Genomic DNA, 57,514 nt, shown 5'->3' on the forward strand with positions numbered 1-57,514 from the left:
GTGTGGGTGGGGCCCCCCTGCTCTCTTGGTGTCCAAAACTCGTCCACCTACCCCTCTCCACCCCCTGCGTGGGGGCCCCCCCCCGCCCCCCCCGCCCCCGGACGATTACCGCTCGACGCGGGCAGCGGCCACCCTCGCGGCAGCATCATGTCCGCCGACCGAACCGGATCCTCCGGCCTCGCTGCGCGTCCGGTCGGCCAGGGCGACAACGCCTGCCGCGGCTGTGGCCCCTGCGGCGGCAGCGACCAGACCGAACCAGCCGAACCAGCCGACCGCGGCGGCCCCGAACGCCGTGCCCAGACTGCCCCCGACGAAATAGACGGACATATACGCGCTGTTGAAGCGGGCCGGTGCCGACGAATCGATGGCCAGTACCGTGCTCTGATTCGCGACTTGCGCCGCGAACAGCCCGGCATCGAAGAGACCGAGACAAACCAATGTCACCACGGTGTTCGACAGCGCGACCGCCAGAACCACTGTCGAGGCGAAGGCGAGCGCGAGCCCGACCAGGATCACCTTCCTCGCACCGACCCGATCGGTCCAGCTTCCGGCGATCCGCGTCGCGACGACACCGGCCAGTCCGGCACAGGCGTACAGACCGATCCGTTCGGGCGAATACGAGTACGGAGGCTGCGACAACGCCACCGCGAGACCCGCCCAGATCGCACAGAACGCGAAGAACCACAGCGCACCCCGCGCCGCCGCCCATCGCAGCGCCGCGAAGCGAGCGAAGAGCCCGGGAATCCCCCGCACCGTATCCAGATATCCGGCACGCGCGCGACCACGCGCTGCCGGCAGGACGGAATACGCGATAGCCGCCACCGCGATACAGGGCACCGCGAAGACCACAAGCATTGCGCGCCAGCCGATCATCTCGGTGAGCCAGCCGCCGACGATGCGACCGGCGAGAATTCCGGCCGAAATCCCCGCGGTGACGATCCCCAGCACGGTGGCCTGACGGTGAGACCCCGCGAAACGCCCTGCCACCGAACTCAATTGAGCGCCGACGGCCGATCCCGCCCCGACCACACCGACGGCCGTTCCCAGCACCCACACCGAACCCGCAATCGCCCCGGCCGCCGAAGCGACAGCCAGTGCCGCGAATTGCGCCGCCACCACGGTCCGCGGCGCGAACCGGTCAACCAGCGGCACCAGCAGCACCAACCCCGCCAGATAGCCGATCGGCCCGAATGCCAGCGCGGTGCCGATCGCCGCCGCCGAGGTGTCCAGCGATCTGGCGACCTCGGCGACGGCCGGATGCAGCAGGTAGACACTGGCGGTTGCGAGCGCGGCCGCCGACGCCATGAACCACACGATCGGCGCGCGCAACACCGTGCCCGAAATCTCCGGAACCCTTTTGTTTTCCATGGCATCGACGTTAGAAATCTAGGGGCGACGGATCCGGCGGAAAACGGACTACACCGTCAGCCCGGCGCATCCTCGCCGGGCGCGATGGCCGCGGTGACCCGGTGCGCCAGCGCGCGGAGGTGGTCGATGAGTTCGGGTGGCTCGTGTACGCGGAAACCGAAGCCGAAAAGCCCGGTGTAGACGGCTATTTCGTCGAGCGAGTTCGATCCGGTGTGCAGCAGACAGTGCCCTTCGTCGATCGCTTCGATGACCCCGACAGTCGGCGGGATGCGATCCGCCGCCACGGCGGCCGATACCTCGAGCGTGATGCGGGCCTGATAGCGGTAGGCGGCGCTGCTGACACCGCGCGACACCCAGCCGGCCAGGTCGACCTCGGGCGCCTCGCGCGGGGTGAAGCGTGGCCCGTTGGGGATGCGCCGACGGAGGCGGTCCACGCGGTAGGTGCGCCAATCCTGCTTCTCGACATCCCAGCCGACCAGATACCAACGCCGTCCCGTGTGCACGAGTCGGTGAGGTTGCGCTGCTCGCCGGATCTCGGTGCCCTCGTGTGTGCGGTAGTCGAAACGGAGCTGTTCGTGGTCACGGATCGCGGCGGCGATCGCGGTCAGTACGTCCGGGTCGACCGTCGCGGCCCCGGCGGGCATGGTGACGGTGGCGGCTTGCAAGGCCGAGACGCGATGTCGCAGTCGTGACGGCAGGATCTGCTCCAGTTTCGCCAGCGCCCGCAACGAACTCTCCTCGATCCCGGTGACCGATCCGCCCGCGGCCGTGCGCAGCCCGAGCACGACGGCGACCGCCTCGTCATCGCTCAACAACAGCGGTGGCAGCTTGGCGCCCGCGCCCAGCCGGTATCCGGCCGTGCCTGCGACCGCGTGCACCGGATAGCCGAGAGTGCGCAGCTTGTCGATGTCACGGCGGACCGTGCGAGCGTCGACCTCGAGGCGCTCGGCCAGGTCGGGGCCGGTCCACACCCGGGGTGTCTGCAGCAGTGACAGGAGTTCGAGGAGGCGAGCCGAAGTTTCCAACACACTTCGTATTCTCCCCCATTGCTAGGGCAGTACCTGTCCTAGCCGCCTCGTAACGTGGTTCTCATGAGCGAAGCAATCACACCCTTCCGCATCGACATCCCGCAGTCCCAGCTCGACGACCTGCATCGGCGCCTCGACGCCACCCGCTGGACCGACGGCGTCACCGGAGTCGGCTGGGCGCAAGGCATCCCGCTCGACTACACCCAGGAGCTGGTGCGGTACTGGCGCACCGGCTACGACTGGCGGGCACAGGAGGCGCGACTGAACGCGTTCCCGCAATTCCGCACCGAGATCGACGGCCACGATGTGCATTTCCTCCACGTCCGGTCGGCCGAACCCGGTGCCATGCCTCTGATCCTCACCCACGGCTGGCCGGGATCGATCGTGGAGTTCCTCGAGGTGATCGGACCGCTGACCGATCCGGTCGCGCACGGCGGCCGGGCCGAGGACGCGTTCGACGTCGTCGTGCCGACCATTCCCGGATTCGGGTTCTCCGGCCCCGCGGTCGGCTGGTCGACGAGCCGGGCCGCGCGGGCCTGGGCGGAGCTGATGCGCAGGCTCGGCTACGAACGTTACGCCGCACACGGCGAAGACACCGGCGCGGCCATCTCACGGGAACTGGCGGTGATCGACCCCGACCACGTCGTGGCGTTGCACCTGACGATGATCGCCTCCGCCACCGTCACCCCCGAAACGGCCGACCTCGACAATCCCGCCGAGAAGCGCGCCCTGCAGCTGGCACAACGGGCCCAGTACGAACTCAGCGCGTACGCGCTGCTGCAGGCCACCCGCCCGCAGACGCTGTCGTACGCGCTCGCCGATTCCCCGGTGGGTCAGTTGGCGTGGATCGTCGAACGTTTCAAGGACTGGACCGACTCGACCGACGTGCCGGAGGACGCCGTCGATCGGGACGCGATGCTGACCAACGTCATGATCTACTGGCTCAACGCCACCGCCGGTTCGTCGGCCCGCTACTACTACGAGGGCGCCGCCACCTGGGGCAAGCCCGAACCGGAGACCGATGTGCCGGTCGCGGTAGCGGTCATGCCGCAGGATCTCGGCGTTCCGGTCCGCCGCATCGCCGAACGCAACCACAACATCGTGCGCTGGACCGAGTTCGATCGAGGCGGCCACTTCGCGGCCATGGAGGAACCCGACCTCATCATCGATGACCTGCGTGCCACGTTCCGCGCATACCGGCGACAGGCCCGACTCGCCGTGGCGGGGTGATCGTCTTATAGGTTCTGTCCATGAGTCGCACCACGGCCGTCTTCGACAGCATCCACATCGCTGCGGACCCGGTGTCTGTTTATCAGCAGGTCAGCGATCCGACCCTGATGGGTCGGTGGAGTCCGGAGAACCGCGGAGCGAAGGTCACCCAGCCGCGCGAGTCCACTTATGTGGGAATGGAATTCGAGGGGTTCAACAAGCGGGGCTTCGCTCGCTGGGTGACCCGCTGCGTGGTGATCACGGCCGAGCCGGGCAAGCGATTCGCGTTCCGCGTAGAGGCGATCGGTGTCCGCAGTCCGTGGATCCGCGGAGGTATCGCGACCTGGGAGTACCGATTCGAGCCGGACAACGGTGGCACCCTGGTCACCGAGACCTGGCACGACGATCGCAAGACCTGGCCGAACGCGGCGGTTCAGGTCTTCGACCGGATCGCCACCGGCGGCGACACCTTCGTGGAATTCCAGCGCAAGAACATCCACCGCACCCTGCGCAACCTCAAGCGGCAACTCGAGTCGACGGACTGAACGGGTCTCAGTCCTTGACCGGCGAGGGATCCGGTATCTCGCCGGGCCGGTAGTTCGGCAGCCGACCTGCCGGGACGATCGCGGTAGCGCTGATACCGGCCAGGATGAGCAGCCCGAGTTTGAGCGTGCGCAGGCGGGCGTCTTCGTTGATTTCGACGGCGGCGTCGACCTGTTCCGGTGTCGCGTCGGTCCGTTCGAGAATCTCGTGCAGGCGGTCGTTGCTGACGAAGTTCACATTGTCGAGGTCGACCTGGGCGATCAGCGCATCGGGCAGATCGAGGTTGCTGACGATCGCCTGGCCGACGGTGAAGCTCAGGATCGTCACCAGCATGGCCCCGACGACCGCCGTGCCGACGGCCGACGCGAGGTTCTGCGTGGTGCCGCGGATCGACCCGACGTCCCCGGCGAGGTTCTTGGGCGCCGAGGTCACCAGGACGTTGAACACGAGGGTGACGAGTGCGCCCTGGCCGATGCCGAACACGATCAGTCCGGCGATCGTCGGCAAGGTCTCCCAGTTGTTGTTCACCACATAGGCGAGCCAGATCAGGGCACCGGTGGTCAGCGTGAACGAGAAGATGCCGATGACGCGGGCGCTGTAGTGCTTGTAGAAGCGGACGACGAGGGTCGCGGTGACGAAGACCGTGAGGTTGAACGGCATCATCGCCAGCGAGGTGTCGAACGGTGACCGTCCCTGCACGATCTGGATGTAGAGCGGGACCGTGAAATTGAGCGCGGCCTCGAGGGCGACGACGATGAACATCGCGTACACGGCCGCTCGCTCGCGGGAACTGCCGAGCACCGACAGGTCGACCAGCGGTGCCTTGCCTGCCCGCATCCGCTGTCGCGTCCACAAGAAGAAGGCTTGTCCGAGCACGATGCCGACCACGATCAGCACGGGAGCGGGTGAGAGACCGAGCAGGTCGAACGGCGCCGCGGGGTCGGCGAAGAACAGGCCCCAGGCATTGAGGTTGTTGAAGCCCAGGGTGAGCAGCACGATCGCCGCGCCGATCAGCACCGCGGCGGTGAGGTCGATGTCGATGCCGGCGGCGCCGTGGTCGGAGCGCAGGGTGAAACTGAAGGCGAACACGATCACGGCCAGCACCAGCACGATCCCGAACACCGGTCGCCAGCCGACGAGCGAGCCGAGTGCGCCACCGATGAAGAAGGCGCTCACTCCCGAGATCGCTCGCGCCGACCCGAGCGAACCGATGGCTGTCGCCTGCTGCTCACCGTGGTAGTTCTCGGCGATCAGAGCCACCAGCGCGGGAACGATGATCGCCGCCGAGGCACCCGCCAGCGCTTGTCCGGCGATCGCCCACGACACCGACGGGGAGAAGATCATGATCAACGCCGAACCGGCGAACGTCGCGACAACGACCCGGAAGATGCGTAGCCAGCCGACGCGTTGCCCGAGTTTCGCGCCGACCATGACCAGTGCCGCCACGGCGAGGCCGTAGACAACGATCGTCGAACTCACCACCGTCGGCGCGGAGCCGAAGTCTTCGACCATGCCGCCGAGCGAGACGGGCAGCGCGGCGACGTTGAACGACATCAGCACCTGCGCGAAGAAAAGACCGACCATCGGCAGCCATGACGTCCGCTCGGAATATGTTGTCGTCGAACTGGATTCAGCGGTCATTGCTGATCACTCCCTTGCTCCGAGTAGGCGTTCGACGCGAACAGATTCAGCCCGAGGGTGCGGGAAAGGTACGCGGTCGCCCGCTGGCCACGCACGCTGTTACCGGCCGAATCCAGTCGAGGAGAGTACGTTCCGATCGCTCCCTTTCCCGGCGCCACGGCGACGATTCCGCCCGCGACACCGGATTTGGCAGGCAGCCCGATCTCGAAGAGCCACTCACCGGACCGCTCGTACATTCCGGTCGCGGCGAGAACCGAGAGGGTGTCGCGGCAGACGCCGGCCGAGACGACCCGCTGCTGCGTCAACGGATTCACCCCGCCGTCGGCGAGGGTCGCGCCCATGACGGCGAGATCACGGGAATCCACGAGCAGCGAGCACTGCCTGGTGTAGACATCGACGACCTCCAGCGGATCGATATGGATGCGCCCGTAGCTTTCGAGCAGTGCCGCGATCGCTCTGTTGCGCTGGTTGGTCAGCATTTCGGATCGGTAGACGCCGCCGTCGAGTTCGAGCTGACGGCCGGCGAAACGTGACAGCCCGGAACGGATCTGTTCCCACTGCTCGGCGGCGGTGGCACCGGGGATCATCGCGGTGGTCGCCATCGCGCCGGCATTGACCATCGGATTCATCGGGTGACCGTCGTTCAGCTCGATCGCGATGACCGAGTTGAAGGCCAGTCCGGTGTTGTTCACGCCGACACGGTCACGCACCCCGTCGTGCCCGAGTGCCTCACACACCAGGGCATAGACGAATGCCTTGGCGATCGACTGGATGCTGAACACCGCTGACGCGGTTCCCGCGGGGTGCAACTCACCGTTGACCTCGGCCACGGTGATGCCGAACGCCTCGGGATCGGCCTCGGCCAGCGCGGGAATGTAGTCGGCGACGACCCCTGCCTGATGGGATCGGTACCGCTCATAGGCCGCGCCGACGTGCGATTCGACGTCGTCCCAACCGGGCAGTGCACCGGTGGAGACCGCTTGTTCGACATTCCCCACATCGAGGTCCATCTTTCCGTCGGATGTCGGTGTGGACACAGAGATCCCTCACTTCTGATATAGCCGAGCACTGTCATTTGTGGGCGCGACGAGTGGTGAGAACTCCGGCAACCCAGCCGACGACGAACATCGCCAACAGGATCAACCACATCGGGGAACGGACCGAGATCAACAGGAATTCGATGGATACCTTTCCTCTGTTCTCCACCACGAAAACGACGGCGACGATGCTCAACCCGATGGCGATCCATTGGGTTGGTGAGACGCGACTCAGCAGGGACCGCTTACCGGCGGCATCGTTCATCAGAGTCCTCCTTTCGACGGGTGGCGTTCACTCGGCGCCACGCAGGATCTCTCGCAAACGCTCGGTGTCGGCGACGGTCCAGCCGGCGGGTTCCAGGATCGCCACCCAGGCATCGGCGATAACCGCCTGGAAGGTGTGGCCGTGCCCGTCGGGCACATCGACCGAGACGGCCATGTCCGCGGACACCTGCAGAAATGTCACCACCGGGATCCAGCGGGTGCTCGGCAAGACATCGCGGCCGCGTTCTTCGCTCAGCCAGTCGGGTTTCTGGAACAGCAGTCGCGGTGTCCACCAGGTGATCGGGTCGGAGGCGTGCTGGAGGTAGACCACTTTGGGTGCGGTCCACGCGGTGTCGGGGCGGGCGAGATCCGGTGCGTCGGCGACGAATCGCACTGTGTGCCCGTCACGGTAGATCGGTAGCCACTGTGGGGAACCCGGGTCGCGTCGTGCGGTGGCATCGCGCCATACCGGATTGGTGGCGGTGGGACCGACGAACAGGACTCCGTCGGTGCGGGCCGCCATGTCCTGGATACCGGAGAAGGCCGCCTCACCACCGAAGGATCCGAGGCTCTCCCCGAAAACCACCAGCTTCGGCCGGCGATCGACCGGCAACAGGTCCCACTCGGCGTGCACCGCCTCGAACAATGCTTGACCGGCCTGTCGAGCGCGTTCCTGGTCGACGACGAAGGACAGCCAACTCGGCAGGTAGGAGTACTGCATACTCACCAGCGCACTGTCACCGCCCGCCAGATACTCCAGCGCCGAGGCAGTCGACTCGTTGATCCACCCGGTGCCGGTGGTGGTCGCGATCCCGAGGACCGCTCGTTGGAAGCCACCGGCCCGCCGCAACTCGGCAACCGCGAGATCTGCTTCGGCCCTGATCGTCTCCGCGGAATCGAGGCCGGTGTAGACGCGAATCGGCTCGCGCGCGGGCTTTCCGCTGAATGCCGTCAGTTCGGCCGCGGTCAGACCGTTGGACACGAAGATTCGTCCCTGCCTGCCCAGCGAGTCCCAGCTCACCAGCGAGCCGGGACCACCGGAACGCTCCGCGAGGACGGGCTCCTCGGTATCGGGCGAACTCTCCTGGTTGACCGCCTTGAATGTCTCGTTGAGCATCGACATCGCCACGTCGGCCACCACCCCGTTGACCGCGGCGACAGCTAGGGCGGCCACCACCACAGCGCCGAGCACCGCCGCGACGCGGGTGGGCAGCACCCGCCCCAACAGCCCACCGACCCATCGCGACAATGCCCAGCACAGCCGCGCCACCGCGAGCAACACCGCGAACACCACGACAGCGATCGCCACGATGATCGGATAGGCGTGCCAGGGAAGACCGCTCACTCCCATGAGTGACCGCAGATCCCTTTGCCACTCGGCATACCAGGCCAGCACGGCGACCGATCCGAGGCAGGCCACGACGCCGAGCCCCCACCACAACACCGACGGCGTCGGCCGAGGCTGCCGTTGCAGCATCCACCACAGCAGCGCGGCGACTGCGACACCGAGTCCGTACCCGAAGACCGCCGCGGCACCGGTGACGACCCCTTGGAACAACGGACCTCTGGGCAGCAGCGACGGCGTCAATGACAACCACACCAATACCAATGCCCCCACCGCGCCACCGAAATGGAATCCCCGGCGCCGAAAAGTGGGTTCCGCGACCGGCCGTGCGGACGAATTTTCCTGGCGGGTGCCCGCCGCGATCTCGGGAGGTGGGGGATCCTGGGAACTCGCGTCGGTTCGGTGTGCGCCGAACGTCCACCGTCGACCGTCTCCGCGCGTGGAATTCATTTGTTCCCCTGTGTTTCGCCCAACGATCCACCGGTGCACGCATTTCGCTGTCGAGTGTCAACTCGATGCGGTTCGTTCAATGTGGAACTATACGACCCGATCTCACCAGAACACCGGAATAGGGCTTTCGACACCAACAATGTGATCTAACCGCAGGTCAGAACTGGTGACTCCGTTCGGTACAACCACCGGTCAGTGCGAATAGTTGCCGATTGTTCAGGGAACCGTCGGTGGGCGTTCGGGAACCAGGAGGGCACCGATCTCTGTACCGATGCCGACGGCATTGTTCTGGTTGGAATCGGAGGCCGGGCCGAGGGTGGCGTAGACGACAACGGTTGTCCCGGTTTTCGTGTCGTAATAGGCGACGCCGTCGTAGCCGCCGTAGGACGGGTTCATGAACAGCCAGTCGGCGAGGTGGACCACGCCGAAGGCGAAGTATTTCTCTGTGGTGAAGGGGCCAAGGCCCGCGGTGGAGGGGCCCATCATCTGCTGGAACTGGTCGGGGGTGAGTCGTTCGCCCGTGCCGAGGGCGCGGACCCAGCGGCCGACGTCGGCGACGGTCGAGTTCATGTTGCCGCTGTGCAGGAAGGCGGTGGGGTTCCAGAAGGTGGAGTCTTCGAAGACGTTTCGTTCGTTGGTGTATCCGTGCAGGATCGGTTCGTCGACCTGTGGGGTGAGTACTACTTTGCTGTCGTGCATCCCGAGCGGTTCGGTGATGTGTTCGGCGATCAGCTCGCCCAGTGGCTTGCCCGCCGCCTTCTGCAGCACTTCGCCGAGGACGACCAGATCGCTGTGGGCGTAGGCGAACCTGGTGCCCGGCTCGAACAGCGGTGGGCGGGCGTTGGCGCGATCGAGCAGTTGCTGTGCGGTCCATTCGCGGATCGGGTTCTCGCCGAAGATCTTCAGGAACTCCGGTTCGGTCACATAGTCGGAGATGCCGGAGGTGCTGTCGGCGAGCATTCGCGGGGTGATCTTGTCGGCGCGCGGGAAGTCGGGCAGCCAGCGGGCGATGGGTTCGTCGAGTTTCAGCACGCCCTGTCCGTCGAGTCGCCACAGCACGGTGGACAGCATGGGTTCCATGGGCTGGCCGACCCGCAACCGCATATCCGCTGTCGCGGGGACACCGAGCGGTGATCCGCCGAGCGCGCCGAGGGCGATCTGTTCGGTACCCCGCCATGCGCCGTAGACCGCGGAACTGAGGTCGAGTTCGGTCATCTTCGCGCGGACGATGTCAGCGATCTTCGACGCTTCGGGACTCTCGACCTGCGACGACGAGCCCGTGGACGGGGAGTCGGCGGACTTCTCCTGCGCAGTGCAGCCGCCCGTCGCGATGGCGAGCACGACCGCGAACACCGCACATGATCTGCGATATCCGCGAAGCGGGGGCGACAAACTCATGACGGCGATCCCTTCGTTCAGAAGAACTCACGATCAGCGGCGATGTCGAATCTACGCGCCGACGGCACTCGACCGGCTGAGACTCGCGAGCTACTCGAGGCCACAAGGTCATACTCGAAGGACCTGGCAGCGACGACACCGAAGGAACACCGATGGGACTCGAGGACGAGGAGTTCGACTGCGACCTCCCGCCGATGGCCTTCTCCCCCAACGACGCCCGCCGGTACTGGTTCGAGCACCGCCACCACGATTGCGGGCTCGGTGCCGCCGCATGGGAGGTCCTGGCCGGATCACGTGGCCTCCCATGGCCGGACGCACACGAACTGCGGAACCCCCGGGACTGGACGAATGCCTACCGACACCGAGGACTACCGACCGAAATCACCGCCGACGGGGCAGGCGTGGAGCTGGTATGCGACGACACGGTCACCGCGCTACTCGTACCCGCCGGACTCGCCGCCGCCACCTACGACGGCAACGCTCTGGCAGTACCGACACTCGCCACGGCGCCGCCCTATGTTCCGCTGCACCGGTGGGCGATGCTCACCCGGTCCGTGTCCCTGTCCGACGACGCCGCCGGAGTTCTCACCGATCTCCATGTCACCGTCCTCGTGCCCGGGGATCGGCTGCGGCTCCCCACCGGACCCGGCACCTGCCTCGACCCACCGCACTATTGGCATGAATGGCCCAGTCGGTCCCATCCCGGCAAGCCCTACCTCGTGCTGTTTCTCCAACTCGCCAACATGCTGCTGACCAGCAGCAGAGCTGGGTGCTCGCTGGCCTCAGCCAACGGCCGGCTCGAGGTCCTGCGCCACCGGTGATCGCACGGCGAAGGGGCCTCGACCGCTAGTTCACGAGGGAAAGCATCCTGGTGAGGGTTGCGAGCTGTTCGTCGTAGGAACCATCGAGCTTGGCGAGAAGCGTGGTGATGCCGACGCTCTCGTAGGCGCGGACGCGTTCGGCGATCATATCGGGCGTGCCGATCAGGTTGGTGAGCCGGCCGAGGTCCAGTGGCACTTCGCGACGCGCGGCCTCGTGATCGCCTGCTTCCCAGCGCTCGCGAACGGTCGCGATGGCGTCCCCGTAGCCCAGTCTGGTGAACGCGTCGTTGTAGAAATTGCGGCCGCCCGCACCCATCGAACCGATGGTGAACGCGTATCCGTCGGCGTGCCTGCGGCTTGCGACGGTCGCCGACGCCTCGTCTTCGGTGAACTCCACCGCGACCGGTGCGACGAGGTCCAGATCAGCCAATGTGCGGCCCGCCAGTTCGGCGCCCTCGCGAATGGGGCCGAGGAAAGTCTCGGCAGCCTCGGGGATGAAGGCGTTGCCGAGCCAGCCGTCCGCGGCCTCGCCGGTGAGGCGCAGATTGGCCGGACCCATGGCCGCGATGTAGACGGGTACGTGGCGGGGACGCACGAGCGGACGAAGGGCTCGTCCCACGCTGTCGGGCAACGGAAGTGGATAGATCTCGCCGGCGTGCTCGAGTCTGTCGCCGCGACTGACAGTCCGGATGATCTCGATCGTCTCGCGTGTGGTCTGCACCGGCTTGCGGAAGCGAACGCCGTGCCAGCCTTCCATGACGCGCGGACCCGAAACACCGATGCCGAGGTCGAAACGGCCGCCCGACAGCTCCTCGAGGCTGAGCGCGGACGTGGCGAGCAGAGCCGGTGTGCGCGAGCCGAGTTGGACGATGAAGGTGCCCAATCGAATCGTGGAGGTCTTGGCGGCGAGGTAGGCGAGCCCGGTCAGCGCGTCGTAGCCCCAGACTTCGGGAACCCACAACGACGAGACGCCGATCCGCTCGGCCGCGAGAGCGAAATCGGCCGCACCGGGCAGCCGCGGTTCGATCATGACACCGATCTGCACGTTTCACGCTTCCTGTGGGCGGATGGAATTCGCGAGGATCACTTCCAGCTCGCAGAGGACGTCGTCGAGCGGAGCGGTCGAGCGCGCTGCCCGGCACAGGATGACCGCGCCTTCGATGGCGGCGATGGCCATCGTGGCCAGCCGGGAGGCGCGAGCCTGCTCCACGCCCTCCGCTGTCAACGAGCGGGTCACCGCATCCTGCCACCGCCGGAAGATGTCGGCGACGGCTGGGATCAGCCGCTGATCGTCTTCCGATCCGCCGACCGTCACCGATACCACCGGACATCCCGCCGCGTAGTCGCTCTCATGGAGGATCTGCGTCCAGAACGCGCCGAATCGCCGGAGGGCACCGACCGAACCTTCGCGCACGGATTCGTCGATGATCGCCGTGATGGCGTTGCCCGCGAGTTCGACTGCCTCGGCGATGATCTGGTTCCGGCCACCGGAGAAGTGGTGATACACCGAGCCGCGGGGTGTCCGACTGCGCGTCAGGACGGCATCGACGGTAACCCCCGCGGCTCCACGTTCCCGCAGGAGTTCTACCGCGCCGTAGAGCATCTTCTGCTTGGTCCCGCTTCGTGCCGCCACGTTGTCCCTCCACATCGAGGGCGCGAAGTTAGCCACCCTGACATAGAGCATAGTAGGGCGGGCTCTCACGCCCAGACCCCCCGGCAACAAGGCCCTGGCATCTCAACTGACACCGGCTTCGGTGTTCAGATACGTCACGAGATCGCGGGGCAGCCCGTGTGTGTCGTGCAGATAGCGGTAGTCGTCGTCGGTCAAGGGCCCGGTGAAACGGCCGTGGGACAGGACCTTTCGACCACGCTGGAGCAGCACAGCGAATTTGCGTTCCTCATCGAGCAGGATGGTGCGCACCTCGTCGGGGTGAACGGATTGCCGGAAGTGCCCGAGGGTGTGTTCGACAAGCTCGATCGGCAGATCGAACAGGGTGCGGGTCGGATCGTCGCGCCACAGCGTGGTCAGGGTGCGGCGGATCAAACGACGGAGGATATGACCGCGACCGGACGGCGATGGCGTGACCCGGTCGCCGAGGACGACGATGCCCGATCGCAGATGGTCCGACAGCAGCCGCAGCGTCCGATCGTCGCGTGTGCCCCAGATTCGGGGCAGGGTGGTCAGCCAGGGCTCGAAAACGTCGATCTCGAAGACGGACCGCGTGTTCCGCAGGATTCGCACCAGTCGTTCCACACCGAGGCCGGTGTCGATGCCGGGCGTGCGCATCGGTTCGAGGCTGCCGTCGGGATGCCGGACGTAGCGCATCATGACGTGATTCCACACCTCCACCCACCGATCATCGGAGGTCGGTGTGCCCTGCGGCAGTCCGTCCCCGGTCCAGACGAAGACCTCCGAATCGGGCCCGCAGAGCCCGGTCGGGCCGTTGGACCACCAGTTCTCGTCCGTGGTCGGCTCGACCGGTAAGCCCAGCTCATCCCATGTGCGCCACGACTCGTGGTCGGGCTCGACCTGTTCGTCACCGCCGAATACCGTGACCGACATCCGGCCGGGGTCGATACCGAAGCCGTCGCGCAGCAGTTCGAATCCCCACCGCAGGCTCTGCGGGCCGCCGTAGTCGCCCAGTGACCAGGATCCGAGCATTTCGAACACGGTGAGGTGGGTGTCGTCACCGACCTCGTCGAGATCGGTGGTGCGCAGGCATCGCTGCAGGCTGGTGAGCCGCCGACCCAGAGGGTGGGGCCGACCCATCAGATACGGGGTCAGCGGATGCATCCCGGAGGTGGTGAACAGCACCGGGTCCCCCGGCGAGGGAACGAGCGATCCGCCCGGCGTGAGTTCATGCCCGCGTTCGCGGAAGAAGTCGTGGAAGGTCTGAACGGTCTGGTCTGTCGTGATCATGGTGGTCGCTCCATCGATGTGAAATCGACCGGAAGCGACCGCACCTGGCAAGTCCGGCACCAGGACCGACGCACACCAGCGGACCGTTTCCGGTCGCCGGCATGGGAGAAAGAAGGTCAGGCGGCTGCGACCGGCGAGCTGAGAGCTCGTGCGGCCGCGGCGGCGATTCGTGAAGTGACCTTCATGCCTGCACGGTAGCAACCAGGCCGTGCCGAGCACGACCGATTATCTGCGCACCGGCCACCACGGGATGGACCCGAACGCATCAAAATCGAGGACGCGCGGGCGACTTGTTGATACAGTCCCAGACAGCTAACTACGGATGCGTAGATATTTGGTAAACATCCGTGTAGATCAGAGGTCGGATTCGGTCGAACAGCTCTGCGGCCGCATGGAACACGGGGTGATCGACATGGTATCGACAGACGGCAAAGTTGCTGTTCCAACGGATTTCGAGCTCGTCGTCAGGTTCTGTCTCGACTGGTGGCGTGACCATCCGCGACAGTCTGCCGAGACCGCTGGCCGACAGGTCACCATGGCGTGGCAAGCCACCGCAGAGCTGGTCCGGGCACTGGTGCAACGACGTTTTCCGCTGTCCGAATTCCTCCGGCAGAGCTCATTCATGGCAGGTGTCTCAGCCACCCCGACGCTGCTGGTCGCCATCCCGATCGCGGCCATCGTTTCGATTCAGATCGGTTCGCTGGTCAGCCAGGTCGGCGCGACGACCTTCATCGGCGCGGTCAATGGCCTCGGCATCATCCGGCAGGGCGCGCCGCTGGTCACCTCGCTGATGATCGCAGGCGCGGTCGGCTCGTCGATCTGCGCTGATCTCGGTTCCCGCACCATCCGCGAGGAGATCGATGCCATGCGGGTGATGGGCGTCGATCCGGTCCGCAGGCTGGTCGCGCCGCGACTGCTCGCCGCGGTGCTCGTGAGCGTGCTGCTGTGTGGGTTCGTGGTGTTCATCGGCTTCGCCACCGGCTATCTGTTCAACATCTACATCCAGGACGGCACCCCCGGTTCCTACATCAGCACCTTCGCCTCGTTCGCCGTCGCGAGCGACCTGCTGGTCGCGCTGGTGAAGGCAGCGGTATTCGGCGCACTCACCGCGATCATCGCCTGCGATTGCGGCCTGAACACCAAGGGTGGACCGGGAGGTGTCGCGAACGCGGTGAACTCCGCGGTGGTCAGCTCGGCGATCGTGCTGTTCGCGGCCAATATCGCGCTCACCCAGATCTACAACACCCTGTTCCCTTCCAAGGTGCTCTGAGATGACGAACTACCTACCGCCCCTGCTGCGTCCGCTCCGCGCTGTCAAGGCCACGACCGACCCCATCACCGAGGCCAACGCGAGATTGGGACATCAGGGCGTCGTCTTCGTGGAGACGTTGCTGGCGATCCCGTTCGTCCTCCGGCACTACCGCAAAGAGGTCGTGCGGCTGATCATCGACGTCACCTGGGGCAACGGCGCGCTGGTGGTCGGTGGCGGCACGGTCGGCGTGATCCTGATCCTGTGCGGCTTCGGCGGCATCACCGTGGGAATGGAATCGCATTCCGCCTTGGATCTGCTGACGATGAGCCCGCTCACCGGCGCGATCTCCGGCTTCGCCACCACCCGTGAACTGGCTCCTCTGCTGGCCACCATCGCCTTCGCCGCCCAGGCGGGTTGCCGGTTCACCGCCCAGATCGGCTCGATGCGGATCGCCGAGGAGATCGACGCACTCGAGTCGATGGCGATCCGCCCGCTCCCCTACCTGATCACCACCCGCATGCTGGCCGCCGCGGTCGCGATCCTGCCGCTCTACAGCATCGGCATGGCCACCGCCTACCTCACCACCAAGGTCACCGCGTTCTTCCTGGGCGGCAACGGCATCGGCACCTACGACCACTATTTCCACCAGTTCCTCGACCCGGGCGACATCGTCTACTCGGTGCTCAAAGCGGTCGCGTTCGTGCTTGTCGCCACCTTCATCCAATGCCACTTCGGCTACATCGCCGCAGGCGGACCGGAAGGTGTCGGGGTCGCGGCCGGGCGCGCGATCAAGATGACGATCATTGTCGTCGTTTTCCTCAATCTGCTTCTCACACTCGCGATCTGGGGCGTCGACTCCGGCATCCGGATCTCCGGATAGGGGACAACTATGTATCCGGATCCCAGTGGACGCGGCTGGTCGCGCGGGCGGCTCAGCGTGGCCGGTGTAGCGATGACGCTGAGCCTGTCCGGCGTCGTCGCGCTGCTCGGGCTGCGCTACGCGGGCCATTTCGAGGAGACCGTCGCGGTGACGGCACGGATGACCAGCACCGGCGACGGGCTACCTGCCCGCGCCGATGTGCGTTTCCGCGGACTGCTGGTCGGCGCGGTGTCGGAAGTGCAGATCGCCGAAAAAGGGCTGAGCCAGCGTGTGGAACTCGACCTCGAACCTGCCGCTGCCTCGGCCATCCCGGCCTCGGTGACGGCTCGTGTCGTGCCTGCCAACATCTTCGGAGTCACCTCGATCGAACTCGTGGACAACGGCCCGGCCGCGACGCCATTGCGCGCGGGTGCTGTCGTCGAGCAGGACACCAGCCGGGCGACGGTAGCCCTACAGACCACGCTGACCACGTTGCGTGACGTCCTGGATCGCATCCAGCCCGCCAAACTCGCCCGGGTGCTGGCCACCCTGGCCGAGGCACTCGACGGTGACGCCCGGATGCCCGGCTCCACGATCGAACGCCTCGACCAGTGGATCACCGAGGTCCGCGCGATGCCCGGGATCGGCGACCTGCTCGGCGACCTCGGCGCGGCTACCGCGGCGGTGAATCAGTCGGCACCCGAACTCGCTGATGCCCTGGGCAAATCAGTGCAGACGGCACACACGATCACTGTTCGCCGCAGCCAGGTGATCGAACTGCTCACCTCGGCAGGCGCGGCCACCGACGCGACCCAGGCGTTGTTCGCCCGCAACCCGGACGCGGGCAAGGAGCTCGTCGTCGGCTTGGACGAGACATTCGGCGCACTCGCGGCGGATCCGTCGGCGTTGAGCGAAACCGTCACCGCGCTCGGCGATTCCCTGAGTCGCCTTGCCACCGTGTTCAATTGGGGGCCGAACAAGCAGATGCAGTGGGACGTCACGGTCTCGTTCACGCCGTTCCGCCAGTACACCGCGGCCGACTGCCCGCGTTACGGCAGCCAAGCCGGACCACGGTGCGATACCGGCAGCATTCCGGATTCCCCTGCGCCACAGTCTTATCCGGCGCAGTTGCTTCCCGGCTGGCTGGCATCGGCGGGGCCCGCACCGATTCCCACCATGCCCGCCCTGCCTGTCCTGCCGAACATTCCGGCCCTGCCGAACATCCCCGGACTCTCGCTACCCGGTCTGGTGATCCCCGGCATCACCGCCCCGGCGAGTTCCGTTCCGCAGCAACCCAGCCACCGAGCCGGACCGGTCGCGCTCACCGGACCCGCCGCGGTGGCCGCGTTCCTGGGCGAGCGCCCGAACACCACCCAGCAGCTTCTGCTCGGCGCCGTCCTCACCGGTGCGACCGTGACGCTGGCACCGCCACCCTCAGGAGGCCACTGAGATGCGCACCCGCACTATTCATTTCGGGCTCGTTGTCTTCGTCGCGCTGTCCGTGATCGCGACCTACACGATCTGGTCGACCTTGCAACGTTCGGTGCCAGGGGACACCCATCGCTACAGCGCCACCTTCACCGACGTGCTCGGCCTGCGCACCGGCGACGACGTGCGGATCGCCGGCGTGCGCGTCGGCCGGGTCGACGCGATCGACCTGGTCGACCGCCGCAATGCCAGGGTGACCCTGTCCGTGCAGTCCCGCCAGCACCTGAGCACCACCACGAAAGCGCTGATCCGCTACCAGAATCTGATCGGCCAGCGCTATGTCGCGCTGGCCGTGGGCGAATCGGCGGGTGAACCGTTACCCGCGGGCGGCTCGATTCCCTTGGAGCGCACGGAATCATCGTTCGACGTCTCCACCATGCTGTCGGGCTTCGAACCACTGTTCAGCCTGCTGCAACCCGACGAGGTGAACTCGCTGTCGGAAACCCTGGTGCAGGCACTGCAAGGCGACGGGGTGTCGTTGTCCGCCTTGATCACTCAGGCCGCCGCGCTGGCAACGACCTTCTCCGAACGCGACGAGATCCTCGGCGCGGTGATCACCAACCTCAGCGATGTCATCACGAGCCTGGCCAACCGCAGCGGCGAGCTGGAGACCCTGATCACCCAGTCCCGTGCCCTGGTCAGCGGGCTGTACGAACAAGGCGCGGTGCTCGAGGGCTCGGTCACCGGGATCGCCGAGTCGACAACGAAACTCACCGACCTCATCACCAGGGTCGCACCGGGTATGGCGCAGGCACAGCAACAGGCGAGCGAGGGCGTCGACCTCCTGCTGTCCAATGGTGCGCGCCTGGATCAGTCGGCGATCGAACTCCCGCTGATCCTTGCCGGGCTCGCGCGGATCAGCGGCAACGGCACCTACGTCAATACCTATGTCTGCAGCCTGGATGTCTCGCTGTGGGGCGTGCTGTTTCCCCGCGGAATGTTCTCCCAGGTCGGCGGCAACGAACACTCGGAGGTCTGCCGATGATCAAATTCCTGGTCTCCCTCGTCCTCACGACCCTGCGCGATGCGTTCCGCAACCGGAACTTCGCCCTCGGCATCGCGGCCGGGGTCACGGTGATCGTGCTCGTCCTCGGATCCGGGATCCTCTCCCGCGCACATCTCGGCGAGGACACCGTCCACGCGGAATTCGCCCAGGCCGCAGGCTTGCGGACCGGCAACAGCGTCGACGTGGCCGGGATCGAAGTCGGCACAGTCACCTCCGTGCGGCTCGAACGGGACCGCGTGCTGGTCTCGATGAGTGTGCGGCCCGACCTCGCCGTGGGTCACGACGCGAAAGCGGCGATCAAGATGTCGACCATCCTCGGCAAGATGCACGTCGAACTCGATCCGGGAACCGAGGGGCAACTACCGGGTTCGCGTATCCCGTTGTCGGCCACCACCGTTCCCTACAACCTGGCCAAGGTCGTGAACGATCCGAGATATCGCAATTCCTTCGAACATCTCGAACGACTCGATCCGAACGCGCTGCGCGCGAGCCTGGACGCGGTGAGCACGCAGCTGGGCGATTCACCGCAGCTCACCGCCAAGGCGCTCGACAGCGTCGGCGCGCTGGCCAAGGTGATCGCCTCCCGGCGTGACGAAGTGGACCAGCTCCTCGGCAGCATGGATCAGGTCTCCGGACTGATCGCCGACAACCAGAACAGCGTGCTGGTGCTGCTGACCAACGGCCAGGCGATCGGCGACTCCGTCATCCAGCGCCGCGACCTGATCAGAGAACTACTCGACAATATCGCCGCCGCCTCGAAGATCCTGCAGGACATGGGCGTCGACGACGGCGGCAGGCTCGGCCCGCTCATCCACAACCTGAACACGATGTCGCAAGGGCTGGAAAAGAACCGCGAACACCTCGACGCGCTCTATCAGGTGATGCCGGTGGCGGTCCGCCAATTCAACAACTCGTTCGCGCAGGGACCCTACGGCGACATCTACCTGCCGTGGATTTTCCCGGACAACTGGCTGTGCCTGGCCGACGCGGTAGAAGGGTGCGAATGATGCGCAGAGTGCTCCAATGCCTCGCGCTGGTGATCGTCACCGGCATCGGTGCGGGCTGTTCCTCGATTCCGGTGTCGCTACGCCCCGATGCTGTCCACCTCAGCGCCGACTTCGAAAGCGCCGCGGGCCTGTTCGTCGGCAATGACGTCTCGGTGCTCGGCGTCCCGGTCGGGCGGGTCGACGCGATCGAGGCCAAGGGCGCCTTCGTCGAGGTGCGGATGACGATCGAGCCAGGCGTCGAGCTGCCCGCGAATGTCATGGCAGCCCTGGTCTCCCCCCAGCTCATCACCAACCGTCACGTCGAATTGACCCCCGCCTATACCGGCGAAGGGCCCACCCTCACCGACGGCACCCACATACCGCTGGCCAACACCAGGACACCGGTCGAACTCGACCGCATCCTGCGCAACTTCGAACAACTCGGCGAAGCCTTGAAGGGCGACAACGCGAACGGCCCGATGGCCAGCCGGGTGCTGTTCCCGATGCTCGACGGCAACGGTGACCGAATCCGCGAGACCCTCGACGCCCTCTCCACGACGTTCGAGGTGTCGCTGGCCAATCGCGACCAGATCTCGCGCACCATCGTCGAACTGAACGAGCTCACCACGATGATCGCCGGAAACGATCAGACCGTCCGGAACTTCAGCGGCCGGCTGACCGAACTCGTCGCCCTGCTCGCCGAGCAGGCGCCGGGCCTGGCCGCGGTCCTCACCCAGGTGAACGACTTCATCGCCAACACCTCCACGGTGCTGGCCGAGAACCGTGTACCGCTCACCGACGCGGTGAACCGTCTGGTCACCATCACCGGCCAGATGCGCGACAATGCACGCGGACTCACCGAGATCGTCGATGTGACACCGCTGATGGCCGACAACTTCGCCCGCGCGGTCAGCACCGATCAGCGGGCGCTACGGCTTCACCTGCTCACCGATAAATCGTTGCTGGACAACGAAACTCTGTCGCTGTTGTGTGCGCGGGTCGCCTTGCGCGCCGATGGCTGCCGGACGGGCAAACTCATGGACTTCGGTCCGGACTTCGGTCTGACTGCCGCCCTGCTGGGACTTTCCGAATGAACAGAACCACACGCCTCACCGTCACCGCGCTGGCCGCGATCAGCGTCTGCTCGTGCACGGTCACCGTCGACAATGTCCCGCTGCCACGCCCCGGTGTCGACGGACCCTCCTACCGCTTGCACGCGGTGTTCGACAATGCTCTCAACCTGCCCGAACGGGCAAGGGTCAAGATCGGTGGCACCGACGTCGGGGTCGTCACCAGAATCGATACAACGAACTTCCTGGCCGATGTCGAGCTCGAGGTGCGCCGCGACATCGCGCTACCGCAGGGCACCCGTACCGAACTGCGGCAGCCGACCCCCTTGGGCGACATCCACGTCGCCATCGTGCTGCCAGAGCACCGCCCCGGCACCCCGTTGCTCGCCGACGGCGATGTCATCGACCGCGAGCACACCTCGGCGGGCGCCTCGGTCGAGGAGTTGATGATGGCGATGTCGATGCTGCTCGACGGCGGTGCGATGAACCAGGTCGCCCGCATCACCTCGGAACTGAACGCGATCGTCGGCGGACGCGGACCCCAGCTGTCGCACCTGCTCACCGAACTCACCGCGACGCTGAGCGCGTTGAATCAGCGCACCGGGCAGATCGATTCGGTCTTGCACGGACTCGACGGGCTCACCTCCACGCTGCGCGCCCGCAAGGCCGAACTCGGTCAGGCAGCCGATACCTTCCCCGATCTGATCGCCGTGATCGCCGAGAACAACCGTGCCATCACCGATCTCACGACGAAGGTGTCCACGGTGACCGCCGCGCTCGGCGATTTCACCTCGACCACCGGCCCCGAATTCCTCAGCCTGTTCGACAGCGTGCAGGGATTGATGACCGGATTCACCCGGATGGGCGACAACTTGGGCACCACGCTGGACAGACTCAACACACTGGGCCCGGTGGCGCGGGCGTCGATGCAAGGCTCGAGTCTGGCGGTCGCGGCACGGATCTCGTACCTGGACATCGGCGCGCTCACCGATACCGAGGGCAGCAGGTTGCCCGACGGCACCGATGTCACCGCGTTCATCGGCAGCCTCACCCAGGTACTGGCTCGCGTGCTCGGCCGACTGCAGGGAGGCCACCGATGATCGCGCGCGCCGCGACCCTCGTCGTCGCGCTGGCTCGCTGGGCGCAGCGCCACAAAACAGCCGGGGCCATGCTCGGCATGATCGGGATGCTCGTCATCGGATCCGGCTACATCGCCATCGACGTCGTCGGCGTGCGGCCACTGCACACGACCTACATCGTGCGAGTCCAGCTCGACAGCTCCGGCGGCCTGCTCCCGAACAGCAACGTCACCGTGCGCGGGGTGCGGGTCGGCGCGGTGCGCGCCATCGCGCTCGACGGTGCCGGCATCCTCGCCGAGGCCGAGATCGACAGCGCCACACCGATTCCCGTTGGATCACCGGTAGCGATCGGGCGTCTTTCGGCTGCGGGCGAACAGTATCTCGACTTCCGGCCGACCACCGGCGAGGCGCCCTACCTCGCCGATGGCGCGACGGTGGCCGCCGACCAGGTGAGCACCCCGGTCACGATCGACTCGTTCCTGGACAACACCGGAGCCCTCATCGCCGGGATGAACCCGGACCGGCTCACCGTGATCGTCGACGAACTCGATCGCGCGTTGCGTGGCGGCCCCGATGTCCTGCGCAATGTGATCAGCGGTCTCAGCCAGGCGATGACCGGCCTCACCGGACTGCTCCCGCAGACCACCGAACTGCTTCGCAATCTGCGGGTCATCGCCGACACCACCGCACACGCCCAGCCCGACCTCGCCACCCTGGTGCGCGGGTCGAGCGCGCTGTTCGACCAGATGAACGCCGCCGACCACGAGGTGCGCGAACTCCTCGACGACGGTCCGGGCAGGCTCACCACACTCGGCGGCGTGCTCACCGAAACCAGCGACCCACTGACCAGCCTGGTGACCAATTTCGTCGCCATCACCCGAGCGGCCCGCTTGCGGACCCCGGCCATGTCGGCACTGTTCCCCGCCTTGCGAGCCGGTGTCGTCGCCCTCGGAGTCCCGGCCCACGACAATGCCTTCCACACCATGGCAGACATCTGGCCGCGTCCCACCTGCGAGTACGAGACCATCCCGGTCTCCCCCGCCGGGGTCTCCGACGGCCGCGGCCGCCTGTACAACTACTGCGTCACCAGCCATCCCGAGCTGCAGGTCCGCGGATCGGCCAACGCGCCGCGCCCCGCCGGGCCCGACAACGGATCGGGCCCACCACCCGGCGTCACCGGCGACGAGCTCTCGGTCCCCTTGCCCGCCAACTGATTCCACCTACCGAGGACGTACCCATGACCACCGATCTCCAGCCACCTACTACCGACGACTCGACCTCCGATACCACCGAACCGAATATGCGACCTCGGCGAATTACCCTCCACCGCATCATGATCCCGGCGGCTGCGGTGATCACTGTCGTCGCCGTCGCGGCCGCTTCCTTCCTCGCCGTGGACAACCACCGGATCCGCGCCCGCGAACAGGCGCGCGAGTCTGCGCTCCAGGCGGCCTGCACCTACGCCCCGACGCTGGCTCGCTACGACGCCGACGATCTCGACACCTATTTCGCCGCGGTGCTGGCGGGTGCCACCGGCAGCTGGAAGACCGAATTCGATGCCACCAGTAGGGATCTGCGCGACGTGCTCACCCAGGGGCAGGTCGTCTCGACAGTAGGCAAGGTCACCTGCGCCATCGAGTCCGCCGACGAGACCTCCGCGACAGCGGTGGCCGTCATCAATCAGACCATCACCAGCCTCGGCACCAAAGGCGCGCCCGCTCCCGGACAGCTCTCGGTGAGCATGTCCCTGCGCAAAGACGCCGGCCGCTGGCTTGTCAGCGAAGTCAGCACCCCGACGCTTTCGCACTGATCGACAGGATATTGGTGTACGAAATGGTCTGTCGATCGTGAAATGAGATGTCCGTCCGGCATTTTCGTTCGAAAAATGCCGTGCGACCCGTAGCGGCTCGCGATATGCACTGCTATCGTATTACTTGAAAGCTACACGCGAGTAGTAATTGATTCGACCGGCTCGCGATCGACAGCAAGAAATTTGGGGAGAATCGCATGGCAACATTACGCACCTGGTTGTCGCTACCGGCGGTGGAACCGGCCGAGGACTACGGATTCTTCGGACCCGATTCCGTCGCGTGGCGGGTATGGAGTTACCCGACCGGATTGACCATCGGCTTTCAGCGAGCTGTCGTCATCGAGGAACTCGATCCCGCATTGATCGCAGCCGTCGACAAGACCAGCGCGATCTATAGCCGCCCCCGCACCCGCTACGACCGGACATTGCGCTACTTCGCCATGGTGATGTTCGCCGACAGCCGGTCGACGGCAAGCGCGGCCGATATCTTGGTCAAGATCCATTCCAAGGCGGTGGGAATCGACCCAGTGACCGGTCGGTACTACGACGCGAACGATCCGCAATCACAGCTGTGGATTCACCTCACCGCGTGGCACTCACTGCTGATCGCCTACGAGAAATTCGGGCCGGGAAGGCTCAGCGCGGACGACGAATCGCAGTACTGGCACGAATGCGCCCGTGCCGCCGAACTCCAAACCTGCGATACAGCCGATATTCCCCGCACTCGCGAGGGCGTCGCGCAATACTTCGAACGCATGCGGCCGGAACTCATCGGATCCGATATCGCCAAGAAGGCGATGAATCATCTCCTCGACGCCGAGGTGATGTTGCCGCCGATGCCGCTCGTGCTGCGACCACTGTTCAAGATCGTCGCGGCGTTCCTTCGGCGCGGAACCTTGGCCACGATGCCGCGCTGGATGCGGGAGATGGCCGGCTTGCCGACCGGGCGCGTGCTGGACCTGCTCGTTGTCCCCTGGCTGAGCGCGGCGATGACGGTGGTCAGCTTGAACATCCGGCTGCAATTGCTGCTGCTGCAATTGATCTCCCCCTCGACCGTGCCGGTGGCGGCACCGGTGCTGCGCGCGGTCGCGCCGAAGAATCCGGTGACGATGACACCCCGACAGGCGCAGAAGACATACGGATACGACATCCCGTCACAAGCCCACCACGCACTCCGTGAGAAACAACGCAACCGCGTGCTGGGCGAGGGCCTACCCCCTTCCGACGAGGGGCTCATCGAGTCACAGCCGATCCTCGGCGACATCGCCTGAATACCGAATAGAGAGCAACAGTGTTGACAAAGATCATGGAACGACAGATCAGCATCCGTCAGATGATGTACCTGGCAATCGCCGGTGGCGTCCCCTATTTTGCGATCGGAGTGATCTGGTTGATCACCCATAACAGCCATGTGGGCGAGTTGCACGGGCTCGACCGGGTGTTCTCCCTCATCGGCGAGGTAATCGCGTGGCCGGTGCTGATCATCGCCGATATCGACCTGCGGTAATCGACCGGCACGAATCCGATAGTTCTCGGCTCAATCAGACCGAGTATCGGGGTCGCCCGCTCGAACAGCGTCGGGATCGTTGGGCAAGGTATGAACCATGGATCGCACAGTGGCACGCAATCTTTCGGGCGGAAAGCGTTGCGGATCCGACAACACCATTCGGCCCAGCACTTCGGTGAACCCGAGCATGACGTGCGCGATCAGTTCGACATCGGCCTCGCGTGGGCCACCACGCACCGCGAAACCCGCCGTCAACAGCTCGACACACTGATCGACGAGCTTGTCGCGAGCCGCGCCGAGCAGCTCGCGATAATCGGTCGGCGCACCATCGGCGTGCAGCAGAATCAGCCTCCAGCGGGTAGGCGCCGCGGCCACGGATTCGAGAAAGGCCATCACTGCCGCGACGTACTCCCGGTCGGGATCGGATTCCTGCAGGTCACGCGGCATGGCCGCGAAGACCTGTCCCATTCCCCGTGAATGTTCCCGGTGCAGCAGGTGCGCCACCAACTCCGGTGCCGAGGGATACATCGCATACAGCACCGGCTTGGCGACGCCCGCCTCCTTGGCGACTGCCTGCATGGTCAGGTTCGCGAGCCCGGCATCACCGACGACACGGAGCGCGGCGTCGAGCAGTTGGGTTCTCCGCTCATCCGGCGGCAGCCGCGGCCCGTTGCGGCGCTTCGGGCGAGCGTTGGTCGGCAGACTCTCGGTACTCACCACAACATCATCTCTCACACCAGCAGTTGCCGTCAGCAATCCCTCTTGGAGAAATACCCGAACAACCGCCGCGTGAATTCGTTCATTCGGGAACGGGAATTAGCATCACCGCTCGCACGAAATTCGCGATTCGGAGGGACTCAGCACGAACTCAGCGGATTCGAGGGCCGAATCATGGGCCGGATATCCTCGTTTCGGCTTTCATGGGTCACACTGCGCAGCGCGCTTGTACCGGTGGGGTTTTGAGGTCGATGAGGTACGCGGCGACGATGTCGTCGACGCACCGGCTGGTTCCTGCCGAGGCGATGGTGTGGCGTTCGCCCTCGACCGTCAGCATGCTGCCGCCGAGCGCATTCGCCAGGCTGATGCCACCCTCGTATGGAGTGGTCGGGTCGCCGGTGATCGAAATCGTCAATGTCGCGGGCAAACCCTCGATGTCGGTGGCGTACGGGTAGTCCAGAGTCGGTGCGGCCGACCAGGATTCGCACCCGTCACGCGCGCCGTCGGCCCCTCGGCCGGGGTTCATGAACGGTGCGACTCGGTGGATCTCGCGCCGAAGCTCGGTTTCCTGTTCGGGGGTGTGGCGTTGTTCGTCCATGCAGTTGATGGCATAGAGCGCCTCGTTGAAGTTGGGCCAGCGGCCGTCCGGCGTCCGCTGAGCGAACACATCGTTGAGAGCGAGGAAGATGTCTCCTCGACCGGTACCGACTTCGGTGATCGCTCTGGTGATCGCCGGCCACGCGGCGGAATCATACAAACCGACGATGACTCCGCCGATAGCCAGGTTGTACGTCAGTTGCCGTCCCGCACCGGCGGGGATCGGCTGGTCGATCAACGGGCTGATGACCTTCTGAAGATTCACCGCGGCCGCGACCGGGTCTGTTCCGAGCGGGCACTCGGGGCGAGTGGCGCAGTCGGTGGCCATGGCATCGAAGGCGCGTTGAAAGCTCGTGAACTGTGAAATTCGCCTTTCCGCAGTACCGAGCCGTGGGTCGACGGCGCCGTCGAGGACCATTGCCCGCACATTCCGGGGAAACATTTCGGCGTAGACCGCTCCGAGTCTGGTGCCGTAACTCTGGCCGAGGAAGCTCAGTTTCTCGTCACCGAGCGCGGCACGCAGAACATCCATGTCGCGAGCTGCGTCGCGGGTACCGACATGGGTGAGCACGTCCTCGCCGCCTGATCGTTCGGCGCACCGCTCGACCAGGGTCCTGGTGTCGTGCTCGGTCCATTTTCCGCCGACGGACGCACTGGGGAAGACATCGGGACCGCCGTTGTCCAGCTCTTCGTCGGTGAGGCAGTCGATGGCCGGTGTGGACGCACCGACGCCGCGGGGATCGAAGCCGATGAGGTCGAACTTCTCGGTGACGGGGCTGTCCAGCAACGCTGTCGAGGTGCTCGCGGCCATGCCGACCCCCGGCCCGCCGGGCCCACCTGGATTCAGTAGCAACGAACCGAGGGGTTCACCGCGGGCGGGCGCTTTCATCACGGCGATCCGTGCCGTGCGTCCGGTGGGGTCGTGGTAATCCAGTGGCACTTCGAGGCGGGCACACCGGAAATTCGGGTTGCTTGCGATGGCGGCCTCGTCGGCAGCAGTCGTGGCGTACCCCGCACACGCTCCGAACTGCAGATCTTGCGCGTAGAAGCGCTCCAGTTCCGATGGTGGAGCAGGTGGCTGCTGCGATTGCGGCGAGACCGGGGTCTAGGTGCACGCGGCCAGGGTGAGCGATACCAGCATGGCCGAGATTGCCAATGTGTGGCGCATCGGTCAGACCCTCTCGACAGGCCGGTCGCTGGTAGCAACGACCAGTCGCTCGGTGGTGCGGCGGAAAGCCCGCACTGTCACCAGCGCGGCGAGTGCGAGTAGTGGTGTGCCCATGGCGATTTTGGCGAAGGCGAGCCAGCCGGTGGCGTCAGTGTCGTAGAGCCTGTCCTGGACGATGTAGCGGGCAGCGAACAGGGCGGTGAAGGTGAGCGTCGCGATGTCGTGCAGGCGCAGTACCCGTCGATCATCTCGCCAGCGATATTTGTTGCTGTGCAACAGGTTCCAGAGCATGCCGGTCAGTGGCCGCCGGGCCAGCACCGAGACGAGTGTGATCAGCGCTCCGGCGAGGCTCGACCAGATACCGACGAGGAAGAATCCGTTCGCGGAACCGGTCCACGCGGCGACGCCACCGGCGACCAGGACGCCTGCGAGTCCGCCGCTCGCCTGTGCGATCGGCTCGCCGCTGGTCGCACGCAGTGCGGTGAGAATCAGTGCGACGGCAACAGCCGTTCCGATCGCGATGGGCAGTGCGACAAGGGCATTGGCGACTACGAACACGACGATCGGTACCGCCGTGTAGATCATGCCCTTCGTGCCGCCGAGTTTGTCGAGTAGGGCCTGGGTCCGGTCGGCCTGTTCGAGCTTGTGCGAGTGTCGATCGGAGATGGTCATGTCGTTCTCCTCGTCAGGGTGTGCGCTCGTACCTTCACGCTGACAAGCCTGGCCGTGGAACATGACGAAAAACAGTGCGCGCCATCATGATTTGACCATGACGCGGTCACAGGTACGCCATGACTTTTGTCATGGCGTACCTGGAACCGGGCTGCCGCGCCCAAGCCTCAGATATCGACCATCTGGTGCTCGCCGAGACGCCCCGTGAGGTAGCGCAGGTGATCACCGGAGTCGCCGAGGGTGTGCTCGATCGCGGTGAGGCGGGCGGTGTAGTGCCCGACCGGATACTCGGCGGTCATGCCGATACCGCCGTGCATCTGGATGGCTTCTTGGCCGATATGCCTGCCGGAGCGGCCGATCCGCAGTTTCGCACGGGCGGCGACAATCGGATCGGCGGTGCCGTCGGCCAGCGACATCGACGCGTACAGGTTCATGCTGCGAGCCAGTTCCAGCGAGACGTACATGTCGGCGGCCCGATGGGTAAGCGTCTGGAAACTGCGCAGCGCGACACCGAACTGCTTACGGGTCGAGAGGTACTCGGTGGTGAGCCGCAATGCTTCGGCCATCGCGCCGACCGCCTCGGCGCCGAGGGCGGCCTGGGTGATGACGGTGATCTCGGCGATGACGGCCGAGGTGTCGACCGGTGCGCCGAGCGGTTCGGCGGGCGCGTCGGCGAAGGTGATGTCGGCGCCACGTCGTCCGTCGTGGGTGCGGAAACCTGTCCTGGTCACACCCGTTGCGCTGGGGTCGACGAGGAACAAGCCGGTGCCGCCGTCGGGCAGTGCGGCGCTGATGATGAGCTGTTCGGCGCAATCACCGTAGGGCACAGGGTGTTTGCGTCCGGTGAGCTGCCAAGTGTCGCCTTCGCGCACCGCTCGGGTGTCGACCGTCGTCGTCGGTCGACGCACACCTGGCTCGGCGTGGGCGAAGGCCAGGCGCAGCGCACCCTCGGCGATCAGCGGCAGCAGTTCCTTGCGCTGAACGGCCGACCCTGCCTTGCTGATGATCGCGCCCGGCAGCAGCGCGCAGTCCAGCACCGGTTCCGGCGCGAGTACGCGGCCGAGTTCCTCCATGACCAGCATCGTCTCGATGGGCCCGGTGTCCATGCCGCCGTCGTCGGCGGAAATGGTCAGCCCGAGCAGCCCGATCTCGGCGAAGGTGGACCACACCTGGGGGTCCCAGCCTGGCTCGCCCGCGATGACCTGGGCGCGGTGTTCATGGGTGTAGTGGCGCGTGAGCACGCTGCGAACGGTGTCGCGCAGCATGTTCTGTTCGGTGGTGAGTTCGAAATCCATGGCCGTGTCTCACAATCCGAGGATCGTCGAGGCGATGATGCTGCGCTGCACTTCGCTGGATCCTCCGTAGATCGATGTCTTGCGGTAGTTGAGATAGGTGGCGGTGCTGCGCCTCGCCCAGTCGGCGGCGTCGCCTTCGCGGGCGAGGGAATCGGAGCCCGCGATATCGACGAGCAGCTCGGTGACCGCCTGCTGCAGCTCGGTGCCACGCAGTTTCAGAATCGAGGAGACCGGGTCCGGCGTCCCGTCGGTGGTGCCCGCGACGACCCGCAGCTGCACGAGTTCCAGTGCGAGCAGCTCGTTTTCGAGTTCGGCGATCCGGGTCGCGAAGACCGCGTCGTCGAGCAGGGTGCCGCTGTCGAGCCGGGTCTGCTTGGCGTATTCCTTGGCCAGCCACAGCCGCACCTTGGTCTGGCCGACCGCGGCGATGCCGGTGCGCTCGTTGCCGAGCAGGAACTTGGCGTAGGTCCAGCCCTGGTTCTCCTGGCCGACCAGCTGGTTCGCCGGTACTCGCACGTTCTCCAGGAACACCTCGTTGACCTCGAAACTGCCGTCGATCAGTTCGATCGGGCGCACCGTCACCCCGGGAGAATCCATGGGGAACAGCAGCATCGAGATGCCTGCCTGCTTCTTGGGTGCGGACGGGTCGGTGCGGGCCAGGCAGAACATCCAGTCCGCGCTCTGGGCAGCGGTGGTCCAGGTCTTCTGGCCGTTGATCACGTAGTCGTCGCCGTCGCGCACGGCGACGGTGCGCAGCGAGGCCAGGTCGGACCCGGCATCGGGCTCGGAGAAGCCCTGGCACCACCAGATGTCGAGGTTCGCGGTGGCGGGCAGGAAGCGTTGCTTGAGCTCTTCGGAACCGAACTGGGCGATCACCGGCCCGATCATGTTGGTGTTGAACGTGAGTGGCTCCGGCACCGAGGCGAGCTGCAGTTCGTCGTGCCAGATGTGGCGCTGCACCGGAGTCCAGTCGCGGCCGCCCCAGGCGGCGGGCCAGTGCGGCACCGCCAGCCCGTGCGCGTTGAGGATGCGCTGGGTGGCGACGATGTCGTCTTTGCTGAGGTCGGCCATGTGCCTGGCTCGATTGCGGATGTCGGCGGGGATTTCGCGCCGGAAGAAGGCACGCAGCTCGTCGCGGAAGGCGAGCTCGTCCTCGGTCAGTGCCAATTGCATGGCGAGTATGTTACACAGAGGTCCATATGTTTCAAATAGCAGCCGCCGAGCAGCCCCTATGCTGAGCGGTGTGACGCGAGCCGAGGGAACCAGAGCGCCGGGACGACCGGCCGCGGCCAGCCGCGAAGATGTGCTGGCAGCCGCGATCGAGATGTTCCTGGCCGGCAAGCGGGTCGACGTGAACGCCATCTCCGCCCACCTCGGCCTCGGCCGGACCAGCATCTATCGCTGGTTCGGCTCGCGCGACGGCCTACTCGGCGCGGCCATCGCCAACCAGCTCGAGCGCATGATCGCCCACGCCGAACGCAACAGCACCGTCACCGGCGGCGAACGGCTCAACGACATCCTCGACCGCACCATCTACTGGCTGGTCGAAGACGATTCGCTGCGCACCTATTTCGACAACGAATCCACCGCTGCCCTGCGCCTGATCACCCGCAGCGACGGACCCGTCCACCAGGCCGCCGTCGCGATCGTCGATCAACTCATCGCCCGCGCCGAGGAGCAGGGCTACCGTCCGCCCATCGAGCGCGCCACCCTCGCCTACGCCCTGGTCCGGCTCTGGGAAGCATTCCTCTACAACGACGCCGTGGCCGGTTTCCGCGGTGACGTGGAACGGTTGCGCCTGGTCCAGGCCGCGCTGCTACGGACCTGACCGGGCCGAACCCGGGCAGTCACTTGCGGGTGGCGAAGTCGGGGTGCGCTCGACCGGTCATCAAGGGCAGGTCGAGATAGGTTTCGATGCCCGGCTCGGCGCGGCACACGTAGGGAATCGAATTCACCAGGTGGTTGGCGGTGGCGACGATGCCAGGGGTGGTTTCCCCGGGTGCGCCGGAGTTGAATCCGGTGAAGGTCATCAGGGTGCTCGGGCTGCCCTCGACAGCCACTTCGTAGCGTTCGCCCGCCGACCCCAAAGTCCATGGCGGATCGAGGTTCTCCTCCCCCATCAACCAATTGACCGCGATCCGCGCGACGGACACGCCACCGATCACCGCATCCCACTGGAACCGTTGGGCTGCCACGGTCCCCGGCTCGATGATCCCGATCGGACTGTCGATACCCGCCGTCGCGACCGCGACCTCGTGCGTGGTGACGATCTCCGCGTCGGTATCGAACCCCATCCCGTCGAGAATCAGTCGCAGCGATTGGATGAATCCACCGCCGAGAATCTTGAGCATGGGGCCGGACCTGACATGCTCGGGCGTGGCACCGAACCGCATGATGTGCCGCAAGACGTCGGGCGCTTCGTAGTCGCGCATGTCCGAGAACTCTTCTGCCCGAACGAAAGTCACCGCCGAGGTCATCACCGACAGGGCCAACGGAAACAGATCGGTGATTCCGCCCGGCCCGATGCCGGTGCCGTGCAACGTCACCCCCGCCTCCCGTGCGGCGAGTGCGAGATCGGCATCGCGGTCGGTCGGCCGGAACCAGCCCATCGGTGTCACCACGTTCTTCCCCGATCGCAGCAGCGCGAGGACCTGCTGCTTGTCGGGGAGCAGCGGCGAGTAGACGACGCAGTCCGCGTCCAGTTCGCACAGCGCTTCGGTGTCGGTGGTGGCCACCACGCCCATCGGCTCGCCACCGAGGAGTTCGCCGACGTCACGGCCGTCCTTGTCCGCGGAATGGACCCAGCAGCCGACGAGTTCGAGTTCCGGATGCCGGGCGATGGCCGCGATCGCCGATTTCCCGACGCCGCCGGTCGCCCACTGCACTACCCGATAGGTCACAAGCGCCCCTAGCTGTTCCTTGCCGCGCGGCGGCCCGCGCAGAGCCGACACTGGCCGGTTTCCACACTAGAACACGTTCCAGAATGATCGGGCGGATCGGACAGAACCGGCTCGTCGGCACCAAGGCGCACCGCGACCGCGCCCTAGGCCATCAGGCTCAGCAATCCGAGGTTCTCGGCCAGCGCGCCGTCCTGACCGAGCGCGGTGAAGTCGGCCTCGACGTCGGAGCGGGCGAGCTTGCCGGCGCGCACCGCCCGGTAGCGCACATACGACCAGAGGAAGACGTCGAGGCTGTCGAAACGGGTTCCGCCCTCGACCACATCCTCCTCGTGGAACCACACCGCGACCTGACCGGTGGTGAGCACGACATAGAGGTTGCCGCCGCCGTCGGCACCGATGGAGAACACGTCCGCGTCGGTCAGTTCGGTGGTGTAGTCCGCATCGAGAATCCCGCAGCCGTTGCCGGCGAAGTCGAACGCGTAGGACCAGTCGAAGATGTCGAGGAACTGCGGCAGCCGACCGGAACGGACCCGGCGGTCGAAGGCCGCCAGCGCGGCAGCGTCGGCAGGTGCCAGCCTGTCGAGAAACGGTGCAACTGAACGGGTTTCGGCGGGGACGACGACGGGTTCGACGTCAGGGAACCAGCGGGCGAGATCGTCATCGAGGCCGCGATCGGTATAGCCGACAAGGTCGGTGAGAGTGAGCGTCACGCCGAGATCATAGAAACGGCATCCGACATGTGCGCGCCTTCACCCCGATCGCCATCGACGTACCTCGACTCCTCTCGGCGAGAACAGCTTTCACGATGCGCGCCGGATGATCGGGAAGGGGTAGGTGCCATCGACGACGGCGGTGACGGGCAGGTAGGCGCGAAACATCAGGTAGAACTCGGTCGCGGGGGCGGGTAGCCAGTTGGCTTTGTCGTCGGTTGGTTCGGCATGGCTGACGGTGATCGTGATGTTCCCGTCCGGGTCAGCGCGGAGTTCGCTGTGACTGCTGATTTTGAACCGGTGCAGGTCATTGGGCACCAGGTAGCCGTCGAGGTCGTACATCGTGACCGACCAGAACCCGGCGGGGTGATTGGGCAGGTTCGCGGTGTCGACGGTGAGGGTGTAGGTGTGGGCGGCCCCGTTCATCCGCTCGCCGTGCTCGTCGTAGAACGTGGTCGGGTACAGCGCTTCCTCGGGCGGCAGCATGCCGTAGTAGAGCAGGTTCACCCAGGCCCGCAGGGTGTAGTCGGTCCCGTAGTCGCGAACGCCGGTGTTGTCCGGGTCGCCGCCGACCGCGGACCAGTCCCAGCCGTTCCGGTGCAGGAAATGCACGCCGAGCTGCTCAGCCTTGGATTGGTCGGCGCCCATGTCTGTGAGGAACTGCCAGCCGTCGAGCGTGCCCTGATAGAGCCCATCACGCACGGCCGGGTCCGTCGGTTCGGTGAAACCGTCACGGGTCAGACCGAGTTCGGCGAATCGGTCGAAGTGGGCGCGGTCGCGTTCGGGGATCGGGGTGCCAGGCATCATCTCGCCTACGGCTTTCCAGAATTCAACGGGGTCGGCCTTGACGCCGGGCACCGTCGATCCGCGTTCGGGCCATGATCGGTCGCCTGCTTCGGTGTAGGTGATGCCGCGCTTGCCCGCTTTCCAGTCGGCCAAGGTGGTGACCGACATGGAGTCCTGGATGGCGTGGATGGTGGACAGGTCGTCGGGACCGTAGACCAGGAACCGGCCCAGCATGGCACCACACTCGGTGGGCGACTGGATCACCGGCATTCCGTCGGGTACCTCGCCCTCGTAACGGGGGCCGACGAGCAGGTGCGGGCCTGGCTCCGACTTGCCGGTTCGGGTGCCGTAGGAGGCATAGACGTTGGTGAACGCGTCGTAGAACGGCAGCACGTAGTAGCGGTCGGGTTCGACCTCGGGGAACACGACCACCAGTGGACCGTCGGCGAGGGTATAGCCGAAGGCGGTGTAGAGAGTGTCGCTGTTGGGGCTTGGTACTGTGCGTACCGTGTCGTCCAGGAGATGCCGGAACGCGGTCAGCGCGTTGTCGGGGCCGAACCTGGCGTTGTGCATCCGGTGCTGGCGGCGGGTCTCCACCAGCGGCTGGACGTAGAGGAACGCGTCCAGGATCAACTGCTGGTCAACCGGCTCACCCATGAAGGCCTCCTCGCACGACGGATCGGATCGTGGCTTCAGGCCCGACGACAGTGCCGGGCCCGCGTCCCAGGTTCACTCTGGCCCTGACGCAACGTCACCGCCTCATCCGTTGCGGGTGATCCAAGATTCGCCGAAACACGACGTCGGTTCAGACCCGCTCATGCCTCGCCGACCGGCGTGAGACCGGTTCGATGGCGGCGGGCGAGATCCTGGTAGGCGACCGGATTCGCGTTGACCCAGAACTCGGCGGTCGTGCCCGCGATCGGACCCTTCACCTTCGCGGGACTGCCGGTGACGAGCACCTCCTCGGGGATCACCGTCCCCGCGGTCACCAGCGATCCCGCTGCCACCAGAGAACGCGCACCGATAACGGCGGCGTCGAGCACGATGGCGCCGTTGGCGATCAGGGCCTGCGCGCCGATCGTGGCGCCGTGGATCACGCACAAATGCGCGATCGTGGCGCCCGCGCCGATCTCACACACCGCGGCCGGGGTGCTGTGCAGCACCGAACCGTCCTGAACATTGGCGCCGACGCGCACGATCACCGGCCCGAAGTCGCCACGCAACACCGCGCCGTACCAGACCGACGCGCCGGACTCCACCGTCACGTCACCAACGAGCGTCGCGGTCGGCGCGATGAACGCGTCCTCGGCGACGACGGGGCTCTTACCTTCGAACGAATACAGCGGCATAGCCGAAATTCCTTTCTCAGCATTCAGTGTTTTTCTCAGCATTCAGTGTTTTCCGATTCGGGCGCGTAGGCCGCGGGCACGCAACGCGCGCATCATCCCCAGTGCCAGACCGGCTTTACGGCGCGAATAGGGAAACCACAGCAGTTCCGACGGCGATTTCGCCACCGGCAGCCGGTCCACCGTCACCACACGAGCACGACAGTACTTGCGGATCCCGTACGCGCCGCCGAAGCGGGCACCGACACCGGACTGCTTCCAACCACCCATCGGCACAGCGAGATTGAACAGATTCACGTGCGCGTCGTTGATGTTCACCGTTCCGGCCTCCAGGCGACTCGCCACCCGTTCGCCACGGGCACGATCACCGGTCCAAACCGTCGCCGACAGGGCGTATGGGGAGTCATTGGCCAGCCGCACAGCTTCGTCCTCATCGGCGACGCGAACAATCGGCAGCGTGGGCCCGAAGGTCTCCTCCGCGATGCAGCTCATGCTGTGATCGATGTCGACGAGCACGGTGGGTTCGAAGAAATTTCCCTGACCGGTCGGTGCGCCGCCCACGACCACGCGGGCCCCGGCGGCCACCGCTTCGGCGGTGTGCCGCCGCACGATCTCGACCTGGGCGGAATCGATCAACGGCCCGATGTCATATCGGAACTCGCGGTCGTCGACCCCCATCCGAAGCTCGCCGACCACCTCGACGAGGCGGTCCACGAATTCGTCGTAGACCGCGTCGTCGACATATACCCGCTCGATCGAAGTGCACATCTGGCCGGCGTTGAGCATGCCGCCGAACGCGATTCCCCGCGCGGCCCGGTCGATATCGGCATCGGCGAGCACCAAGGCCGGGTCCTTGCCGCCCAATTCCAAGCTGTAGGGAATCATGCGGTCGACACAGGCGTGTCCGACCGCTTTCCCGGTGCGCGTGGATCCGGTGAACTGGACGAAGTCGACGGCGTCGACCACCGCCGCGCCCGTCGCGCCTCGGCCGGTGATCACCTCCAGCACCGGCGGCGCGCCGATCTCGGCCCAGCCACGCGCAAGCTCCAGCGCGCTCAACGGTGTCGCCTCCGAGGGCTTGATCACCACAGCGGCCCCGGCGAGCAGAGCGGGCACCGCATCTATCCCGGGCAGCGCCAGCGGGTAGTTCCACGGCGTGATCACGCCGACCACGGGATAAGGGTGGTAGGTGACGGCGAGCTTCTTCGACAGGTTCGCCGGTGAATGCGGGCGTGGCTGCTCAGGAGCCAGGAAGCGTGCGGCGTTCGCGGCGTAGTAGCCGATCACCTCGGCCACAAACATCGGTTCGACCTCCGCGTCTACGCGCGGCTTGGCGGTCTCGGCCTGCATGAGGTCGGCGATCTCGGCCGAATTGGCGAAGATCCAATCCTGTAGTCGCAGAATCCATTCGACGCGTTCGGACGGCGCGAGGGCGGCCCACGCCGGCTGTTCGGACCGGAGCCGCGCGACCACCGCTGCGACCTGCGCCGGGTCGGTGTCGGCGACCGTGCCGACGATCCGGCCGTCAGCAGGGTTGTGGACTTCGATCACGGTCGAGCTCCTCGTAGATGATGTTCGGCGGTAGCCCGGGTGCGGGTACGCATCGACACGGTCAGCGGTACATGGCCTCGATCTCGGCGGCGTACTTCTCCGTGATGACCTTGCGTTTGAGCGACATCTTCGGGGTGAGTTCGTCACCACCGGGCTCCCAGATCACGGGCAGCACAGTGTGTTTCTTGATCTGCTCCACCCGCGAGAGGCGATGGTTCGCGGCCGCGATGCCCGTCTCGATGGCCACGACCACGTCGGGGTTGGTGGCCAGTGCCGCAGGTGTGGGGTCGAGTAGCCCGTGACGCTGCGCGTAGGCCGCGCAGGCGTCCGGGTCAAGGGTGAGGATCGCCGTCACGTATTTGCGGTTGTCGCCGATGGCGATTACCGCCGCGACGAGGGGGCAGGAAACACGCACCGCCCCTTCGATATTCGATGGCGACATATTCTTGCCTGCCGCATTGATGATCAGTTCTTTCTTACGATCCAGAATTCGGACGTAGCCGTCGGCGTCGATGGAGCCGACGTCGCCGGTGTGCATCCAGCCGTCGGCGTCGATCGCGGCGGCGGTCTGCTCCGGATCGTTGCGGTAGCCGCGCATGACCAGCGGGCCGCGCACCAATAGTTCCCCGTCCTCGGCGACAGCGACTTCACTGCCCGGCAGGGCCCGTCCGACCGTGCCGAGGCGGATGGCGTCGGGCGGATTGACGGTGGCCACTGCTGAGGTCTCGGTCATCCCCCAGGCTTCGCACACCGGGATTCCCAACCCGATGATGAAGGTCATCGCCTCGGGCGCGATAGGTGAGGCACCGGTGAGTCCCCCGCGGACCCTGTCCATGCCCATCCGCCGCCGCAGGGTGCTCAGCACCAGCCGCTCGGCTACCCGATGCTGGATTCCCAAACCAGTGGGGACGGACAGGCCGTCGGAATTCAGCCGGGCCGTCTCCTGGCCCACGCCCAGCGCCCATGACACCAACGTTCGCTTGACCGGATGTTCCTGCGCAACAAGCGCTTCCACACCAGCCTTGATCTTGTACCAGATCGCGGGCACCGCAAGAAACAGCGTCGGCCGCAACTGCGGCAAGGCACTGACCAGTTGTTTGGGGTCGGCGACCGTGGTGACCTGGACGCCCTCCAGGAGATTGTTGTAATGGCAGAACGCTCGGTTCGCCAGGTGTGCGTCCGGCAGATAAGAGATGACCGTGTCTTCCGGACGAACATCGAAAAGCTGCTTCACCGCTTGGAATTCGGCCAGCATGTTCGCGTGCGTGAGTTCCACGCCCTTGGGCGGGCCGGTGGTTCCGGAGGTGTAGACGATGGTGAGCAGCGAATCCGGTCCCACGGCACGCCAACTGGCGTCGAAATCGAAGTCCGGGGCTACCATTCCCGCCACGTCGTCGATGGTGAGCGTCGCCGCGGCCGGGCCGTCGATGCAGATGATGTGTTCGATGCCTCCCGCGATATCGGCGGCCCGAACGGTCTCGAGGAATTGTGACTCCGTAATCACGACCCGGCTGCCCGCATTGGCCAGCAGATGTGCGATCTGCTCGGCGGTGAAGGTGTTGTAGATCGAGAACGGGGTGGCCCCGGTGTGCAGGACCGCGGTGTCGGCCAGATGAAATTCCGGGACATTGGTGAGCATGATGGCGACGGTGTCACCAGCGGCGACGCCGAGCGCCGACAGTCCGGTTGCGAGGTCACGGACCCGGTCGGCGTACTGCCGCCAGGTGAGCGACGCCGTGCCGCCGGGTCCGCGCAGCGCGACTCGGTCGGGCAAACGCGCAGCTGTCGCTTGAAAGGCGGCGCACAGGCTGATCGGCTGATCGGTCACAGGAAGTTCTCCATTCGTCGCACCGACTCAGCCATCCAGACCGCGCGCGCGTGATTCGTAGGCGCGGCGGGCCTCGACGTCGACGCCGTCGAGCATGACGTGCGTCATACCCAGTCGACGCTGGAAGAACTCGGTCACCTGGCCGGGCAGGACCCTCCCCGCCCCGACCAGTAGACCGGCGAGGCGGGTGACCGCGACGCGCGGGCGCGGATCGCAGATGAGCTCGGCGATGGCCTCGGCGATATCCTCGGGTTCCGCATTCGGCACCAGCTTGGCGCCCTGAGTGCCCGCGACCAGTTCGGTGTTGGTGAAGCACGGCAGCACCGCCGAGAATTCCAGCCCGGTGTCACGGTGTTCGATGCGCAGCGCATCGGTCAGCGACAGCGCCGCGGCCTTGCTCGCGCAGTAAGTGGCCAATCCCGGCGTCGGGGTCTCGGCAGCGAGAGAGGCAATATTGATGACATGGCCGGTGCCACGGCCCAGCATGCGCTGCGCCGCCAGTTTGCTGCCGAGCACCACACCGTAGACATTGATGTCGAGAATGCGTCGCGTGACCCGATCGGCTTCCTCGGCAAATCGACCCGCCGGCATGACGCCCGCGTTGTTGATCAACACGTCCAGCGGCCCGAGCCGCCGTTCGACCTCATCGAGGAAGGATTTGAAAGACACCCGGTCGGTGACATCGAGCCGCCCGAACACCTCGAGCCCGAGATCGGATCCGGCCTTGTCGACCTGTGACTTGTCGATGTCACCGATGGCGACCAGCGCACCGCGGTCGCGCAGCAGCCGCGCGGTCGCGTATCCGATCCCACGCGCGCCGCCGGTGACCACCACGACCTTGCCAGAAATGTTTCCCGCCGAACTCATTTCGTCTCCCATTCGGTTCTTGTCGACTTGCCGATCGATCCGGCTTGTCGATCACGGATTGTTGCTCTGCACAACAGTGGTATTCATGCGGTTCGGCGGGTGCCGGGATCGCAGTCGAGGATCATGCGCGCGACGGCATCCGGCACGTCCAACTGTGGGCAGTGACCGACTCCGGGCAGGATCCGCACCGCGGCCGATGGGAATCGGCACTGCGCGCGATGTGCGGCGGACGGCGGAATCAATTTGTCCCTCCTGCCGTGCACGATCAGGGTGGGCGGCAATTCCCCGTCCGGGTAACCGGCGTCGAATTCGCGCAGCAACGCGCGGGCGCTCGCGATCAAGCGGCCGACCGGCCGTGTTCGCGCAAAGAACTCGAGGAAGTGCATCGCGTCGTCAGGAGAGTTCGGTCGACCGCGCCCGTAGAGCACGCGTTGCACAAGAGCCACCGCCAATCGGCTGCGGAACACAATGGCGGGCACACGGATTTTGGACAGCAGTGATTCGGGGGGACCGAACGAGCCCATCGTCACCGTGATCAACCGGCTGTATCCGAAACCGGGAACATCGAACGAGACTGCCGCCAGAATGGGCAGTCCAGGATTCAGCGCCGCTCGCAGAGCGAGGCCCGCACCCAACGAGTTTCCACACAACACCACGCCCTCGGTGCCCGCATTCGCACGCACCACCGCGGCGACATACGCATCCAGACCAGGCAGCACCGATTCACCGAACCGGCGCTCATGCACCGGCGGAAGATCAACCGCAACGGCGCGGCGGCCCAACTCTGCGAGACGTTCGAGAACGCCCCTCCACGTATCCGCCCGGTCATAAGTTCCGTGCACCAGCACGATCGCGGGCCCTTCACCCGCGACACTGAGCTGTCGCGTTCGCACACCGCCGTATGTTTCGACCGACTCGGTCACCGTGCTGTGACTGCTGCCTGGCGTCATTGCCCTGCCTTCTGTCTCGATTACCGGGGCGACCCGGTGATTGCAAATCCGCGTCCGCCGCCACAGCTTCGATGGCGGAGGACGCGGCTACTTCCACTCGTCAGGCGAGCAAGCCCTTGGCGATGTGCGTCACCTGGATCTCGTTGGACCCGGCGTAGATCATCAGCGACTTGGCGTCACGCGCCAGCTGCTCGACCCGGTACTCGGTCATGTAACCGTTGCCGCCGAACAACTGCACGGCCTCCATCGCGACCTCGGTGGCCGCTTCCGAGCAGTACATCTTCATGGCCGACGCCTCGGCCAGCGACAGCTTGCCGCCGCGCTCGAGGGAGTTGAACACCATGTTCTGCACGTTGATGCGGGCGATCTCCATCTTGGCCAGCTTGAGCTGGACCAGCTGGAAACGGCCGATCTCCTGGCCCCACAGCTTGCGGCTCTTGGCGTAATCGACCGAGAGGCGGTGGCACTCGTTGATGATGCCCAGCGCCATGAAGCCCACGCCGATGCGCTCGGTGGTGAAGCTGGAGCGGGCGCTTTCGCGACCGTCGCCACCCTTGTGCTCCTCGGTCTCGCCGAGCAGCCGGTCCTTGGGCAGACGCACGTTGTCGAAGAACAGCTCACCGGTGGGCGAGGAGTTCAGGCCCATCTTGTGGAAGCGCTTGCCCTGGGTGAGGCCTTCCATGCCTTTGTCGAGCACGAAAGTGAGCACCTTGCGGTCACGCTTGTCGACACCGGCGTCGCCCTCGTCGAGCTTCGCGTAGACCACCATCACGTCGGCGTCGGGGCCGTTGGTGATGAAGGTCTTCTGGCCGTTGAGGATGTAGTCCTCACCATCGCGACGGACGTAGGTCTTCATGCCGCCGAAGGCATCCGAGCCGGAATCCGGTTCGGTGATGGCCCACGCCGCGACCTTGCGCATGGTGACCACGTCGAGCAGCCAGCGCTCCTTCTGCGCCAGGGTGCCGCGCGACATGATCGTGGTGGCACCGAGGCCCAGGCTCACGCCCATCGCGGTGACCAGACCCATGCACACCCCGGACAGCTCGCTGACCAGCACAGCACCCATGGAAGCCTGGCCGCCGAAGGGATCGCCGCCGGACTTCTTCTTCGTCGGCTTCTCCGGCTGCGGCTCACCCGCGGCGATGGAATCGGCTTTGGCTCGCTGCTTGGTCAGCATCTTGCCGACCATCTCTTCGGCCATCGCGTCGATACCGAACTCGCTGAACATCTTCCGGATCACCGGGTAGGGGGACATTTCCCCGCTCTCCAGCGCGTCCACGTTCGGGCGGACTTCCTTGTCGATGAACTCGCGCAGTGCGTCGCGAATCATGACATCGGTTTCGGACCATTCGAACATCGTTGTTCTCCTACGATTCAGGGCAGACGCGACGCGATGTCGTCGATCAGCCAGGGGCCGTCGGCTTCGATCGTCTTCACGTCGTGCCAGCCGGCGAGTTCGGAAATCGCGCCACCCTGAACGGCGAACACCTTGCCGGTGATCGCACACTTCTCGGAGGCCAGGTAGGCCACCAGCGGGGAGATATTGGCGGGGCTGAACGCGTCGAAGCCACCCTCTGCCTCGGCGTCCTGCGCCTCGGCGGCCATCATGTCGCCCATGCCGGGGGTGGCCAAGGTGAGGCGGGTACGCGCGATCGGGGCGATCGCGTTGACGCGCACGCCGTAGCGGCCCAGCTCTTCCGCGGCGACCTGGGTCAGCGCGGCAATGCCTGCTTTGGCGGCGCCGTAGTTACCCTGCCCAGCGTTGGGCACGGTGACACCGGAGGCCGACGCGGTGTTGATCACCGCGGCGTCGGGCTGGTTGCCCGCCTTGCTCTGTTCCTTCCAGTACGCGGCCGCATGGTGCAGCACCGCCGCGTGTCCCTTCAGGTGCACAGCGACGACGGAATCCCACTGGGACTCCTCCATGCCGGCGATGAACGCGTCACGCAGGATGCCCGCGTTGTTGACGACCACGTCGAGGCTGCCGAACTCCGAGATCGCCTGCGCGATCAGGTTCTGCGCGCCCGACCAGGTCGCGATGTTGTCGGTGTTGGCGACGGCCTTGCCACCGGCGGCGATGATCTCGTTCGCCACTTCCTGCGCGGGGACTGCGTCGGCGCCGTCGCCGGTGTTGCTGCCGCCGAGGTCGTTGACCACAACCGATGCGCCTTCCTTGGCGAACAGTAGGGCGTGCTCACGCCCGATGCCGCGGCCCGCGCCGGTGACGACGGCGACCTTTCCTTCGAATGCACCCATGTGCGTTTGCTCCTGTTGGTATTTCCCTCGGTCCGAATGGCCGAAGCCACCCGGACCGAGGGAATGGTCTGCTGAATGGTGTTCCGGCGCAACGACTTGCGACTACTCGCTGTCGGCGATCTCCGCGCGACCGTCTTTGAGGACCACGTCGTCGCCGACGCGGGTCTCGAACTGGTAGCTGGTGACACCGTTGTCGGTGCCGAGCCGCCAGATCGTCGTCTCGATGTCCTGGCCGGGCAGAACCGGCTTGGAGAATCGGACCGCGAGCCGCTGCAACCGGCTGGTGTCGCCGTCTGCGAGCTCGGTCAGCAGACCCCAGGACGCGAACGCCATGGTGCACAGGCCGTGCGCGATGATGCCGGGCAGGCCCGCGTCCTTGGCGACCTCGTCGTCGAGGTGCAGCGGTACCGGGTCGCCGGAAGCGGGAGCGTAGCGGAAGGTCTGGTCGTCGTCGACGTGCTGGACAATCTTGGCGACCGGCGCCTGTGCCCGCAGTTGTTCGTCGAATTTGTGGCCGGGCCCCAATTCACCGACGGTGCGGCCGTTGCTGGCATCCGCACCGCGGAAGAACATGGTGACGTACTGGTGGTTGACCAGTTCGCCGTCCTCGCCACGACATTCGACGTACACGACCGCGCGGGTGCCGTTCGAGAGGCCCTCGTAGCCGACCATCTTCGCGTGCGAGACCAGGGTCTCGCCCGGCTCGAGCAGGCGGTGGAAGTGGAAATCCTGCTCACCGTGCAGACCACGGCCGAAGATCTCGAGTGGCACCACCTCGACGGCCGGGTCGATCATCGAGTCGAACACCGGCACGATGGCGAACACGGGCGAACCGTGGTCACCGGCGAGGTGCGCCGGGATGGGATCGTTGGTGGCCGCAGCGTATTCGGCGATCCGTTCACGGGTTACCGCGAAGCTGTCGTCATCGCTCCAGACGTTCAGGCCTTCGTCGTTGAATTCCAGTTCGGCCATGAGGGCTTCTCCTTCGGGCTTCGCTGAATCAGACAGTCGCAGCGACCGTGTCGAGCGCCTCTAGCGACTTGTCGAGCTGCTTGCGGCCGTCCTTCTCCACGGCCTTGCCCAGCGCACCCTTGATGAGGGCGCCCTCGAAGTCGCCCTCGACGAGAACGGTGGAGCCGCCCTCGGGGTTGGCGTTGATGTTGAAGGTGAAGTTGGTCTTCACGCCGGCCATGCCGGTGCCGCCCAGCACCAGCTTGTTCGGGGCCTCGACGCTTTCGACGACCCATTCGATCTTGTTGGCCATGCCGAGCATGAGGATCTTGGCGACCAGTTTGGCGCCGGGCGCGAGAACGGCAGGCGGCTCGTCGATCCAGCGCTCATGGATGGAGAACCACCGGTCCCAGGTCTGCGGGTCGGCGACCACGGCCCACAGGGCTTCGGGGCTGGCGGAAAGGGTGGCGCTGGCTTCGATGTGTCCCATGACGGATACTCCTCGTCGAGTGTGATGGTGTGGGTGGGTATTTCACGTAATTCCGGCGAAGGCCGGAACGTCGTTCAGCGCTCGGCGCGCTGATACGCCGTGACGACGGCGGCCCCGCCGAGGCCGATGTTGTGCTGCAGCGCGGCGGTGACGTTGTCGACCTGGCGCTTGTCGGCGGTGCCGCGCAGCTGCCAGGTGAGCTCGCTGCACTGCGCCAGACCGGTGGCGCCGAGCGGATGCCCCTTGGAGATCAGGCCGCCGGAGGGGTTCACGACCCATTTGCCGCCATAGGTGGTCTGGTTGTTGTCGAGCAGGTTCCCGGCCTCGCCCTCGGCGCACAGGCCGAGCGCCTCATAGGTGAGCAGCTCGTTGGCGGAGAAGCAGTCGTGCAGCTCGATGACCTGGAAGTCCTCCGGACCCAGCCCGGCCTGGTCGTACACCTGGCGCGCGGCGGCGACATTCATGTCGTAGCCGATGAGGTTCTTGGCGCTCCCGTCGAAGGTGGAGGCGAAATCGGTGGTCATGGACTGCCCGACGATCTCGACCGCCTGACCCGCGAGCCCGTGCTGATCCACGAACGCCTCGCTCGCCAGAATCACCGCGCCGGAACCGTCCGAGGTCGGCGAGCACTGCAGCTTGGTCAGCGGGTCGTAGATCATCCGCGAGCCCAGGATGTCATCGAGTGAATACGCGTCCTGGAACTGCGAGAACGGGTTGTTCACCGAGTGCTTGTGGTTCTTGTAGCCGATCTTGGCGAAGTGCTCGGCGGTCGTGCCGTACTTCACCATGTGCTCACGACCGGCGGCGCCGAACATCCACGGAGCCACCGGGAACAGCACCTCGGAGATTTCGGCCAGCGCGAGGATGTGCTTGCCCATCGGCTGTTCGCGATCATCCCAGGTCGACTCCAGCGAACCCGGCTTCATGCGTTCGAAGCCCAGAGCCAGGGTGCACTCCGCCAGCCCGCCCCGGATCGCCTGTGCCGCAAGGTAGAGCGCGGTCGATCCAGTGGAACAGTTGTTGTTGACGTTGACCACCGGGATGCCGGTCATTCCCAGCTCGTAGACCGCGCGCTGCCCCGAAGTGGACTCGCCGTACACGTAGCCCACGTAGGCCTGCTGCACCTCGCGGTAGTCGATCCCGGCATCCGCGAGAGCCTTGGTCCCCGACTCACGGGCCATATCCGGGTAGTCCCAGTCGCTGCCGTCCTCGTTCTTGCGGCGGCCCGGCTTCTCGAACTTCGTCATGCCGACACCGACGACGTAGACCTTGTTCGTCATCGAACTCCTCACATCAGGCCGCACGCCTACCTCGCCTGCGGCATGTTCCGACCTGTACCGATCGAACTGCCACAAAACATACATCCCTGAACGCATGTAAACAACCCCAGGAGCAGTTGCCACCGGCTTCTATGAGAAAAACCCTGGTCAATGCAGGTCTCTAAGATACATTCCGGTGTGTATGTAAATACGTCAACGGACAACGTCGACGTCCGTGTATGTCGGCGTCAGTCGGCCGCGGGCCGACCTGACAACGCCGCCTCGGCAGCACCGTGCAGGTGACGGCAGGCGCGCAGCCACCGTCGGTGCGCGCGCTCGGGATCGTCGTCGACGAACGCCGAGAGGAGGATGCCACGCAGCGCGTCCATCGCCGTGTACAGGAACGCCTCGGCGTCCTTGCGATCCACCTCATCCGGGGTGTGGTGGCTCAAGCCCATCAGCACAGCGTTGTTGACGAACGGCTCGACCTTCTTCAGTTCCGTTCTCAACGCCGGATCCGTACGGCTGGCAACCCACAGCTCGACCGAAGCGATGAACAGCGGACCCTGATGCAGCTCCCACAGAAAATCCAGCACGGACGCAACGGAGTCGGACGAGACCTGCATCCGGCCCAGCTCCTGCATGGCCGCCTCGATGCGTCGCTGCGCGAGACGACTGATAGCAGCGGTCATCAGCTCGGCCTTGGAACCGAAGTGGTGAACCTGCGCACCACGGGTCACCCCGGCACGCTCGGCGATCCGCGGCGTGGTGGCACCGGCGTAGCCGTATTCGACCAGGCAATCGATCGTGGCGTCTTGCAGCCGGGTCCGCATTTCCTGGCTGCGCTGCTCCTGCGTGCGGCGCGGCACCGGGGAAACTGTCGATCGCGTCATAGACCCAGCATAGGGAACCCCGACCGACCGGTCCCGCGGACAACATCAGCCTGCGGCCCCGACGACGCCGCATCGTTGTCGCTCGCGAGTCGGCCACGACATCTCGGGCGATTCAGGCGCCCTTCGGCGCGTTCAGTCCGTGCGCACGCAGCCAGTCGGCGAGCGCCTGCCCGATGGTGTCGGGCTGGTCCTCCGGCGAATGGTGACCGCCGGGACCGACCCCGACGACCTCGACCGACGCGATGTTGTCACGGATCCATGCCTGCTCCCGCGGGGAGGTGCCGACCGGCTCATCGTCGACGTGCAGGATCAGCTTCGGCACCTGCGGTGTCGCGGAAAGCCAGGTGCCGTAATGCAGAACCCGGTCGACGACATCGGCGGGTTCACCCTCGACGGGAATCTCACGCGGCCATTCCAGCAGCGGCTGCCGCGATTCCGGATCAGGATACGGCGCCCGGAACACGGCCATGTCTTCCTCGGTGAGACTCGGCGTCGTCTGCCGTAGAACGCCCTCGATGAACATATTGTCCTTCAGGATCATCTGCTCGCCCTCCGGACCACGGAACTTGCGGAACAATCCGGCGACCGGCTCCAAGTCCGCCCAGGTGATCGGGTGTAGAAACGCCTGCAGGAACGCGATCCCCCGGATCCGGCGGGGATGCCTGCGCGCCCAGTCCGCACCGAGAGGCCCGCCCCAGTCGTGCCCGACTATGACGACCTCGTCCAGTTCCATGGCGTCGAACCAGGCGTCGAGGTAGCGAGTGTGATCGTCGAAGCGGTATCCGATGGCCGGCTTACCGGACTCACCCATGCCGATCAGATCAGGAGCCAACGCGCGGACCTGATCGCCGACATGCGGAATGACATTGCGCCACATATACGACGACGTCGGATTTCCGTGCAGGAACACCACCGGAGTCCCTTCGCCGGTGTCGGTATATGTCATGAACGAGTCGAGCACATCGATCTTCGGCATCACTGACCTCCTGAGCGCACTCGGCGCGATGGGAATCGTGGTTGTCTCTTTCATACCGGACCGACCAGCGCCAGCGAGCGCTCCCAGGCCTTGCCGCGCAGGGCGATGTCACGGAGCGCCCGGCTGGGAACGCGGCGCAGCATGCGGGTATTGGTGAAGAAGGCGCCGTTGGTTGTGGCGAGCGAGGTATCGAGCGCAAGTCGCACGCCGAGAGCCGCACCGCGGCCGGCCGACCCGACCACACCGAGCGCGACGCCGGCGCGCATCACTCTCGCCATGGCCCGTCCCCCGCCCATCACACCGGTGTCGCTGACCCCGGGACAGAAACAGTTCGCAGTGCGGTCCAGTCGGCTCTCGGCGAAACGTTGTGCCAAGTGCTGGGTGAACAGAATATTGAGCAGTTTGGTTTGCCCATACCATTTCTGTGATGTCAGTGGTCCGTAGTCACGGGGTGCACCGAGCCCGTCGAAGTCGATCCGCCCGGCCAGGCGGTGCCCCTCCGACGCGGTGACCACGACACGCGCGCTGTCGGTGAGCTGATCCATCAACAGGTTGGTCAAGAGAAAGGGACCCAGATGGTTGGTGGCCATCATCGTGTCCAGCCCTTCGGCGGTCACCGCAGGCGTGGTCATGTTCACCCCGGCGTTGGCGATCAGCAGGTCGATGCCGCCGAGCTGCGTGCGAATCTCTTCGGCGGCCCGGCGCACCGATACGAGGTCTGCCATGTCGCACAACACGATTCGCGGCGTCGACGTCGCACCCGGTTCGGCGGCCAGTTCGTTCGCGATCTCCCGTGCCTTGGAAATATTGCGGGCCGGAATGGTCAGCGCGGCGCCGCGGCGGGCCAAGGCACGAGCCATTTCCTTGCCGATGCCGTTGGTGGCACCGGTGATCACGACGTTTCGACCGTCGACAGATACTTCCTCGAAACTCATGGCTCTCTCCTGGGGTGCGTACACGGTTCGTTGTGCCTGGCACCTGACGGGCCGTAGACCGAACATCAATGCTCGACCGAGCCTGCACAGTGATTGACAATTTGCAGGTTTCAGTAGTATTTGCACTTGATGAAGCAGGAAACAGTCACTATCGATCACACTGACCTCGAATTGGTGCATGCCTTGCAGGTTCATCCGGCCGCGTCCTGGCAGCTGGTGGGGTCGGTGCTAGGCGTGGATCCGGTCACCGTGGCGAGGCGGTGGTCGCGACTCGCCGATGGCGGGTGGGTCTGGGTGAGCACCTCTCCGACGCCTTTGCTGGCCGCGCCGCTGTGCACCGCGCTCGTCGAGGTCGACTGCGCACCCGGACAGGTCGAGATGGTCGCGGCACGGATCGCCGACGACACCCAGGCGATCACGATCGAGCACATCGCCGGAAACGCTGATCTGCTGGTGGTCGTGGCCACCTCCGATCTCGCGGCCATGTCGGACTACGTGCACGGACAGTTGGGCGGCCTGGATGGGATCACCGGTATCCGCAGCAATGTCGTCACCCATTTGCTCGCCGAGGGTGGCGGCTGGAAACTCGATGTGCTCGACCCCGCCCAGCTGTCGCGATTACACCGAGACCAGCCCGCTCGCGAACCACGCATCAAACCTCTGCAGGCGCCGGACTACCGCCTCATCGAGCTCTTACACGCCGACGGACGATCGACCGCCGCCGAACTGGCCCAGCGATTGTCGGTAAGCCCTGCGACGGTGCGCCGCAGGGTCGCCGCGCTGACCACGTCCGGCCATCTGGCGCTGCGCTGTGAACTGGCACGATCGCAGGCCGGTTGGCCGGTTACCGCCGTGTACTGGGGTAGCGCCCCGGCCTGCGACCTCGCCGAGATCGGTGCGCAGCTACGTCATCGGCCCGAGACCCGAACCTGTTTGGCGCTGGCCGGACCTCGCAATATCTGGCTGGTCAGCTACCTGCACTCCATCGCCGACAGTCAGCGTCTCGAAGCCCAACTCGCCCAGACGATCCCGAATCTCACCATCAACGATCGCGCGATCACCTATCGGACCGTCAAACAATTCGGCCACCGTCTCGACTCCGCGGGCCGGCGCCTGGCCACAGTCGGGGTGCCGACACCTTTTCACACCGACCCGATCACTCCCGGTCGATCGGCGTGATGCCGGCTCGAATCTTGCTCATCGAACCGTGTGCGGCGGAGCGGTGAGGCCACATCGAAGCCAACCGCACCCATCCATGGCTCTGTGCACAGCGAACTCCGTCCACCTTGCGGATCTCGACCACCTGACAACCCGATGTGCTGCGCTCGACAACTGCTAGAAGACGCGACTGCTGCTCGTCGTGGACGACCGGCCGGCGCGACCAAATCTTGGAGGATCTATGAACAGCGAACCCGTTGAGTTAGCTATCGCCAGCACCGTCAGAGACGGCGATCGTGAGTTGCGCATAGAAATCGCCGAACCCCAGCAGGACCACACGACGCGAGGCTGGCGGTGTACCTACCGCGTCGAAGGTGCCCGGGCGCACGTAGCGCACGGTCCGGACAGGTTGGCCGCCATCTACGCCGCGATGATCGATATCCCGAACGCTGCGGCGCGAGCCGGCTCGGTAGGCCGCCCGACCGACTCGGACCGATCACGAGTACCCGAAGGTTCTCGGCCCCGTGTCGGCACCTACGCCGGATCCGCGGCGCAGGCCCGCGAGTTCGGCCCACATCTGGCGGCGCGGGCGGTTCATACCGCCGAAGGCCCGGTGGTGATCGCACTCGGACGGCCACGCCAAGACCCCGATCGTCCGTATACCTATCTGTGCCCCTTCCGGATCGACGATCGCACCGAAGCATTCGGGCAGGGAATGAGCGAGGTGCACGCTGTGATGTCGGCGATCCGCGGTGTGGGCGCGATCCTGGGTATTCCGCTGGACTGGCCCATGCCGAGCCCATCGACCGGCAGGTAATCCTTCTGGTCCGAGTTCGGATGCCGTGGGGTATTGAAAACACGACTCGCGGGCGGGCCGCCCCACGGGCTGCGGGCGAGCGGGGCCCCACCCGCCCCCCCCCCCCCCCCCCCCCCGCCATTTCTCTGCTTGGGGCTCTGGTTGGGGGGGGTTGTCTAAAAAAAACCCCGCCCCCCCCCCCCCCCCACCCCCGCGGCCCCCGAGTCCTTCCCCGTGCACCCACACTCCGCCGCCACGTCGCGCGGGCGAGCTCCAGCGTAGACGCTGCGGCCTCCTGTACCTGGGAGCCGCGCCCAGCCTCACTCGAATGAGCGCGCTGAGCCGGCCCCCTCTGATAGCAAGTACCACAGGAATTTTCGTTGGCCGATCAGCGGTGGAAGCTAGGCAGGCGGCCGATAGGTAACGTCTCTGGCTATCGCTTCGTCGATCTGCTCAGGAGTGAGCAGACCCACGGTGTGCGACACAGCCGCACCGGCGGCCGCGGTGCGAATCGCGAGCGCAGCGGCTGAGACATCGTCCGGGACGTCACCGATGACGAACAGGTCGTCGTCGCCGAAAGCGAAATAGCACGCTTCTACCCGACCACCCACGCTCTCCACCATTTCGGTGATGGCCGCGCGGCGGGCGCTGCCGCCCTCCGCCAGTAGGCCTTGCGCCCCCTCCTGGAGATAGCTGACTCGCCACATGTATTTGGGCATACCTACCAGCCTCCTATGTTCCGGGCGATCTCGGCGAGACCGACCCTACGGGCCGACCACCCCCCGAACCATCCAGCGCGAACACCGTCGTCGCAATGATGCTGCAACGTAACTGTGGCGATATCCGAGATCCGAGGGACAGATCGCCGCAGCCGTCGAGTTCCGGAGGATCTCGTCAGCGCAGCCGCCGCATTGCTCGGTCGGCCGCGTTGGCGCCGCACATGCCGTGCGCGCCGGGGCCGGGTGGAGTCGCCGCCGAGCACAGATAGTGGCCGGGTAGGCCCATGTCGTAGGGCTGCAATGTTTTTCGGGGGCCGAACAGCAGCTGTGGAATGTTCTTGGCGCCGGTCATGATGTTTCCGCCGACGTAGTTGGGGTTGTAGTCGGCGAATTCTGTGGTGGAACGGGTGGTCAGGCCGACTACGCGGTCCCGGAAGCCTGGTGCGAAGCGTTCGATCTGGGCGATGATCGCTGCGGTGGCGTCACCGGTGTAGCCGTTGGGGACGTGCGCGTAGGTCCATAGCGGGTGTACCGAGCCCGCGGACCGTTGCGGGTCGGCGAGGTATTGCTGGCCTACCAGGACGAAGGGGCGCTGCGGCATCCGGCCTGCGTGGATGTCGCGTTCGCCCGCGGCGACCTCGGCGAAGGAGCCGCCGAGGTGCACTGTGCCCGCGCGTCGTGCGGCCTCGGTCGTCCACGGGATACCGCCGTCGACGGCGAAGTCGACCTTGAAAGCGCCGGGGCCGTAGCGGAACCGGCGGTAGGCACGGGCAATCCGCGTGGGGAGCTGATCGCCGAGGATCTCCGCGACCGCTGTCGGTGCGAGGTCCCAGATGGTGATATCGGAGGGTGGTATGTCGGCGAGAGAGCGCACTCGGACGCCGGTCTCGATCTTGCCGCCGTGATCGGCCAGTACCGCGGCCATGCTGTCGGCGATCCGCTGGGATCCGCCGACCGCGACCGCCCAGCCGTATCGGTGTCCCGCGGTCAGGATGCCCAGCCCGATGCTGGCGCTCAGCGGGCGCCCGAGGGGGTGGAAGGCGTGTGCGGCGATGCCGCCGAACAGTGCCCGTCCCGTTTCGGCACGGAAGGCTCGCGCCAGGAGCGTGGCGGGCGCGGTCGCCGGAATGCCGAAGCGCGCCAGGTGGACCGGGTGCCGGGGAATCCGCAGTAGGGGGTGCATGATGTCGGCGCCGATCTCGTCGTAGTTCGCGACCGGGCGTTCGAACAGTGCGCGCCAGAGTCGTTCGTCGGCGCCGAGGCCTGTGGCGGTCTCGGCGACCGAGCGGTGCAGCACTCCGGCGGTGCCGTCGTCGAGGGGATGGACGCAGTCGAGTTCCGGCCACGCCCAGCGCAACCCGTACCGTTCCAGGTCGACGCGCCGCAGGAACGGCGACCCCACGGCCATCGGGTGGATGGCCGAGCAGTGGTCGTGCAGCAGACCGGGCAGGATCGCCTCGCTCGAGCGGGTGCCGCCACCGATCGTGTCGGCCGCTTCGAGGACCGTCACCTCTACGCCCGCCAGAGCCAGGGTGATAGCCGCGGCCAGTCCGTTGGGGCCACTGCCGACCACTGTCGCCGTTGTCATCGACGTTCCTTTCCTTGTTCGGAATCTCCTGCGGTGCCGAGTTATTCGGCCCGAACCACCACGTCCTGGTGCGGCGCGTCGGCCGTGCCGGCGACGACTTCACGCCGCCAGGTCACCGTGAGGGGAATGGGCCCGTCCGGCAGCCACGGCATCGCCGCTACCGCATCGGCGACCTCCCATGTCCCGCGTTCGATGACGCCCAGCGCCGCGTCGACCACCATGTATTTCTGGGTGCCCTTGTGAACCGGTTGCGACTCCACCCACACAACGATCCATTCTCCCGGAGCGAACCCGACCCGTGCCTGGACCGCGTCGATCAGGTCGAGGTTGTGCAGGTGGCCGTCGCCGAAGTTGAAGCCGATCAGGGAGTTGCAGGCGAACTCGGCTTCGCGCACGGTCCAGCGATCGATGTCGGGAAGGTGCTTGTACAGCAGGGAGAACAAACCCCGGCCCTGACTGTGCATGGAACGCCAGGCGATGGTCTGCTGCATGGTGATCTCGGCGACCGCGGGCGGATATCCCATGGCCAGCAGTTGGTCGACCTGGTTGTCGGCGGGGCGGTGCGCGATGGTGTTCAGCTTCGCCTCCGCGCCCGGCGCGAATGCCCACAGCGCCGAGGCCCAGTTGCCTGCGTACTGGCGCATGGACGGCAGGAACGACACCAGATCGGGGCGCAGGTTGCCCAGCACGGGGAAGAAGGCGAGCCCGACGGCTATCGCCACCGTCAGCCACGGAGACGACATGTCGAATACGCCGTAGCCGCCCGAATTCGGGAAGCCGAGGAACAGGAAGACGGTGAGGTAGGCGAACAGGATGTTCCACTCCAGCGGTACCGCGAGCGGGAAGGTGGAGGTGATGAACAGGTGGAAGATCACCATCATCGCGACACCGGCCAGGGTCAGCCAGTGGTTCGTCGAGAACAGCAACACGATCGGGGTGACCACCTCCACGGCGGTACCACCGACGTGGGCCAGGAACGAAGCGACCCGTGAAGGTCGGATATCGCGCGGGAAGTCGCGGTAGTGGGCGCGTTTGATCGACCGGAACGGCATGGCCGGGCTGTTGGACACCATCGGAGGCACCACATTGGTGAAGTGCTTACCGAACTTGGAGACTCCCGCGCCGACCCACACGATCACGATCAGCAGCTTGGCCGCGATGATCATGTCGGTGAACGGCAGCACCGCGAAGAACAGCAGCGCGGGCAGGTACTGTTCGCCGCGAGCCGACAGGAAGATCGTCTTGTCCCGCAGCCCACACAGGATGTAGAGCACGATCGGCGCGATCAACAGTGCGGGTCGGACCAGCCCGGATGTGTTGTCCGGCAGCACTTCCAGCAGCGAAGCCGTCGTTCGGCCCGGTGCTACCAGAGCGATCACCAGCGAGGCGACAAAGCCGAGGTACAGGCCCACATCGACCACGGTGCGCGCGTCACCGTTGGTGAACGGCACCCGATGCCACGGACGCAAACGGATGCTTCCCAACCGGGCGAAATACAGGATGCCGCCGGTCATCGGCTTGAACTTGCCCGCCAGCGGCCCCCAGGAGCCAGCCACACCGACGGCTTCGAGCAGCACCGTCCACAGGACCAGCTTCTGGTAGACGACCGGCTGGTTCCACCACTGCGCCACATCCCAGAACGGACCGGTGCCCGAAGTCGCCGTCGCGATCGCGACACCGCCGATCATATAGAGCACAAGCACTTTCGCGAGATACACGGTATGGATCATCTTCGGCGTACCGAAACCGTATTCCGCCCAGTGCAGCGCCAATGTTCGAATACGTTCGCGTAGTGGCAAATCCAAGAATGTCTCGGTGTCCACCGGCGGGAAATCTCCCGTCTTGAATCCCATGGCTCGATCCCTTTCTTTCCTGCATCCGGGCGCGAGTGACCGCGACCGAAAGGTGGTCTTTCGTTCGAATCGGGTTGTGGTGCAGAACTGCTCAGGCGCGTGCGGCCATGACCCGCAGCTGCTTCTTGTCGATCTTGCCGACCGGATTGCGCGGCATCTCCTCGGTCAACACGATCGCGGCGGGGACTTTGAACGCGGCGAGCTCGGCGCGGCAGTGTTCGGTCAGCTCTTCGACGGTGACCGTGGCCTGTGGTGCGGTCACCACGTGGGCGACCGGCACCTCGCCCAGTACGACATCGGGCACACCCACCACCGCGGCTTCGTGGACGGCCGGATGCCGGTAGAGCGCGTTCTCGATTTCCTTGGGGTACAGGTTCTCGCCGGCGCGGATGATCATGTCCTTGATCCGGTCGACCAGGACCAGGTAGCCGTCGTCGTCGAAATAGCCGACGTCGCCGGTGTGCAGCCAGCCGTCCACCACGGTGTCGGCCGTTTCGGTCGGCTTGCCGAGATAGCCGCGCATCACATTCGCACCGCGAACGACGACCTCACCGGGTTCCCCGGGCGGCAGCAACGAGCCGTCGGCATCCATGATCGCCACCGTCTGGCCGGGCAGCGGCAGCCCGACAGTGCCCGGCTTCCGTCGGCCCGCTGCCGGATTGAGGGTCGACGCGCAGGTCCCCTCGGACAAGCCGTAACCCTCGACGATCGGCACGCCGAAGCGCTGCTCGAACCGGGCGATGAGCTCGGCGGGCATAGGCGCGGCACCGCAGATCGCCAAGCGCAACGAGGAACTGTCGGGGCTGGGACCTTCGGGCTGAGCCACCAGCATCGCGTAGATGGCAGGCACCGCGGAGAAATAGGTGGGCCGGACCCCTTCGACCGTGTCGAAGAACCCGGAGGCGGAGAACTTCCCGGCGATGGTGGCGCGCCCGCCCGCCAGCAGTGGCGACAGCACACTGACCACGATGCCGTTGACGTGGAACAGCGGCAGGATCAGCAGGCTGTGGTCGGTCTCGTTCAGACCGATCGCGTCGATGGTCATCGCGCACATGGCGGCGAGGTTCTCGTGGCCGAGTAGCACGCCCTTGGGCCTGCCCGTGGTGCCGCTGGTGTAGATGATCAGGGCCAGGCTGTCGGCCGATGTGGCTGCGGCGACGGGGCCCGCCTGCTCCGAGAGCGCTGCGACGTCGAGAGTGACCGCGGCCCTGCCGGATTCGCCGATGACTACTTCGGCGCCCGAGTCTTGGATCTGGTAACGGATGTCGTCGTCGGTGAGCCCGGGATTCACGGGAGTGACCGCGGCGCCGAGCCGCCAGGCCGCGAACAGGGCGACCACGAGGTCCACCCGGTTGGGCAGCACGACCGCGACGACGTCGTCGGGCCGCACTCCCGCGCGGTGCAGGACCGAGGCGGCGGTGTCGACCCGAGCGCGGAACTGCGCGTTCGACAGTGTGTCGGTGTCGTCGGCGATGCAGTTCCCGTGCGGGTCGACAGCCGCTCTGGCCTCGGGCAATTCCGCGATGTGTCGCATGATTCCTCACCGATAGTGAATGTGATCTGGGTTACATCACTCACGGTAGGACGCGGATTCGGCGCCGACTACGGGCCCGCGACCCAGCGTTGCGCCGCCGTGTTGTGCCACGAGCACAAACCGCGCCACGCACCCGAATGCCGGGGGTACTGTCTGCGGCCATGGCCCACGACAACGATCCACTCGTGCGGGCGGTGGCGGGCCGGATCAAGGCCGACATGGACCACCTGTCACCGACGATGACCACGATGTTCACCGAGGTCATCCCCGAATTCCGGCACGACGACGAAGTCCGCAGACTGATGGTGGCCAGCACCGAGTCCAACCTCGCCGCGATCCTGGACATGCTCACCCTGGCCATCGGCCTCGACGACATCACCGTCCCACCGGCCGCCGCCGAGTACGCCCGCCGCTTCGCCCAGCACGGCCTGGCGCTCGAGGCACTGCTGCGTGCCTATCGGCTCGGCGAGAACATGTTCATCCAGTGGACGATGGCCCTGCTGTCCGAGCTGAACCCGCCCACCGACGTCGCGCTGTCCACCGCCGCGCGCATCGCCTACCTGGTCAACAGCTATATCGACCAGGTGATCGAGGGCTTGATCGACATCTACGAGAACGAGCGCCGCCGCTGGGACGCGCGCACCGACGCCGCCCGCGCCGCGCAGGTGCGCGCCGTCGTCGACGCCGACGATCTGGATGTGGGCTCGGCCGAGCAGATGCTGTCGGCTTCCCTGCGCGGCTGGCACCAGTTCGCGATGCTGTGGACGCCGCCCGGAACCCGCGATCCTCGCGCGTCCCTGCGCGCGGGCACTGCCCTGTTGGCGGCCGCGACCGGCAAGACGCCGATGACCGTCGAGGTCGATGATCACAACCGGTGGGTGTGGATCTCCTCGGTGGCACGACCTGTGCTCGACACCGAACAGCTCGCCCTCGATCTGCGCGCCCATCCGAATCTGTCGATCACCCTGGGCGATCCGGCCACCGGCCTCGAAGGATTCCGCCAGACCTTCCGCGACGCACAGCAGGCCAGGGCGGTCGCACTGACCAGGCGAGACCATGGACTCACCGTCCATTCCGACGTGGCGTTGACCGCCCTGTTCGCCGACAGGGTACCCGAGATGCAGGTATGGGCAGGGCGCGTCCTCGGCGCGCTGATGGGCACCGACGAGACGGCCGTACGGCTGCGCGAGACCGTTCGCGCCTTCCTCGACGCCCGCGGCAGCTACACCGACGCCGCCGCTCGGCTACACGTCCACAAGAACACCGTCCACTACCGGGTGCGCAAAGCCGAAGAGCTACTCGGATATCCGCTCGGTGAGCGCAGGCTCGACATCGAAGTGGCCCTGCTGACCTGCGCCCAACTGGGCATCCCCGAGGCTCCGCACAACCTTCGTCGAGGCCGTCGTCCCTCGGCCGAGGCGAAAGCGGACGACGCAACCTGACGTCCCGCCCTGGTCGCGAGATAGCCGGGCGGGCACCTACGCGTGGGATTACCGGTCGAGTTGCCGAAGCCAGGCGAGATAGGCCGACGTTTCCGCCCGGAGATCGTCGACCGGCCAGCCTTCGGGTTGCAACGCCTCAGGAAGGGCGGGGTCGGTGGTGAGCAGGTCGAGCGCGGCGCTCACCACAGCGAATCGT

At 66.0% G+C, this 57,514-nt stretch carries 54 protein-coding genes (1 of these 54 cut by a window edge); 18 read left to right on the forward strand and 36 right to left on the reverse strand.

Translation table 11 applies throughout. The features are described from left to right. Positions 1-105 precede the first annotated feature (105 nt). Both ACFWPX_RS08210 and ACFWPX_RS08215 read right to left on the reverse strand, forming a co-directional pair. Positions 106-1,368: an MFS transporter gene (locus ACFWPX_RS08210; protein ID WP_378926786.1), complete on the reverse strand. Its 1,263-nt coding sequence runs from the start codon at positions 1,366-1,368 to the stop codon at positions 106-108. A 56-nt stretch (positions 1,369-1,424) separates the two neighbouring features. Next, a complete protein-coding gene (locus ACFWPX_RS08215; RefSeq protein WP_378926787.1) occupies positions 1,425-2,396 on the reverse strand; it encodes a helix-turn-helix transcriptional regulator in 972 nt (323 codons plus the stop codon). 63 nt (positions 2,397-2,459) lie between these two features. On the opposite strand from ACFWPX_RS08215, the gene ACFWPX_RS08220 reads away from it, so the two are divergent. Next, positions 2,460-3,626 carry an epoxide hydrolase family protein gene (locus ACFWPX_RS08220; protein ID WP_378926788.1) on the forward strand — a complete coding sequence of 389 codons (1,167 nt, stop codon included), beginning with the start codon at positions 2,460-2,462 and terminating at the stop codon, positions 3,624-3,626. A 20-nt stretch (positions 3,627-3,646) separates the two neighbouring features. Then, entirely contained in the window at positions 3,647-4,150 is a 504-nt protein-coding gene (locus ACFWPX_RS08225; RefSeq protein WP_378926790.1) for an SRPBCC family protein, read from the forward strand. 7 nt (positions 4,151-4,157) lie between these two features. Here ACFWPX_RS08225 and ACFWPX_RS08230 read toward each other — a convergent pair whose 3' ends face one another. The 5 genes from ACFWPX_RS08230 to ACFWPX_RS08250 form a co-directional block, all read right to left on the reverse strand. Beyond that, a complete protein-coding gene (locus ACFWPX_RS08230) occupies positions 4,158-5,789 on the reverse strand; it encodes an MFS transporter (protein ID WP_378917968.1) in 1,632 nt (543 codons plus the stop codon). Continuing rightward, entirely contained in the window at positions 5,786-6,826 is a 1,041-nt protein-coding gene (gene glsA / locus ACFWPX_RS08235; protein ID WP_378926792.1) for a glutaminase A, read from the reverse strand. Before glsA ends, ACFWPX_RS08230 begins: the two co-directional genes overlap by 4 nt. A 34-nt stretch (positions 6,827-6,860) precedes the next feature. Then, on the reverse strand, positions 6,861-7,091 hold the full coding sequence (locus ACFWPX_RS08240) for a hypothetical protein (protein ID WP_378917972.1): 231 nt from the start codon (positions 7,089-7,091) through the stop codon (positions 6,861-6,863). A 27-nt stretch (positions 7,092-7,118) separates the two neighbouring features. Continuing rightward, complete coding sequence (locus ACFWPX_RS08245) at positions 7,119-8,885, reverse strand: alpha/beta hydrolase (protein ID WP_378926794.1); 1,767 nt, start codon at positions 8,883-8,885, stop codon at positions 7,119-7,121. Positions 8,886-9,101: 216 nt separating this feature from the next. Continuing rightward, positions 9,102-10,283 carry a serine hydrolase domain-containing protein gene (locus ACFWPX_RS08250; RefSeq protein WP_378926795.1) on the reverse strand — a complete coding sequence of 394 codons (1,182 nt, stop codon included), beginning with the start codon at positions 10,281-10,283 and terminating at the stop codon, positions 9,102-9,104. A gap of 152 nt (positions 10,284-10,435) precedes the next feature. On the opposite strand from ACFWPX_RS08250, the gene ACFWPX_RS08255 reads away from it, so the two are divergent. Next, positions 10,436-11,104, forward strand: a complete 669-nt coding sequence (locus ACFWPX_RS08255; protein WP_378926796.1) for a hypothetical protein — start codon at positions 10,436-10,438, stop codon at positions 11,102-11,104. 25 nt (positions 11,105-11,129) lie between these two features. Here the strand turns inward: ACFWPX_RS08255 and ACFWPX_RS08260 are convergent, their stop codons facing one another. The 3 genes from ACFWPX_RS08260 to ACFWPX_RS08270 all read right to left on the reverse strand — a co-directional run bounded on the left by ACFWPX_RS08260 (position 11,130) and on the right by ACFWPX_RS08270 (position 14,024). Further along, entirely contained in the window at positions 11,130-12,149 is a 1,020-nt protein-coding gene (locus ACFWPX_RS08260) for an LLM class flavin-dependent oxidoreductase (protein WP_378926797.1), read from the reverse strand. Positions 12,150-12,152: 3 nt separating this feature from the next. After that, a complete protein-coding gene (locus ACFWPX_RS08265) occupies positions 12,153-12,737 on the reverse strand; it encodes a TetR/AcrR family transcriptional regulator (protein ID WP_378917983.1) in 585 nt (194 codons plus the stop codon). A 102-nt stretch (positions 12,738-12,839) separates the two neighbouring features. Continuing rightward, positions 12,840-14,024, reverse strand: a complete 1,185-nt coding sequence (locus ACFWPX_RS08270) for an alanine--tRNA ligase-related protein (protein WP_378926798.1) — start codon at positions 14,022-14,024, stop codon at positions 12,840-12,842. Positions 14,025-14,436: 412 nt separating this feature from the next. On the opposite strand from ACFWPX_RS08270, the gene ACFWPX_RS08275 reads away from it, so the two are divergent. The 11 genes from ACFWPX_RS08275 (at position 14,437) to ACFWPX_RS08325 (ending at position 25,081) form a co-directional block, all read left to right on the forward strand. After that, positions 14,437-15,294, forward strand: a complete 858-nt coding sequence (locus ACFWPX_RS08275) for an MlaE family ABC transporter permease (RefSeq protein WP_378926799.1) — start codon at positions 14,437-14,439, stop codon at positions 15,292-15,294. Between the two features lies 1 nt (position 15,295). After that, positions 15,296-16,156, forward strand: a complete 861-nt coding sequence (locus ACFWPX_RS08280) for an MlaE family ABC transporter permease (RefSeq protein ID WP_378926800.1) — start codon at positions 15,296-15,298, stop codon at positions 16,154-16,156. Between the two features lie 9 nt (positions 16,157-16,165). Beyond that, positions 16,166-17,584: an MlaD family protein gene (locus ACFWPX_RS08285; RefSeq protein ID WP_378926801.1), complete on the forward strand. Its 1,419-nt coding sequence runs from the start codon at positions 16,166-16,168 to the stop codon at positions 17,582-17,584. Position 17,585: 1 nt separating this feature from the next. Next, complete coding sequence (locus ACFWPX_RS08290) at positions 17,586-18,608, forward strand: MlaD family protein (RefSeq protein ID WP_378926802.1); 1,023 nt, start codon at positions 17,586-17,588, stop codon at positions 18,606-18,608. Continuing rightward, on the forward strand, positions 18,605-19,636 hold the full coding sequence (locus ACFWPX_RS08295) for an MlaD family protein (protein ID WP_378926803.1): 1,032 nt from the start codon (positions 18,605-18,607) through the stop codon (positions 19,634-19,636). Before ACFWPX_RS08290 ends, ACFWPX_RS08295 begins: the two co-directional genes overlap by 4 nt. Next, positions 19,633-20,709: an MCE family protein gene (locus ACFWPX_RS08300; protein WP_378926804.1), complete on the forward strand. Its 1,077-nt coding sequence runs from the start codon at positions 19,633-19,635 to the stop codon at positions 20,707-20,709. Before ACFWPX_RS08295 ends, ACFWPX_RS08300 begins: the two co-directional genes overlap by 4 nt. Beyond that, positions 20,706-21,785 (forward strand): MCE family protein, encoded by a 1,080-nt coding sequence (locus ACFWPX_RS08305; protein ID WP_378926805.1) that lies wholly within the window; start codon positions 20,706-20,708, stop codon positions 21,783-21,785. The genes ACFWPX_RS08300 and ACFWPX_RS08305 overlap by 4 nt, the downstream gene beginning before the upstream one ends. Beyond that, positions 21,782-22,978, forward strand: a complete 1,197-nt coding sequence (locus ACFWPX_RS08310) for an MCE family protein (protein WP_378926806.1) — start codon at positions 21,782-21,784, stop codon at positions 22,976-22,978. The genes ACFWPX_RS08305 and ACFWPX_RS08310 overlap by 4 nt, the downstream gene beginning before the upstream one ends. A gap of 23 nt (positions 22,979-23,001) precedes the next feature. Beyond that, positions 23,002-23,574: a hypothetical protein gene (locus ACFWPX_RS08315; RefSeq protein WP_378926807.1), complete on the forward strand. Its 573-nt coding sequence runs from the start codon at positions 23,002-23,004 to the stop codon at positions 23,572-23,574. Between the two features lie 197 nt (positions 23,575-23,771). Continuing rightward, positions 23,772-24,845: an oxygenase MpaB family protein gene (locus ACFWPX_RS08320; RefSeq protein ID WP_378926808.1), complete on the forward strand. Its 1,074-nt coding sequence runs from the start codon at positions 23,772-23,774 to the stop codon at positions 24,843-24,845. Between the two features lie 35 nt (positions 24,846-24,880). Continuing rightward, a complete protein-coding gene (locus tag ACFWPX_RS08325; protein WP_378926809.1) occupies positions 24,881-25,081 on the forward strand; it encodes a hypothetical protein in 201 nt (66 codons plus the stop codon). A gap of 30 nt (positions 25,082-25,111) precedes the next feature. Here the strand turns inward: ACFWPX_RS08325 and ACFWPX_RS08330 are convergent, their stop codons facing one another. The 5 genes from ACFWPX_RS08330 to ACFWPX_RS08350 form a co-directional block, all read right to left on the reverse strand. After that, the gene (locus ACFWPX_RS08330; protein ID WP_378918007.1) at positions 25,112-25,798 is read right to left on the reverse strand and encodes a TetR/AcrR family transcriptional regulator; all 687 of its coding nucleotides are present in this window, start codon (positions 25,796-25,798) and stop codon (positions 25,112-25,114) included. Between the two features lie 208 nt (positions 25,799-26,006). Continuing rightward, entirely contained in the window at positions 26,007-27,284 is a 1,278-nt protein-coding gene (locus tag ACFWPX_RS08335; RefSeq protein WP_378926811.1) for an alpha/beta fold hydrolase, read from the reverse strand. A gap of 282 nt (positions 27,285-27,566) precedes the next feature. After that, entirely contained in the window at positions 27,567-28,235 is a 669-nt protein-coding gene (locus tag ACFWPX_RS08340; protein WP_378926812.1) for a DUF3159 domain-containing protein, read from the reverse strand. Positions 28,236-28,402: 167 nt separating this feature from the next. Then, positions 28,403-29,530: an acyl-CoA dehydrogenase family protein gene (locus ACFWPX_RS08345; RefSeq protein WP_378926813.1), complete on the reverse strand. Its 1,128-nt coding sequence runs from the start codon at positions 29,528-29,530 to the stop codon at positions 28,403-28,405. 9 nt (positions 29,531-29,539) lie between these two features. Continuing rightward, positions 29,540-30,703, reverse strand: coding sequence for an acyl-CoA dehydrogenase family protein (locus ACFWPX_RS08350; protein WP_378926814.1), 1,164 nt, complete (start codon positions 30,701-30,703; stop codon positions 29,540-29,542). A gap of 70 nt (positions 30,704-30,773) precedes the next feature. On the opposite strand from ACFWPX_RS08350, the gene ACFWPX_RS08355 reads away from it, so the two are divergent. Further along, positions 30,774-31,358, forward strand: coding sequence for a QsdR family transcriptional regulator (locus ACFWPX_RS08355; protein ID WP_378918016.1), 585 nt, complete (start codon positions 30,774-30,776; stop codon positions 31,356-31,358). A gap of 19 nt (positions 31,359-31,377) precedes the next feature. Here the strand turns inward: ACFWPX_RS08355 and ACFWPX_RS08360 are convergent, their stop codons facing one another. From ACFWPX_RS08360 to ACFWPX_RS08435, 16 genes are all read right to left on the reverse strand, one after another. Continuing rightward, entirely contained in the window at positions 31,378-32,430 is a 1,053-nt protein-coding gene (locus ACFWPX_RS08360; protein ID WP_378926815.1) for a dihydrodipicolinate reductase, read from the reverse strand. A gap of 143 nt (positions 32,431-32,573) precedes the next feature. Then, positions 32,574-33,140 carry a hypothetical protein gene (locus ACFWPX_RS08365; RefSeq protein ID WP_378926816.1) on the reverse strand — a complete coding sequence of 189 codons (567 nt, stop codon included), beginning with the start codon at positions 33,138-33,140 and terminating at the stop codon, positions 32,574-32,576. 90 nt (positions 33,141-33,230) lie between these two features. Then, positions 33,231-34,583: a DUF1254 domain-containing protein gene (locus ACFWPX_RS08370; RefSeq protein WP_378926818.1), complete on the reverse strand. Its 1,353-nt coding sequence runs from the start codon at positions 34,581-34,583 to the stop codon at positions 33,231-33,233. A 158-nt stretch (positions 34,584-34,741) separates the two neighbouring features. Next, complete coding sequence (locus ACFWPX_RS08375) at positions 34,742-35,275, reverse strand: gamma carbonic anhydrase family protein (RefSeq protein WP_378926819.1); 534 nt, start codon at positions 35,273-35,275, stop codon at positions 34,742-34,744. A gap of 42 nt (positions 35,276-35,317) precedes the next feature. Further along, positions 35,318-36,823 (reverse strand): aldehyde dehydrogenase family protein, encoded by a 1,506-nt coding sequence (locus ACFWPX_RS08380; RefSeq protein ID WP_378926820.1) that lies wholly within the window; start codon positions 36,821-36,823, stop codon positions 35,318-35,320. A gap of 61 nt (positions 36,824-36,884) precedes the next feature. After that, positions 36,885-38,651 (reverse strand): AMP-dependent synthetase/ligase, encoded by a 1,767-nt coding sequence (locus ACFWPX_RS08385; RefSeq protein WP_378926821.1) that lies wholly within the window; start codon positions 38,649-38,651, stop codon positions 36,885-36,887. A gap of 27 nt (positions 38,652-38,678) precedes the next feature. Beyond that, positions 38,679-39,530 (reverse strand): SDR family oxidoreductase, encoded by an 852-nt coding sequence (locus tag ACFWPX_RS08390; protein WP_378926823.1) that lies wholly within the window; start codon positions 39,528-39,530, stop codon positions 38,679-38,681. A 71-nt stretch (positions 39,531-39,601) separates the two neighbouring features. Continuing rightward, entirely contained in the window at positions 39,602-40,468 is an 867-nt protein-coding gene (locus tag ACFWPX_RS08395) for an alpha/beta fold hydrolase (protein WP_378926825.1), read from the reverse strand. A 100-nt stretch (positions 40,469-40,568) separates the two neighbouring features. After that, the gene (locus tag ACFWPX_RS08400) at positions 40,569-41,825 is read right to left on the reverse strand and encodes an acyl-CoA dehydrogenase family protein (RefSeq protein WP_378926826.1); all 1,257 of its coding nucleotides are present in this window, start codon (positions 41,823-41,825) and stop codon (positions 40,569-40,571) included. Between the two features lie 17 nt (positions 41,826-41,842). Next, positions 41,843-42,724, reverse strand: a complete 882-nt coding sequence (locus ACFWPX_RS08405; RefSeq protein ID WP_378926827.1) for an SDR family oxidoreductase — start codon at positions 42,722-42,724, stop codon at positions 41,843-41,845. A gap of 102 nt (positions 42,725-42,826) precedes the next feature. Beyond that, positions 42,827-43,696 carry a MaoC/PaaZ C-terminal domain-containing protein gene (locus ACFWPX_RS08410; protein ID WP_378926828.1) on the reverse strand — a complete coding sequence of 290 codons (870 nt, stop codon included), beginning with the start codon at positions 43,694-43,696 and terminating at the stop codon, positions 42,827-42,829. Positions 43,697-43,724: 28 nt separating this feature from the next. Further along, the gene (locus tag ACFWPX_RS08415; RefSeq protein ID WP_378926829.1) at positions 43,725-44,165 is read right to left on the reverse strand and encodes an SRPBCC family protein; all 441 of its coding nucleotides are present in this window, start codon (positions 44,163-44,165) and stop codon (positions 43,725-43,727) included. 74 nt (positions 44,166-44,239) lie between these two features. Further along, complete coding sequence (locus tag ACFWPX_RS08420) at positions 44,240-45,445, reverse strand: lipid-transfer protein (RefSeq protein ID WP_378926830.1); 1,206 nt, start codon at positions 45,443-45,445, stop codon at positions 44,240-44,242. A 227-nt stretch (positions 45,446-45,672) separates the two neighbouring features. Further along, positions 45,673-46,317, reverse strand: a complete 645-nt coding sequence (locus ACFWPX_RS08425; RefSeq protein WP_378926831.1) for a TetR/AcrR family transcriptional regulator — start codon at positions 46,315-46,317, stop codon at positions 45,673-45,675. 112 nt (positions 46,318-46,429) lie between these two features. Continuing rightward, positions 46,430-47,293 (reverse strand): haloalkane dehalogenase, encoded by an 864-nt coding sequence (locus ACFWPX_RS08430; protein WP_378926832.1) that lies wholly within the window; start codon positions 47,291-47,293, stop codon positions 46,430-46,432. 50 nt (positions 47,294-47,343) lie between these two features. Then, entirely contained in the window at positions 47,344-48,228 is an 885-nt protein-coding gene (locus tag ACFWPX_RS08435) for an SDR family NAD(P)-dependent oxidoreductase (RefSeq protein WP_378926834.1), read from the reverse strand. 129 nt (positions 48,229-48,357) lie between these two features. Between ACFWPX_RS08435 and ACFWPX_RS08440 the strand changes: the two genes are divergently transcribed. Both ACFWPX_RS08440 and ACFWPX_RS08445 read left to right on the forward strand, forming a co-directional pair. Next, a complete protein-coding gene (locus ACFWPX_RS08440) occupies positions 48,358-49,407 on the forward strand; it encodes an Lrp/AsnC family transcriptional regulator (RefSeq protein WP_378926836.1) in 1,050 nt (349 codons plus the stop codon). Between the two features lie 220 nt (positions 49,408-49,627). Next, positions 49,628-50,203: a DUF6968 family protein gene (locus tag ACFWPX_RS08445; RefSeq protein WP_378926837.1), complete on the forward strand. Its 576-nt coding sequence runs from the start codon at positions 49,628-49,630 to the stop codon at positions 50,201-50,203. A gap of 380 nt (positions 50,204-50,583) precedes the next feature. On the opposite strand, the gene ACFWPX_RS08450 is transcribed toward ACFWPX_RS08445, so the two are convergent. From ACFWPX_RS08450 to ACFWPX_RS08465, 4 genes are all read right to left on the reverse strand, one after another. Beyond that, positions 50,584-50,901, reverse strand: coding sequence for a GYD domain-containing protein (locus ACFWPX_RS08450; RefSeq protein WP_378918026.1), 318 nt, complete (start codon positions 50,899-50,901; stop codon positions 50,584-50,586). 175 nt (positions 50,902-51,076) lie between these two features. Then, a complete protein-coding gene (locus tag ACFWPX_RS08455; RefSeq protein ID WP_378926838.1) occupies positions 51,077-52,489 on the reverse strand; it encodes a phytoene desaturase family protein in 1,413 nt (470 codons plus the stop codon). A 41-nt stretch (positions 52,490-52,530) separates the two neighbouring features. Further along, positions 52,531-54,342, reverse strand: a complete 1,812-nt coding sequence (locus tag ACFWPX_RS08460; protein WP_378926839.1) for a DUF3556 domain-containing protein — start codon at positions 54,340-54,342, stop codon at positions 52,531-52,533. Positions 54,343-54,433: 91 nt separating this feature from the next. Beyond that, positions 54,434-55,876: a class I adenylate-forming enzyme family protein gene (locus tag ACFWPX_RS08465; protein WP_378926840.1), complete on the reverse strand. Its 1,443-nt coding sequence runs from the start codon at positions 55,874-55,876 to the stop codon at positions 54,434-54,436. A gap of 161 nt (positions 55,877-56,037) precedes the next feature. Between ACFWPX_RS08465 and ACFWPX_RS08470 the strand changes: the two genes are divergently transcribed. After that, complete coding sequence (locus ACFWPX_RS08470; RefSeq protein ID WP_378926841.1) at positions 56,038-57,318, forward strand: PucR family transcriptional regulator; 1,281 nt, start codon at positions 56,038-56,040, stop codon at positions 57,316-57,318. A 48-nt stretch (positions 57,319-57,366) separates the two neighbouring features. On the opposite strand, the gene ACFWPX_RS08475 is transcribed toward ACFWPX_RS08470, so the two are convergent. Then, positions 57,367-57,514, reverse strand: partial view of a PaaX domain-containing protein, C- domain protein gene (locus ACFWPX_RS08475; protein WP_378926842.1) — the final stretch only. Its footprint extends 575 nt past the window's final position; the window shows 148 of its 723 coding nt (coding positions 576-723); its start codon lies off the right edge, out of view; the stop codon is at positions 57,367-57,369.

The organism is Nocardia sp. NPDC058518 (assembly GCF_042719655.1).
In the GTDB taxonomy this organism is placed as follows: Bacteria; Actinomycetota; Actinomycetes; order Mycobacteriales; family Mycobacteriaceae; genus Nocardia.

Excerpts from the sequence above, each read along its gene's own strand:
- ACFWPX_RS08275 (WP_378926799.1), top strand. The coding sequence starts at position 14,437 with ATGGTATCGACAGACGGCAAAGTTGCTGTTCCAACGGATTTCGAGCTC.
- ACFWPX_RS08395 (WP_378926825.1), bottom strand. The coding sequence starts at position 40,468 with ATGACGCCAGGCAGCAGTCACAGCACGGTGACCGAGTCGGTCGAAACA.
- ACFWPX_RS08460 (WP_378926839.1), bottom strand. The coding sequence starts at position 54,342 with ATGGGATTCAAGACGGGAGATTTCCCGCCGGTGGACACCGAGACATTC.
- ACFWPX_RS08290 (WP_378926802.1), top strand. The coding sequence starts at position 17,586 with ATGCGCACCCGCACTATTCATTTCGGGCTCGTTGTCTTCGTCGCGCTG.
- ACFWPX_RS08225 (WP_378926790.1), top strand. The coding sequence starts at position 3,647 with ATGAGTCGCACCACGGCCGTCTTCGACAGCATCCACATCGCTGCGGAC.
- ACFWPX_RS08325 (WP_378926809.1), top strand. The coding sequence starts at position 24,881 with ATGGAACGACAGATCAGCATCCGTCAGATGATGTACCTGGCAATCGCC.
- ACFWPX_RS08410 (WP_378926828.1), bottom strand. The coding sequence starts at position 43,696 with ATGGCCGAACTGGAATTCAACGACGAAGGCCTGAACGTCTGGAGCGAT.
- ACFWPX_RS08270 (WP_378926798.1), bottom strand. The coding sequence starts at position 14,024 with ATGATCACGACAGACCAGACCGTTCAGACCTTCCACGACTTCTTCCGC.
- ACFWPX_RS08305 (WP_378926805.1), top strand. The coding sequence starts at position 20,706 with ATGAACAGAACCACACGCCTCACCGTCACCGCGCTGGCCGCGATCAGC.
- ACFWPX_RS08425 (WP_378926831.1), bottom strand. The coding sequence starts at position 46,317 with ATGACGCGATCGACAGTTTCCCCGGTGCCGCGCCGCACGCAGGAGCAG.
- ACFWPX_RS08375 (WP_378926819.1), bottom strand. The coding sequence starts at position 35,275 with ATGCCGCTGTATTCGTTCGAAGGTAAGAGCCCCGTCGTCGCCGAGGAC.
- ACFWPX_RS08280 (WP_378926800.1), top strand. The coding sequence starts at position 15,296 with ATGACGAACTACCTACCGCCCCTGCTGCGTCCGCTCCGCGCTGTCAAG.
- ACFWPX_RS08210 (WP_378926786.1), bottom strand. The coding sequence starts at position 1,368 with ATGGAAAACAAAAGGGTTCCGGAGATTTCGGGCACGGTGTTGCGCGCG.
- ACFWPX_RS08300 (WP_378926804.1), top strand. The coding sequence starts at position 19,633 with ATGATGCGCAGAGTGCTCCAATGCCTCGCGCTGGTGATCGTCACCGGC.
- ACFWPX_RS08320 (WP_378926808.1), top strand. The coding sequence starts at position 23,772 with ATGGCAACATTACGCACCTGGTTGTCGCTACCGGCGGTGGAACCGGCC.
- ACFWPX_RS08455 (WP_378926838.1), bottom strand. The coding sequence starts at position 52,489 with ATGACAACGGCGACAGTGGTCGGCAGTGGCCCCAACGGACTGGCCGCG.
- ACFWPX_RS08255 (WP_378926796.1), top strand. The coding sequence starts at position 10,436 with ATGGGACTCGAGGACGAGGAGTTCGACTGCGACCTCCCGCCGATGGCC.
- ACFWPX_RS08345 (WP_378926813.1), bottom strand. The coding sequence starts at position 29,530 with ATGGATTTCGAACTCACCACCGAACAGAACATGCTGCGCGACACCGTT.
- ACFWPX_RS08440 (WP_378926836.1), top strand. The coding sequence starts at position 48,358 with ATGAAGCAGGAAACAGTCACTATCGATCACACTGACCTCGAATTGGTG.
- ACFWPX_RS08250 (WP_378926795.1), bottom strand. The coding sequence starts at position 10,283 with ATGAGTTTGTCGCCCCCGCTTCGCGGATATCGCAGATCATGTGCGGTG.
- ACFWPX_RS08230 (WP_378917968.1), bottom strand. The coding sequence starts at position 5,789 with ATGACCGCTGAATCCAGTTCGACGACAACATATTCCGAGCGGACGTCA.
- ACFWPX_RS08240 (WP_378917972.1), bottom strand. The coding sequence starts at position 7,091 with ATGAACGATGCCGCCGGTAAGCGGTCCCTGCTGAGTCGCGTCTCACCA.
- ACFWPX_RS08405 (WP_378926827.1), bottom strand. The coding sequence starts at position 42,724 with ATGGGTGCATTCGAAGGAAAGGTCGCCGTCGTCACCGGCGCGGGCCGC.
- ACFWPX_RS08310 (WP_378926806.1), top strand. The coding sequence starts at position 21,782 with ATGATCGCGCGCGCCGCGACCCTCGTCGTCGCGCTGGCTCGCTGGGCG.
- ACFWPX_RS08465 (WP_378926840.1), bottom strand. The coding sequence starts at position 55,876 with ATGCGACACATCGCGGAATTGCCCGAGGCCAGAGCGGCTGTCGACCCG.
- ACFWPX_RS08335 (WP_378926811.1), bottom strand. The coding sequence starts at position 27,284 with ATGAAAGCGCCCGCCCGCGGTGAACCCCTCGGTTCGTTGCTACTGAAT.
- ACFWPX_RS08315 (WP_378926807.1), top strand. The coding sequence starts at position 23,002 with ATGACCACCGATCTCCAGCCACCTACTACCGACGACTCGACCTCCGAT.
- ACFWPX_RS08295 (WP_378926803.1), top strand. The coding sequence starts at position 18,605 with ATGATCAAATTCCTGGTCTCCCTCGTCCTCACGACCCTGCGCGATGCG.
- ACFWPX_RS08415 (WP_378926829.1), bottom strand. The coding sequence starts at position 44,165 with ATGGGACACATCGAAGCCAGCGCCACCCTTTCCGCCAGCCCCGAAGCC.
- ACFWPX_RS08245 (WP_378926794.1), bottom strand. The coding sequence starts at position 8,885 with ATGAATTCCACGCGCGGAGACGGTCGACGGTGGACGTTCGGCGCACAC.
- ACFWPX_RS08220 (WP_378926788.1), top strand. The coding sequence starts at position 2,460 with ATGAGCGAAGCAATCACACCCTTCCGCATCGACATCCCGCAGTCCCAG.
- ACFWPX_RS08350 (WP_378926814.1), bottom strand. The coding sequence starts at position 30,703 with ATGCAATTGGCACTGACCGAGGACGAGCTCGCCTTCCGCGACGAGCTG.
- ACFWPX_RS08390 (WP_378926823.1), bottom strand. The coding sequence starts at position 39,530 with ATGGGAGACGAAATGAGTTCGGCGGGAAACATTTCTGGCAAGGTCGTG.
- ACFWPX_RS08470 (WP_378926841.1), top strand. The coding sequence starts at position 56,038 with ATGGCCCACGACAACGATCCACTCGTGCGGGCGGTGGCGGGCCGGATC.
- ACFWPX_RS08420 (WP_378926830.1), bottom strand. The coding sequence starts at position 45,445 with ATGACGAACAAGGTCTACGTCGTCGGTGTCGGCATGACGAAGTTCGAG.
- ACFWPX_RS08435 (WP_378926834.1), bottom strand. The coding sequence starts at position 48,228 with ATGAGTTTCGAGGAAGTATCTGTCGACGGTCGAAACGTCGTGATCACC.
- ACFWPX_RS08445 (WP_378926837.1), top strand. The coding sequence starts at position 49,628 with ATGAACAGCGAACCCGTTGAGTTAGCTATCGCCAGCACCGTCAGAGAC.
- ACFWPX_RS08285 (WP_378926801.1), top strand. The coding sequence starts at position 16,166 with ATGTATCCGGATCCCAGTGGACGCGGCTGGTCGCGCGGGCGGCTCAGC.
- ACFWPX_RS08450 (WP_378918026.1), bottom strand. The coding sequence starts at position 50,901 with ATGCCCAAATACATGTGGCGAGTCAGCTATCTCCAGGAGGGGGCGCAA.
- ACFWPX_RS08370 (WP_378926818.1), bottom strand. The coding sequence starts at position 34,583 with ATGGGTGAGCCGGTTGACCAGCAGTTGATCCTGGACGCGTTCCTCTAC.
- ACFWPX_RS08340 (WP_378926812.1), bottom strand. The coding sequence starts at position 28,235 with ATGACCATCTCCGATCGACACTCGCACAAGCTCGAACAGGCCGACCGG.
- ACFWPX_RS08430 (WP_378926832.1), bottom strand. The coding sequence starts at position 47,293 with ATGCCGAAGATCGATGTGCTCGACTCGTTCATGACATATACCGACACC.
- ACFWPX_RS08400 (WP_378926826.1), bottom strand. The coding sequence starts at position 41,825 with ATGTTCGAATGGTCCGAAACCGATGTCATGATTCGCGACGCACTGCGC.